The organism is Streptomyces sp. NPDC048255, assembly GCF_040652415.1.
GTDB lineage: Bacteria > Actinomycetota > Actinomycetes > Streptomycetales > Streptomycetaceae > Streptomyces.
Map to the genome: position 1 here is coordinate 136,483 of NZ_JBEZMA010000008.1, position 56,249 is coordinate 192,731.

54 protein-coding genes and 1 riboswitch (2 of these 55 only partly in view) are annotated in these 56,249 nt (G+C 71.8%); of the genes, 20 read left to right on the forward strand and 34 right to left on the reverse strand.

From position 1 onward, the window contains the following. Together AB0D94_RS10085 and AB0D94_RS10090 are read right to left on the reverse strand one after the other, a co-directional pair. Positions 1–325, reverse strand: partial view of a DUF5931 domain-containing protein gene (locus AB0D94_RS10085; protein WP_362048446.1) — the 5' portion only. The gene continues 896 nt to the left of window position 1, outside the view; 325 of the gene's 1,221 nt are visible here — the first part of the coding sequence; its start codon is at positions 323–325; the stop codon falls past the left edge of the window. A 33-nt stretch (positions 326–358) separates the two neighbouring features. Next, positions 359–1,090 (reverse strand): lysophospholipid acyltransferase family protein, encoded by a 732-nt coding sequence (locus AB0D94_RS10090; protein WP_362048629.1) that lies wholly within the window; start codon positions 1,088–1,090, stop codon positions 359–361. A gap of 166 nt (positions 1,091–1,256) precedes the next feature. Between AB0D94_RS10090 and AB0D94_RS10095 the strand changes: the two genes are divergently transcribed. Together AB0D94_RS10095 and AB0D94_RS10100 are read left to right on the forward strand one after the other, a co-directional pair. Further along, entirely contained in the window at positions 1,257–2,036 is a 780-nt protein-coding gene (locus AB0D94_RS10095) for an alpha/beta fold hydrolase (RefSeq protein WP_362048632.1), read from the forward strand. Continuing rightward, entirely contained in the window at positions 2,029–2,631 is a 603-nt protein-coding gene (locus tag AB0D94_RS10100) for a hypothetical protein (protein WP_362048449.1), read from the forward strand. Before AB0D94_RS10095 ends, AB0D94_RS10100 begins: the two co-directional genes overlap by 8 nt. 142 nt (positions 2,632–2,773) lie before the next feature. On the opposite strand, the gene AB0D94_RS10105 is transcribed toward AB0D94_RS10100, so the two are convergent. From AB0D94_RS10105 to AB0D94_RS10130, 6 genes are all read right to left on the reverse strand, one after another. Next, positions 2,774–3,535: an endonuclease/exonuclease/phosphatase family protein gene (locus tag AB0D94_RS10105; protein WP_362048452.1), complete on the reverse strand. Its 762-nt coding sequence runs from the start codon at positions 3,533–3,535 to the stop codon at positions 2,774–2,776. Between the two features lie 72 nt (positions 3,536–3,607). Then, positions 3,608–4,549 carry an ROK family glucokinase gene (locus tag AB0D94_RS10110; RefSeq protein WP_362048455.1) on the reverse strand — a complete coding sequence of 314 codons (942 nt, stop codon included), beginning with the start codon at positions 4,547–4,549 and terminating at the stop codon, positions 3,608–3,610. 61 nt (positions 4,550–4,610) lie between these two features. Further along, on the reverse strand, positions 4,611–5,078 hold the full coding sequence (locus tag AB0D94_RS10115; protein ID WP_362048458.1) for a DUF5304 domain-containing protein: 468 nt from the start codon (positions 5,076–5,078) through the stop codon (positions 4,611–4,613). Positions 5,079–5,207: 129 nt separating this feature from the next. Next, on the reverse strand, positions 5,208–6,419 hold the full coding sequence (locus tag AB0D94_RS10120) for an ArsA-related P-loop ATPase (RefSeq protein WP_362048461.1): 1,212 nt from the start codon (positions 6,417–6,419) through the stop codon (positions 5,208–5,210). Positions 6,420–6,561: 142 nt separating this feature from the next. After that, entirely contained in the window at positions 6,562–7,005 is a 444-nt protein-coding gene (locus AB0D94_RS10125) for an SRPBCC family protein (RefSeq protein WP_362048464.1), read from the reverse strand. A gap of 79 nt (positions 7,006–7,084) precedes the next feature. Continuing rightward, positions 7,085–7,870: a metallophosphoesterase gene (locus AB0D94_RS10130; RefSeq protein ID WP_362048467.1), complete on the reverse strand. Its 786-nt coding sequence runs from the start codon at positions 7,868–7,870 to the stop codon at positions 7,085–7,087. Between the two features lie 229 nt (positions 7,871–8,099). Between AB0D94_RS10130 and AB0D94_RS10135 the strand changes: the two genes are divergently transcribed. Beyond that, positions 8,100–9,896, forward strand: coding sequence for an AMP-dependent synthetase/ligase (locus AB0D94_RS10135; RefSeq protein ID WP_362048470.1), 1,797 nt, complete (start codon positions 8,100–8,102; stop codon positions 9,894–9,896). A 45-nt stretch (positions 9,897–9,941) separates the two neighbouring features. Here AB0D94_RS10135 and AB0D94_RS10140 read toward each other — a convergent pair whose 3' ends face one another. From AB0D94_RS10140 to AB0D94_RS10170, 7 genes are all read right to left on the reverse strand, one after another. Then, positions 9,942–11,558: a GMC oxidoreductase gene (locus AB0D94_RS10140; protein ID WP_362048473.1), complete on the reverse strand. Its 1,617-nt coding sequence runs from the start codon at positions 11,556–11,558 to the stop codon at positions 9,942–9,944. A 153-nt stretch (positions 11,559–11,711) separates the two neighbouring features. Then, positions 11,712–12,854, reverse strand: coding sequence for a glycosyltransferase family 4 protein (locus AB0D94_RS10145; protein ID WP_362048476.1), 1,143 nt, complete (start codon positions 12,852–12,854; stop codon positions 11,712–11,714). A 25-nt stretch (positions 12,855–12,879) separates the two neighbouring features. Then, positions 12,880–14,007, reverse strand: a complete 1,128-nt coding sequence (locus AB0D94_RS10150; protein ID WP_362048479.1) for a hypothetical protein — start codon at positions 14,005–14,007, stop codon at positions 12,880–12,882. Positions 14,008–14,143: 136 nt separating this feature from the next. After that, positions 14,144–15,187, reverse strand: coding sequence for an NlpC/P60 family protein (locus AB0D94_RS10155; RefSeq protein WP_362048482.1), 1,044 nt, complete (start codon positions 15,185–15,187; stop codon positions 14,144–14,146). 269 nt (positions 15,188–15,456) lie between these two features. After that, positions 15,457–16,482: an NlpC/P60 family protein gene (locus AB0D94_RS10160; protein WP_362048485.1), complete on the reverse strand. Its 1,026-nt coding sequence runs from the start codon at positions 16,480–16,482 to the stop codon at positions 15,457–15,459. A gap of 252 nt (positions 16,483–16,734) precedes the next feature. Further along, the gene (locus AB0D94_RS10165) at positions 16,735–18,099 is read right to left on the reverse strand and encodes an NYN domain-containing protein (protein WP_362048635.1); all 1,365 of its coding nucleotides are present in this window, start codon (positions 18,097–18,099) and stop codon (positions 16,735–16,737) included. Between the two features lie 40 nt (positions 18,100–18,139). Then, the gene (locus AB0D94_RS10170) at positions 18,140–18,379 is read right to left on the reverse strand and encodes a hypothetical protein (protein WP_008738811.1); all 240 of its coding nucleotides are present in this window, start codon (positions 18,377–18,379) and stop codon (positions 18,140–18,142) included. A 136-nt stretch (positions 18,380–18,515) separates the two neighbouring features. Between AB0D94_RS10170 and AB0D94_RS10175 the strand changes: the two genes are divergently transcribed. Together AB0D94_RS10175 and AB0D94_RS10180 are read left to right on the forward strand one after the other, a co-directional pair. Further along, on the forward strand, positions 18,516–19,238 hold the full coding sequence (locus AB0D94_RS10175) for a rhomboid family intramembrane serine protease (RefSeq protein ID WP_362048489.1): 723 nt from the start codon (positions 18,516–18,518) through the stop codon (positions 19,236–19,238). Next, positions 19,235–19,516 (forward strand): Lrp/AsnC ligand binding domain-containing protein, encoded by a 282-nt coding sequence (locus tag AB0D94_RS10180; protein WP_008738815.1) that lies wholly within the window; start codon positions 19,235–19,237, stop codon positions 19,514–19,516. The genes AB0D94_RS10175 and AB0D94_RS10180 overlap by 4 nt, the downstream gene beginning before the upstream one ends. Before the next feature lie 613 nt (positions 19,517–20,129). Here AB0D94_RS10180 and AB0D94_RS10185 read toward each other — a convergent pair. The 7 genes from AB0D94_RS10185 to AB0D94_RS10215 all read right to left on the reverse strand — a co-directional run bounded on the left by AB0D94_RS10185 (position 20,130) and on the right by AB0D94_RS10215 (position 27,962). Further along, on the reverse strand, positions 20,130–20,723 hold the full coding sequence (locus tag AB0D94_RS10185) for a ferredoxin (RefSeq protein WP_362048493.1): 594 nt from the start codon (positions 20,721–20,723) through the stop codon (positions 20,130–20,132). Between the two features lie 19 nt (positions 20,724–20,742). Further along, on the reverse strand, positions 20,743–22,125 hold the full coding sequence (locus AB0D94_RS10190) for an aminotransferase class V-fold PLP-dependent enzyme (RefSeq protein WP_362048496.1): 1,383 nt from the start codon (positions 22,123–22,125) through the stop codon (positions 20,743–20,745). A gap of 214 nt (positions 22,126–22,339) precedes the next feature. After that, a riboswitch (SAM riboswitch) is annotated at positions 22,340–22,456 on the reverse strand. A 79-nt stretch (positions 22,457–22,535) separates the two neighbouring features. Then, positions 22,536–23,600, reverse strand: a complete 1,065-nt coding sequence (trpD, locus tag AB0D94_RS10195) for an anthranilate phosphoribosyltransferase (RefSeq protein WP_362048499.1) — start codon at positions 23,598–23,600, stop codon at positions 22,536–22,538. A 178-nt stretch (positions 23,601–23,778) separates the two neighbouring features. Next, on the reverse strand, positions 23,779–25,404 hold the full coding sequence (locus tag AB0D94_RS10200) for a ubiquinol-cytochrome c reductase cytochrome b subunit (protein WP_362048502.1): 1,626 nt from the start codon (positions 25,402–25,404) through the stop codon (positions 23,779–23,781). After that, positions 25,401–26,459 carry a Rieske 2Fe-2S domain-containing protein gene (locus AB0D94_RS10205; RefSeq protein WP_362048505.1) on the reverse strand — a complete coding sequence of 353 codons (1,059 nt, stop codon included), beginning with the start codon at positions 26,457–26,459 and terminating at the stop codon, positions 25,401–25,403. Before AB0D94_RS10205 ends, AB0D94_RS10200 begins: the two co-directional genes overlap by 4 nt. Further along, complete coding sequence (locus AB0D94_RS10210; protein WP_362048508.1) at positions 26,456–27,265, reverse strand: c-type cytochrome; 810 nt, start codon at positions 27,263–27,265, stop codon at positions 26,456–26,458. The genes AB0D94_RS10205 and AB0D94_RS10210 overlap by 4 nt, the downstream gene beginning before the upstream one ends. A 76-nt stretch (positions 27,266–27,341) precedes the next feature. After that, entirely contained in the window at positions 27,342–27,962 is a 621-nt protein-coding gene (locus tag AB0D94_RS10215; protein ID WP_362048511.1) for a heme-copper oxidase subunit III, read from the reverse strand. A 197-nt stretch (positions 27,963–28,159) separates the two neighbouring features. Here AB0D94_RS10215 and AB0D94_RS10220 point away from each other — a divergent pair, with 197 nt between their 5' ends. After that, the gene (locus AB0D94_RS10220; RefSeq protein WP_362048514.1) at positions 28,160–28,561 is read left to right on the forward strand and encodes a hypothetical protein; all 402 of its coding nucleotides are present in this window, start codon (positions 28,160–28,162) and stop codon (positions 28,559–28,561) included. Positions 28,562–28,727: 166 nt separating this feature from the next. On the opposite strand, the gene AB0D94_RS10225 is transcribed toward AB0D94_RS10220, so the two are convergent. The 4 genes from AB0D94_RS10225 to coxB form a co-directional block, all read right to left on the reverse strand. Further along, entirely contained in the window at positions 28,728–29,972 is a 1,245-nt protein-coding gene (locus AB0D94_RS10225; RefSeq protein WP_362048517.1) for an Ig-like domain-containing protein, read from the reverse strand. 123 nt (positions 29,973–30,095) lie between these two features. Then, positions 30,096–30,494 carry a cytochrome c oxidase subunit 4 gene (locus tag AB0D94_RS10230; RefSeq protein WP_362048520.1) on the reverse strand — a complete coding sequence of 133 codons (399 nt, stop codon included), beginning with the start codon at positions 30,492–30,494 and terminating at the stop codon, positions 30,096–30,098. Then, positions 30,491–32,227, reverse strand: a complete 1,737-nt coding sequence (ctaD, locus tag AB0D94_RS10235) for a cytochrome c oxidase subunit I (protein WP_362048523.1) — start codon at positions 32,225–32,227, stop codon at positions 30,491–30,493. Before ctaD ends, AB0D94_RS10230 begins: the two co-directional genes overlap by 4 nt. Further along, a complete protein-coding gene (gene coxB, locus AB0D94_RS10240; protein WP_362048526.1) occupies positions 32,224–33,198 on the reverse strand; it encodes a cytochrome c oxidase subunit II in 975 nt (324 codons plus the stop codon). The genes ctaD and coxB overlap by 4 nt, the downstream gene beginning before the upstream one ends. A gap of 282 nt (positions 33,199–33,480) precedes the next feature. Here coxB and AB0D94_RS10245 point away from each other — a divergent pair, with 282 nt between their 5' ends. Next, a complete protein-coding gene (locus AB0D94_RS10245) occupies positions 33,481–34,860 on the forward strand; it encodes an aminotransferase class V-fold PLP-dependent enzyme (RefSeq protein ID WP_362048529.1) in 1,380 nt (459 codons plus the stop codon). Between the two features lie 163 nt (positions 34,861–35,023). Here the strand turns inward: AB0D94_RS10245 and AB0D94_RS10250 are convergent, their stop codons facing one another. After that, complete coding sequence (locus AB0D94_RS10250; protein WP_362048532.1) at positions 35,024–35,998, reverse strand: carbohydrate kinase family protein; 975 nt, start codon at positions 35,996–35,998, stop codon at positions 35,024–35,026. 132 nt (positions 35,999–36,130) lie between these two features. On the opposite strand from AB0D94_RS10250, the gene AB0D94_RS10255 reads away from it, so the two are divergent. Both AB0D94_RS10255 and AB0D94_RS10260 read left to right on the forward strand, forming a co-directional pair. Further along, positions 36,131–36,370 (forward strand): hypothetical protein, encoded by a 240-nt coding sequence (locus tag AB0D94_RS10255; protein WP_362048535.1) that lies wholly within the window; start codon positions 36,131–36,133, stop codon positions 36,368–36,370. A 96-nt stretch (positions 36,371–36,466) separates the two neighbouring features. Beyond that, positions 36,467–37,918, forward strand: a complete 1,452-nt coding sequence (locus AB0D94_RS10260) for a hypothetical protein (RefSeq protein WP_362048538.1) — start codon at positions 36,467–36,469, stop codon at positions 37,916–37,918. A gap of 76 nt (positions 37,919–37,994) precedes the next feature. Here the strand turns inward: AB0D94_RS10260 and AB0D94_RS10265 are convergent, their stop codons facing one another. Continuing rightward, positions 37,995–38,351: an iron-sulfur cluster assembly accessory protein gene (locus AB0D94_RS10265; protein WP_362048541.1), complete on the reverse strand. Its 357-nt coding sequence runs from the start codon at positions 38,349–38,351 to the stop codon at positions 37,995–37,997. Positions 38,352–38,647: 296 nt separating this feature from the next. Between AB0D94_RS10265 and nadA the strand changes: the two genes are divergently transcribed. Then, positions 38,648–39,835, forward strand: a complete 1,188-nt coding sequence (gene nadA / locus AB0D94_RS10270; RefSeq protein WP_362048544.1) for a quinolinate synthase NadA — start codon at positions 38,648–38,650, stop codon at positions 39,833–39,835. Between the two features lie 82 nt (positions 39,836–39,917). On the opposite strand, the gene AB0D94_RS10275 is transcribed toward nadA, so the two are convergent. Further along, a complete protein-coding gene (locus tag AB0D94_RS10275; protein ID WP_362048547.1) occupies positions 39,918–43,043 on the reverse strand; it encodes an efflux RND transporter permease subunit in 3,126 nt (1,041 codons plus the stop codon). A 191-nt stretch (positions 43,044–43,234) separates the two neighbouring features. Continuing rightward, positions 43,235–43,960 (reverse strand): response regulator transcription factor, encoded by a 726-nt coding sequence (locus AB0D94_RS10280; RefSeq protein WP_362048550.1) that lies wholly within the window; start codon positions 43,958–43,960, stop codon positions 43,235–43,237. A gap of 109 nt (positions 43,961–44,069) precedes the next feature. Here AB0D94_RS10280 and AB0D94_RS10285 point away from each other — a divergent pair, with 109 nt between their 5' ends. Further along, positions 44,070–44,828, forward strand: a complete 759-nt coding sequence (locus AB0D94_RS10285; RefSeq protein ID WP_362048553.1) for a hypothetical protein — start codon at positions 44,070–44,072, stop codon at positions 44,826–44,828. A 22-nt stretch (positions 44,829–44,850) separates the two neighbouring features. Here the strand turns inward: AB0D94_RS10285 and AB0D94_RS10290 are convergent, their stop codons facing one another. Continuing rightward, positions 44,851–45,669, reverse strand: a complete 819-nt coding sequence (locus AB0D94_RS10290; protein WP_362048556.1) for an adenosylcobinamide-GDP ribazoletransferase — start codon at positions 45,667–45,669, stop codon at positions 44,851–44,853. Between the two features lie 84 nt (positions 45,670–45,753). Between AB0D94_RS10290 and AB0D94_RS10295 the strand changes: the two genes are divergently transcribed. After that, positions 45,754–46,581 carry a hypothetical protein gene (locus AB0D94_RS10295; protein WP_362048558.1) on the forward strand — a complete coding sequence of 276 codons (828 nt, stop codon included), beginning with the start codon at positions 45,754–45,756 and terminating at the stop codon, positions 46,579–46,581. 130 nt (positions 46,582–46,711) lie between these two features. Here the strand turns inward: AB0D94_RS10295 and AB0D94_RS10300 are convergent, their stop codons facing one another. Next, positions 46,712–46,990, reverse strand: a complete 279-nt coding sequence (locus tag AB0D94_RS10300; protein ID WP_362048560.1) for a hypothetical protein — start codon at positions 46,988–46,990, stop codon at positions 46,712–46,714. Between the two features lie 13 nt (positions 46,991–47,003). Continuing rightward, positions 47,004–47,795 (reverse strand): PspA/IM30 family protein, encoded by a 792-nt coding sequence (locus AB0D94_RS10305; protein ID WP_362048562.1) that lies wholly within the window; start codon positions 47,793–47,795, stop codon positions 47,004–47,006. A 305-nt stretch (positions 47,796–48,100) separates the two neighbouring features. On the opposite strand from AB0D94_RS10305, the gene AB0D94_RS10310 reads away from it, so the two are divergent. Continuing rightward, positions 48,101–48,709 (forward strand): DUF3043 domain-containing protein, encoded by a 609-nt coding sequence (locus AB0D94_RS10310; RefSeq protein ID WP_362048565.1) that lies wholly within the window; start codon positions 48,101–48,103, stop codon positions 48,707–48,709. 101 nt (positions 48,710–48,810) lie between these two features. Further along, positions 48,811–49,521 (forward strand): methyltransferase domain-containing protein, encoded by a 711-nt coding sequence (locus tag AB0D94_RS10315; protein WP_362048568.1) that lies wholly within the window; start codon positions 48,811–48,813, stop codon positions 49,519–49,521. A gap of 200 nt (positions 49,522–49,721) precedes the next feature. Here the strand turns inward: AB0D94_RS10315 and AB0D94_RS10320 are convergent, their stop codons facing one another. Beyond that, a complete protein-coding gene (locus AB0D94_RS10320) occupies positions 49,722–49,934 on the reverse strand; it encodes a hypothetical protein (protein ID WP_362048571.1) in 213 nt (70 codons plus the stop codon). Between the two features lie 104 nt (positions 49,935–50,038). On the opposite strand from AB0D94_RS10320, the gene AB0D94_RS10325 reads away from it, so the two are divergent. From AB0D94_RS10325 to AB0D94_RS10350, 6 genes are all read left to right on the forward strand, one after another. Beyond that, positions 50,039–51,241, forward strand: coding sequence for a bifunctional adenosylcobinamide kinase/adenosylcobinamide-phosphate guanylyltransferase (locus AB0D94_RS10325; protein WP_362048574.1), 1,203 nt, complete (start codon positions 50,039–50,041; stop codon positions 51,239–51,241). A 29-nt stretch (positions 51,242–51,270) separates the two neighbouring features. Beyond that, complete coding sequence (locus tag AB0D94_RS10330) at positions 51,271–52,185, forward strand: DMT family transporter (protein ID WP_362048578.1); 915 nt, start codon at positions 51,271–51,273, stop codon at positions 52,183–52,185. A gap of 53 nt (positions 52,186–52,238) precedes the next feature. Continuing rightward, positions 52,239–53,303 (forward strand): nicotinate-nucleotide--dimethylbenzimidazole phosphoribosyltransferase, encoded by a 1,065-nt coding sequence (gene cobT / locus AB0D94_RS10335; RefSeq protein WP_362048581.1) that lies wholly within the window; start codon positions 52,239–52,241, stop codon positions 53,301–53,303. 84 nt (positions 53,304–53,387) lie between these two features. After that, on the forward strand, positions 53,388–55,283 hold the full coding sequence (locus tag AB0D94_RS10340; protein WP_362048584.1) for a phosphatidylglycerol lysyltransferase domain-containing protein: 1,896 nt from the start codon (positions 53,388–53,390) through the stop codon (positions 55,281–55,283). A 53-nt stretch (positions 55,284–55,336) separates the two neighbouring features. Next, the gene (locus AB0D94_RS10345) at positions 55,337–55,990 is read left to right on the forward strand and encodes a hypothetical protein (protein ID WP_362048587.1); all 654 of its coding nucleotides are present in this window, start codon (positions 55,337–55,339) and stop codon (positions 55,988–55,990) included. A gap of 78 nt (positions 55,991–56,068) precedes the next feature. Then, positions 56,069–56,249 carry the beginning of a histidine kinase gene (locus tag AB0D94_RS10350; protein WP_362048638.1) on the forward strand. It continues 995 nt past the right edge of the window, so 181 of the gene's 1,176 nt are visible here — the first part of the coding sequence; it begins with the start codon at positions 56,069–56,071; the stop codon falls past the right edge of the window.

A 56,249-nucleotide genomic window follows, 5' to 3' on the forward strand; every position in this document is an offset into this window, starting at 1 on the left:
TGGGGAGGGTCGGACCGCCCCCGGTGATCCGCTCGTGGGTGTCGGCGAGCGGGGTCAGCCCGATCCCGACGATGGCCACGGTGAGGTCCGCGACGAGGAAGCCCTTGGTGCAGCTGGCGGCGTTGGCCACCTTCGAGGTGGTGGCCAGGGTCCAGACGGCGAGGAAGGCGAGGTAGCCGGCCGCGACCCCGGGGTGGTCGAACTCCTTGTACGCGGAGACGAACAGCAGCACCGCGTAGACCATGGTGAGCAGCCGGTAGCCCGTCAGGGCGCGCCAGAGCGGCTGCTCCACCGACATGCGTACGACGCGCTCGCGCTTCGCCATCTCCCCCACCCCCCGCGGGCGGTTCCGCCCGCGCTACCCGGCGCTCCGGTCCGCCTTGTCGGCCTTGTCGGCCTTCTCGTTCTTGGCCGCCTTCTCGGCGTCGGCGATCTGGCGCTTCGCGGCCGTCGCGTAGATGTCGACGTACTCCTGGCCGGACAGCTTCATGATCTCGTACATGACCTCGTCGGTCACCGAGCGGAGGATGAACCGGTCGCTGTCCATGCCGTGGTAGCGGCTGAAGTCCAGCGGCTTGCCGATCCGGATGCCCGGGCGCATCAGCTTGGGGACCACCTTGCCGGGCGGCTGGATCTTCTCCGTGTCGATCATCGCCACGGGGATCACGGGCGCGCCGGTGGCCAGCGCCACCCGGGCCAGACCGCCGGGCTTGCCCCGGTACAGCCTGCCGTCGGGTGAACGCGTCCCCTCGGGGTAAATACCGAACAGCTCCCCGCGCTCGATGACCTCGATGCCGCTCTTGATCGCGGCCTCACCGGCCCCGCGCGCACCGGAGCGGTCCACCGGGAGCTGGCCGACGCCCTTGAAGAAGGCAGCCGTCAGCTTGCCCTTGACCCCTGGGGAGGTGAAGTACTCCGCCTTCGCGATGAAGGTGACCTTCCGGTCCAGCACCGCCGGCAGGAAGAAGGAGTCGGAGAAGGACAGGTGGTTGCTCGCGAGGATCGCCGGCCCCTCCGCGGGAATGTTCTCGAGGCCCTCCACCCACGGCCTGAAGGCGAGCTTCAGGGAACCGCCGATCGAGAACTTCATTGCGCCGTAGATCAACTCGAAAGCCTTCCTGTGTCTGTCGAACAGACCTTAACCCGTGGCTCCCCGTGCAGCGGCCCGACGACCCTGGTCGGTGTCATCCCCGTCGCGTACGGTGAAGTCACACAGAGCAACGCACCCACCAACCCTCATGACCAAGGAGATCCTGGTGCCCGTCCTCCCTGGAGCCGAGCCGTTCCGCCACGAGGGCGGTGAGGTCGGTGTCCTCCTCTGCCACGGCTTCACCGGTTCCCCGCAGTCGCTGCGCCCCTGGGCCGAGTACCTCGCCGAGCGCGGACTGACGGTGTCCCTGCCGCTGCTGCCCGGGCACGGGACGCGCTGGCAGGACATGCAGCTCACGGGCTGGCAGGACTGGTACGCCGAGGTGGACCGTGCGCTGCGGGAGCTGCTCGACCGGTGTGAGCAGGTCTTCGTCTTCGGGCTCTCGATGGGCGGCGCCCTGACGCTGCGGCTGGCGTCCAAGCACGGGGACGCGATCAGCGGCATCGTGCTCGTCAACCCGGCCAACAAGGTGCACGACCCGCTGGCCTTCGCCCTTCCGGTGGCCCAGCACTTCATCCGGTCCACCGCGGGCATCGCCAGCGACATCGCGAAGCCGGGCTCGGAGGAGGTCGGGTACGACCGCGTCCCGACCCGGGCCGCGCACTCGCTGCGCAAGTTCTTCCAGCTCGTGGACGCCGAGCTGCCGCAGGTCACGCAGCCGGTGCTGCTGCTGCACAGCCCGCAGGACCACGTCGTACCGCCGGCGGACTCGGCGCGGATCCTCGCCCGGGTCTCCTCCACGGACGTCACCGAGACCCTGCTGGAACAGAGCTACCACGTCGCGACGTTGGACCATGACGCGGAGCGGATCTTCGCGGACAGCTATGCGTTCGTCGGCCGACTGGCGGAGAGCGTGGGCAGGGAGGGGGCGGAGGCCGGTGGCTGAGCACGAGGAGCAGCCGGGCGGGGTGCCGCCGCTCGACGAGGAAGCGGCGTGGGCGGCGATCGTCGCCGGGTACGGGCAGGAACCGCCGGACCCGCCCGGCGCGCGGCCGTTCAAGCCGATCGAGAACCTGCTGCTGCCCGAGGAAGACGTCAAGCCCTTGCCACCGGACCCGAAGCCCGAGCCCGAGCCCGAGCCGAAGGCCGGGCAGGACCCCGAAGCGGAGCCGGAGGAGCCCGCGCCGCCCGTGGCACTGGGCAGCTCGGTGACCTTCGCCCCGGGCGTCGGCGGAGCGGGCCCCCGGGACCACTCCCTCGCGGAGCCGAAGGAAGACGACCTGACGCCGGAGGAGGAGGGCCACTTCGTCCCCCCTGAGCCCGAGCTCCCGCCCGCGGACGTGACGGCCAAGTTCGCCTGGCTGGCGGTGGTCGGCGGCCCGGTGCTGCTGCTCCTGGCGGTCCTCCTCCAGTGGGACATGACCTGGTGGCTGACGACGCTGGGCATCGGCGGCTTCCTCGGCGGCTTCGCGACGCTGGTGGGCCGCATGGCACACGACGACGACGAGGACGACGACCCGGGCCGCGGCGCAGTCGTCTGACTTTTACGTGAGGGGCTGGGTTTGCCCGCAGGGCAATTCCAGCCCCTCCGGCGTTTCTGTTCCAGCCCCTCCGGCGTTTGAGCAGCGGGGGTCCGGGGGCGGAGGCCCGGCAACGGCGCCACACCCGGACCTCACGGCACGGCTACGGCGCAGCCGGCACCCGCAGGGCGGCCAACACCGGCAGGTGATCCGTCGCCGCCCGCAGATCCGCGGCCGTGACCCCGGGCAGTCCCACGGGGACCCCGCAGCCCAGCACCTCCACGCCCCCCGTCGCGAACACCGCGTCGATGCGCCGGTCGGCCGCCCCCACGGGAAACGTCGGCCCGCCGCCCCACGGCGCCACCTCCCGGCAGTCCTGGAGTTCGGCGGCCAGCCGGCCGAAGGCCGGGCCGTCCGGGCCCTCGTTCAGATCGCCCGCGGCGACCGCGTACGGGACCTCCAGCGCGGCGAGGCGCTCCAGCAGCATCCCGGCCTGGGCCCGGCGCTCCTCGCGCTGGAGCGACAGGTGGGCGCTGACCACCCCGGTCCGGGCCGCCCCGAAGCGGACCACGGCCGTGGCGAAGCCGCGCCGGTGCAGGCCGGGGGTGCGGGGCAGCAGTACGTCCTCGGTCCGCTCCACGGTGGCCCGCAGCGAGCACAGCAGCAGCGGCCCGGCCGCCGTCGCGCCCCCGCCGAGCACCACGAGGCCGCTCTTCCGGGCGAGCCGCGCCGCGTGTTTGCGCCACCGGAAGAACCGCGGCGCCTCCTGTACGCACACCAGGTCCGGCGCGCAGGCCCGGATCACCCGGGCCAGCGCCTCCTCGTCGTCGCGCAGGGAGCGGATGTTGTAGCTGAGCACCCGGATCACGGCAGAACCGTCGGGCTCCGTCAGAGACTTCGGCAGCGAAGGCAGCAGCTGGTCCATGCCCGCAACATACGCAGCTGCCCGCCGCACCCCCAAGGGGCGCGGCGGGCAGTCACCGTGGGGCGGGGCGGCTCAGCCCTGGCGGGCCAGGTCGGCCGCGCCGACGAGTCCGGCCTTGCCGCCGAGCTGTGCGGCGAGGACCTGGGCGTGCGGCCGCCACGCGCCGCCGACCAGCCAGCGCTTGAAGGACTTGCGGATCGGGTCGAGGACGAGGTCGCCCTCGTCGGAGACCCCGCCGCCGACGATGAACGCGGACGGGTCGAAGAGCGAGGCCAGGTCGGCGAGGCCCGCGCCGGCCCAGCGGGCCAGCTCGCGGAAGGCGTCGATGGCCACCAGGTCGCCCTGCCGGGCGGCCTGGCTGATGTGCTTGCCCTCGATGCCCTCGGGGGTGCCGTCGCCGAGGGACAGCAGGACCGTCGCGTTCTCCGGGGTGGCGTTGGCGCGCTGCTTCGCGTACCGGACGAGCGCGCGCCCGGAGGCGTACTGCTCCCAGCAGCCCTGGCTGCCGCATCCGCACAGCAGGCCGTCGGGGACGACGCGGATGTGGCCGAACTCGGCGGCGACGCCGAAGCGGCCGCGCCGCAGCTTGTTGCCGATGATGATGCCGCCGCCCAGGCCGGTGCCGAGCGTGATGCAGATGACGTCCTCGTGGCCCTGGCCGGCGCCGAAGCGGTACTCGCCCCAGGCCGCGCAGTTCGCGTCGTTCTCGACGACGACCGGCAGGCCGATGCGCTGCTCGACCTTGTCCTTGAGCGGTTCGTGCCGCCAGTTGATGTTCGGCGCGAAGAGTACGGTCGCGCGCTTGTCGTCCACGTATCCGGCGGCGCCGATGCCGACGGCGTCGATGGTGTGGTTGCTGCTGACTTCGGAGACGGCGGCGCAGATCGCGTCCGTCACTCCGTCCGCGGTCGGCGGGGTGGGCACCTTGTACGTCTCAAGGATGGTGCCCTCTTCGTCGACCACGCCGGCCGCGATCTTCGTGCCGCCGATGTCGACGCCGATGGTGAGTCCCATTAGTCCCTCGGTTTCCGGTCAAACCCCGCCACGGCCAACCGTACCCGAGGGCGAGGTCCGTTCAGTCGAGATCGATCCGCTCGCCCGGGCCGTCGTCCGGGCCCTCGTCGCGGGGGTCGCGGTCGGCGGACGGCTGGTCCGGTCGGCGCTGGCCGGGCGGCGTGTCGCGGGTCCAGCGGCGCTCGTGGCCCTCGACGGCCGAACGGTAGGCGGCGAGCAGCTCGGAGCCGGCGGTCGCGAGGTGGTCGAAGACCTCGGGATTGCGCTCGATGACGGGCTTGGCGGCGGTCTTCGCCTGGTTGACGAACTGCCGTACGGCGCCCTGGGCGGCGCCGCCCAGGAGCGGGTTGTTCAGCCCGGAGACCTTGTCGGCGACGGCTTCGAACAGCTTGAACAGTTCCTCGGCGGCGGTCCCGGTCTGCTGGGCACCGCCCTGCCCGCGCAGGCGCTCCTTCTCGGCGGCGAGGTCCTCGGCGCAGGCCCTGGCCCAGGCGTCGTCGTCGGTGGGGCGGTCGGTGGCCTCGCTCATGGCGGACTCTCCTGCGGCGGGTGCGGAGCGTGCGTAACGGACTACCTTCGACGGTACCCGAACGGCGGTACGGCGACGGGGGTGACCTGCCGGTCGGACTGAGCCCGGCCTGACCCGCAGGTCACCCCTTTAGGACGTACGGGGCCACAGTCCCGGGTCGGGGGTGAAGCGGATGCGGAGCACGTCGTCGGCCAGGGCCGCCCCGGAGACCGTGCAGCGGCGCAGCGCCGAGGGCAGCGGAACGATCCTGCGGTACGGGCCCGCCGTCAGCAGCAGCTCGTCGCCGCGGCGGATCAGGTCGAGGTCGCTCTTGCGGGCGTGCGGCAGGCGGACGGCCCAGACGAGCACCCCGTCCTCGGCGAGCCGGTCCTCGACGGGCCAGGGCCGGCGCCGGCCGGGGCTGCCGGGGGTGAGGGTGGGGCCCGTGTCGGGGCCGGTCAGCTCCGCGAGGTCCCCGGGCCCCTGCGGGTCACGGCCGAGGTGCGGGAGCTCCAGGGTCGTGACGTCCTGGCCCCAGTCCTCCAGGAAGGCGAGCTGCTGGGCGGCGACCGACTTGGCCCAGGGGTCCGCGCAGTCCCGCGGTACGAGCCGGTTGGCGACCAGGTCCGCGACGCCCAGCTCGTGCAGGGCGAGCCCGAGCACCCCGGCGCGCAGGGCGGCGTGGGCGGCCGGCCCGGGCTCGGCGACCAGCCGGACCCGGGTGGTGTCGGCTCCGACGACCGCCTGGACGGCGGCGAGCTCCTCGTCCCAGCGGGCGGCGGCCTCGTAGAGCCACTGCGCGGGCATGGGCACCCCGGCCAGCTGGGCCAGTACGGGCCGCAGGGCGCGGGCCGCCTGCCGTTCGGCGGGCAGCAGCCGGGCGAGGTAGCGGCGCAGCTGGGCGGGCAGGGCCAGGGTGGCGACGGCCTGGTGGAGCGGGGGCAGGTCGACGACGACCAGGTCGGTCGCGGGCGCGGCGGCGGCCCGGCGCAGGGCGCGCAGCAGGGCGAACTGCTCGGCGCCGGGCAGTTCGGTGAGCTCCTCGGCTCCGAGCGGCCGGGCCCCGAGCATGCCGAGGAGGGCGGAGCCGCGCTCCTGGAGGGCGACGAACTCCTCGCGGAACTCCTCACCGGAGTCCACCCGGGCCACCCGGAACCCGCCGGCCACCGGTACGGCCCGCAGCCCGTGCACGACCTCGGCGGACTCCCCCACCGGCGCGCCGACGAGGGCGGCCAGCGGATCGCCGGGGTCGCCGGACAGCAGCAGCACGCGCCGCCCGTCCCGCGCGGCGGCGAGGGCGGTGGCCGCGGCCACGGTGGTCCGCCCGGCCCCGCCGGGGCCGGTGATCAGCAGGGTGTGCATGGGGTGCGCGTGCTCCGGATCGGAATCGGGCCCGGGCGGCCCGGGCTCAGGCGGCCAGGGCCCGGGCGCTCGGGTAGCTCGGGCAGCTCAGGCTCGGGCTCAGGATGCCGGGCTCAGGCGGCTCGGCCGCCAGGGCTCGGGATCAGCGGGTCGATTCCACGCGCTTCTTCAGGCCCGCCAGAGCACGGTCGATGATGACCTTCTCGGCCTTGCGCTTGATCATGCCGAGCATCGGGATCTTGACGTCCACGGTCAGCTGGTAGGTGACCTCGGTGCGCTTGCCGCCTTCCAGCGGAGCCAGCCGGTACGAACCGTCCAGCTGGCGCAGCATCTGCGACTTGTCCAGGGTCCAGCTGACCTCGTCCGCGCCCTTCCAGGTGTAGGCGAGGGTGTGGTCGTCCTTGATCGCGCCCGCGTCGAGCAGCAGCCGTACCTTCTCGGCGCGGCCCTCGGCGTCGGTGGCCAGTACCTCGGCCTCCTTCACCTCACCGGTCCACTCGGGGTAGCGGGCGAAGTCGGCGATCACGGCCATCACGTCGGCCGGCGCAGCCTCGATCGTGATGCTTGAGCTGGTGTGTTCCGCCATCGCGGTCGCTCCTCCGGGGAGTGTTCGAGGAAGTGTGCGGCCTCCGGCCGCCGCTCGAAGGCTACCGTGCGTGCGGAGCTCACCACTCCAGGGCCCAGGGCCTTCCGGTCGCCGCGAAGTGCCCGACGTTCACGCACTCCGTGCCCCCGATCCGCATCCGCTGTGCCAGCGGCTGGTGCACGTGCCCGAAGAGGGCGTAGCGGGGGCGGGTGCGGCGGATGGCGGCCAGCAGGGCCTCGCTGCCCCGTTCGAAGCGGCGCGCGACCGTGTCGTAGCAGAGCTCGGGCACCTCCGGCGGGATGTGCGAGCACAGGACGTCCACCTCGCCGAGCGCCTCGACCTTGGCGGCGTACTCCTCCACGTCCACCTCGTAGGGGGTGCGCATCGGCGAGGGCAGCCCGCCGCCCACGAAGCCGAAGACCAGGCCGCCGATCTCGGTGCGCTGGCCGTCGAGGACGGTGAGGCCGGGGCGGGCGGCGTATTCCGGCCACAGCCCCGGGATGTCGACATTGCCGTAGGTGGCGTACGTAGGGGTGGGGAAGGCGGCGAACATCTGGGCGTACTGGCGGCGTACCGCGCCCTCGATCAGCTGCTCCCGGTCCAGCCCCGCCCACAGCTCCCGGCCGAGGGCACGGGCCTCCTCGAAGCGGCGCGCGGTGCGCAGCTCGACGATCCGGTCGGCGTTCTCGACGCCGAACAGGTCGGGGAAGATCCCGCGCGAGTGGTCGGCGTAGTCGAGGAAGAGCACCAGGTCACCGAGGCAGATGAGCGCGTCGGCGCCCTCTCCGGCCCGGGCGAGGGCCTCGGTGTTGCCGTGGACGTCGCTGACGACGTGAACTCGCGTGCGCCTGTTCCTGCCACCCATGCCGACACCCTAGGGGCGCCTGGGTCCGGCGGGTAGAGCGGGTCCCCCCACCGGTCCGGACCTGCGGTTACTTCCGAGTCCCGGAGCGGGTCGACTAGGGTCGCTCCGGTGGGGCCGCGTCATGTGACGCACGGAACATCTGGCCGGTTCCCTCTATCGGAACCCACTACCGGTGGGTAACGTCCGGTCGGTCCACACGGTGGCGATGGCGCCCAGAGGAGCAGCAGTCTTGCGCGAGTTCAGCCTTCCGGCCCTGTACGAGGTCCCGTCGGACGGGAACCTGACGGATCTCATCCGCCGCAACGCCGCTCAGCATCCCGACACGGCCGTCATGGCCCGCAAGGTCGACGGCCGCTGGCAGGACGTGACCGCGACCGAGTTCCTCGCCGAGGTCCGGGCCGCGGCCAAGGGCCTGATGGCCGCCGGCGTGCAGCCCGGCGACCGGGTCGCCCTGATCTCCCGTACCCGCTACGAGTGGGTGCTGATCGACTTCGCGATCTGGAGCGCGGGCGGCGTCACCGTTCCCGTGTACGAGACCAGCTCCCCCGAGCAGATCCAGTGGATCCTCGGCGACTCGGGCTCCGTCGCCGCGGTCGTCGAGAGCCCCGGGCACGGCGCGGCCGTGGAAGCCCTGCGGGACAACCTGCCGGAGCTGCGCGAGGTCTGGGAGATCGAGCGGGGCGCCCTCGACGCGCTGAAGGCCGCGGGCGAGAAGATCACCGACGCCGAGCTCGACGAGCGCAGCAGCCTCGCGGGCGCCGACGACCCGGCGACCATCGTCTACACCTCCGGCACCACCGGCCGCCCCAAGGGCTGCGTGCTGAGCCACCGCAACTTCTTCGCGGAGTGCGGCAACGCGGTCGAGCGGCTGAAGCCGCTGTTCAAGACCGGCGAGTGCTCGGTGCTCCTCTTCCTGCCGGCCGCGCACGTCTTCGGGCGTCTGGTGGAGGTCGCGGCCGTCCTGGCGCCGATCCGGCTGGGCTGCGTACCGGACATCAAGAACCTCACCGACGAACTCCAGTCCTTCCGGCCCACGCTGATCCTCGGTGTGCCGCGGGTCTTCGAAAAGGTCTACAACTCGGCGCGCGCCAAGGCGCAGGCCGACGGCAAGGGCAAGATCTTCGACGCCGCGGCCGAGACGGCGATCGCGTACAGCCGTGCGCTGGACACCCCGCGCGGCCCGTCCTTCGGGCTGAAGCTCAAGCACAAGCTCTTCACGAAGCTGGTCTACAGCAAGCTGCACGCCGTCCTCGGCGGGCGCGGCGAGTACGCGATCTCCGGCGGCGCCCCGCTGGGCGAGCGGCTCGGGCACTTCTTCCGCGGCATCGGCTTCACGGTGCTGGAGGGCTACGGCCTGACCGAGTCCTGCGCGGCGACCACCTTCAACCCGTGGGACAAGCAGAAGATCGGTACGGTCGGCCAGCCCATGCCGGGCTCCGTGGTGCGCATCGCGGACGACGGCGAGGTGCTGCTGCACGGCGAGCAGATCTTCACGGGCTACTGGAAGAACGAGACGGCGACCGCCGAGGCGCTGACCGACGGCTGGTTCCACACCGGCGACGTCGGCACCCTCGACGAGGACGGCTACCTCACGATCACCGGGCGCAAGAAGGAACTCATCGTCACCGCGGGCGGCAAGAACGTCGCGCCAGCCGTGATCGAGGACCGGATCCGGGCGCACGCGCTGGTCGCGGAGTGCATGGTGGTGGGCGACGGGCGGCCGTTCGTGGCCGCGCTGGTCACCATCGACGAGGAGTTCCTCGGCCGCTGGGCCGCGGAGCACGGGAAGCCGGCCGGTGTCACGGCGGCCGAGCTGCGTGAGGACGCGGAGCTGATCGCCGCGGTCCAGAAGGCCGTGGACGACGGCAACGCGGCGGTTTCCAAGGCGGAATCGGTGCGGAAATTCCGCATTCTGCCCTCCCAGTTCACGGAGGAGTCGGGCCACATCACGCCGTCGCTGAAGCTGAAGCGCAACGTGGTGGCGAAGGACTTCGCGGACGAGATCGAGGCGCTCTACCGCGGCTGACCCCACCGGGCGGCCGGGCCGGCGCGCCGCGGCCGCAGGCCGCTGTCAGCGCGGGTCCTCGGCGAGGACCCGCGCCATGTTCCGCTCGGCGAGGGCGGTGATCGTCACGAACGGGTTCACGCCGAGCGAGCCGGGGACCAGCGAGCCGTCGACCACGTACAGGCCCTGGTAGCCCTTGGCGCGGCCGTACGCGTCGGTGGCCTCGCCGAGGACGCAGCCGCCCAGCGGGTGGTACGTGAAGTTGTCGGCGAAGGCCCGGTTGCCGCCGAAGAGGTCGTACCGGTAGATGGTGAAGTTCCGCCGGTTGATGCGGTCGAAGAGGTTCTTGGCCGCGGCGACCGCGGGGGTGTTCTGGTCCCGCCGCCAGTTGAGGCGGGCGCAGTCGGTGGCGGAGTCGTAGCTGAAGTGCCCGCGCTCCGGGTTCCTGGTGATGGCCAGGTACATCGAGATCCAGTGCTCCAGGCCCATGGGCAGCGGGGCGATCTCGGCGAAGACCGGGTTCGCGGCGTTGTCCCAGTCGTCGATGCCCAGGGCGGGCATGGTGGCCTGGTCGGCGCCGACGGTGTCCCACAGGTGGTTGGCGCGGGCCGTCATGACGTTGCCGTTGGGCCCCCAGCCGAGCCCGACCTTCTCGCTGAGCGCGGGCAGCGCCCCGGTCTCGCGGGCCCGCAGCAGGATCTCGGTCGTCCCCAGGCTCCCCGCCCCGAGGAAGAGCTGCTTGCAGCCGAGTTCGCGCACCTGGGTGACCCGGCCGGAGAGATCGCTGGTCCGTACGGTCAGCACGTACCCGCCGGCCGGGTCCTGGCGTACGCCGACCACGCGCTGCATGGTCTCGATGGTGACGTTGCCGGTGCCGAGGGCGGCCGCCAGGTAGGTCTTGTCGACGCTCTTCTTCCCGTGGTTGTTGCCGTAGATGACCTCGCCCGCGAGCGCCGACCTGACCGCGGTGCCGGCCGCCTCGCGCTTCATGTACGCGAAGTCGTAGACGTTGGGGACGAAGACGGTCCTCAGGCCGGTGTTCTGGGCGTGCTTGCGGGAGACCCGGGCGAAGCGGTACCAGGGCGTGGACTCGAACCAGGCCGGGTCGATGTCGTTGACCCCGAGCATGGCCCGGGCGCGGGGGAAGTAGGTGCCGTACATCTCGTCGGCGTCGACCTGGGGCAGCACCTCGGAGAAGTACGAGCGCCTGGGTGTCGGCGCCATGCCGCCGTTGACGAGCGATCCGCCCCCGACCCCCCGCCCCACGTACACGGACATGTCGCCGTAGTTCACGCGGTCGAGGACGCCGGGGTACGGGCTGATGTCGCGGTTGACCACGTCGAGCCAGAGGAACTGGGCGAGCGGGGCCTCGGTACGCGTACGGAACCACATGGAGCGGTGGTCGGGCGCCGAGGTGGAGGGGAAGACCTTGCCGTCGGGTCCGGGGCCGTCCCAGAGCCGGCCCATTTCGAGGACGACGGTACGCACGCCCGCCTGGCCCAGGCGCAGGGCGGCGACGGCGGAACCGTAGCCGGAGCCGACGACGATCGCCGGTGCGTAGTGGGCTGCGCCCGGCTCGGCGGCGGAGGCGGAGGCCAGGCCGATCCGGGTGAAGCCGAGGGCGGCGGCGGTCTGGAGGGCGGCCAGTCCGAGGACATGACGGCGCGTCAGATTTGGTGTCATGGCCGCATCATGGGCGGAATCCGACCTTCCGGCCAGACGCCGTCCTGTCAGGCATCTGAGAGACAGTCAGGAGTGGCGAATCTCAGCCTCGCCGGCGTTTGAGGCGCGGGGGTCCGGGGGCGGAGCCCCCGGCAACGGCGCCGCACCAGGCGGCTAGAGCAGCTCGCGCAGCCGCTCCGCCAGCAGGTCCCAGCGCCACTTCTCCTCGACCCAGGCCCGGCCCCGTTCGCCCATCCGACGGCGGAGTTCGGGGTCCAGCAGCAGGGCCACGATCCGCTCGGCGGCGTCCGCGGGGGCGCCGCCCCGCACCACCCAGCCCGTCTCGCCGTCCAGCACCGCGTCCGGCGCCCCGCCGGAGTCGCCCGCGACCACCGGCAGCCCCGTCGCCGAGGCCTCCAGGTAGACGATTCCGAGGCCCTCCACGTCCAGCCCGCCCCGCCGGGTCCGGCACGGCATCGCGAAGACGTCCCCCGCGCCGTAGTGGGCGGGCAGTTCCGCCCACGGGACGGCTCCCGTGAAGACCACCGAGTCCGCGACGCCCGTCGCCGTCGCGAGCGCCCGCAGGTCCGCCTCGTACGGCCCGCCGCCCACTATCAGCAGCACCGCGTCCGGCACCGCCGCCAGGATCCGCGGCATCGCCTCGATCAGCGTGTCCTGCCCCTTGCGCGGCACCAGCCGCGAGACGCAGACGACCACCGGCCGGTCGGTCAGTCCGAGCCGGGCCCGGACCTCCGCGCCGCCCGAGCCCGGGTGGAAGGTCTTCTCGTCCACCCCCGGCGGCAGTTGCGCCATCCGCGCCGCCGCCCGCTCCGTCACGGCGGAGGCGATCCGCGAGCGGGTGTACTCCCCCAGGTAGGTCAGCGTGTCGGTGCCCTCGCCGATCCGCCGCAGCAACTGGCGCGCCGCGGGCAGCTGGGCCCAGCCCGCCTCGTGCCCGTGCGTGGTCGCCACGATCCGCCGGGCGCCCGCCCGGCGCAGCGCCGGGCCCATCAGCCCGAGCGGCGCCGCCGCCCCGAACCACACGGACTCGCAGCCGTGTTCGCGCAGCAGCCCCACCGCCCGCCGCGTCACGCGCGGGGTCGGCAGCAGCATCGTCGTACGGTCGCGCACGACCTGGAAGGGCTGTTCGGCGTCGAAGGCGGCGGTGGCCTCGCGGCCCTCCGCACTGTGCTTCCAGGTGGAGGCGTACACGACGATCCGGTCGGGATCCAGCCGCAGCGCCATGTTGTGCAGGAAGGCCTGGATGCCGCCCGGTCGCGGCGGGAAGTCGTTGGTCACGATCAGCGTCTTGTGCATCGCCTGCCGACAGTACCGGACGGCCTCAGCCCAGCTCTGCCCGCAGCTCCTCCTGCCAGGCCTTCGTCAGCTCCGCCGGGTCCACGCCCAGGGCCTCCTCCAGCGCGGTCGGCCACGGCTCGCGGCCCGCCCGTTCGTACAGGTCGACCAGCGCCGCCTCGCCCCACCGCCCCGCGATCAGCCGGCAGGCCAGCCAGGCCCCCTCGTACGCCCGGGCCACCGCGTCCGGGTCGCCGCCGAAGGCGAAGGCCTCCGCCGGGGGGAGTCCGGCGGGCAGCTCGCCCCGGCGCACCGCCCGGGCCAGCGCCGGGGCGGCCTGCTCCGGGGTACTGGAGGTGCCGCGGTACGCCGCCCAGTCCGCGAAGCCCTCGGAGAGCCACAGCGGGGTCGTGGCGGTGGTCGCCGCCCGGGTGGCCACGTGCGTGACCTCGTGGGTCAGGACGACCCGCCGGCCCGGCCCGCTCAGCTCGGCGTACCCCTCCGGGTTGATGACCACCCGGTCGGCGGGGCCGGTGCCCGCGCCCACCCGGCCGGTGGTGACGGCGCCCAGGCCCCGGTAGGCCTCGGCGGGCCGGCCCAGCAGCTGCGCCATCAGCTCCAGGGAACCGGGGACCAGCACCACCACCCGGCCCGCCCACGGCCGCGGCCAGGCCCCGCTCACCGCGGGCACGGCCCGGTCTGCCTCGGCGGCCACCTCGGCGAGCGTCCCCTGGCCGGCGGAGCCCAGCACCAGCGCGTGCGCACCCCGGACCACCGTCACCGCGCCCTGGTCCCACAGCTGCGGCAGGGCTCCGGGCGCCGGGCGGTCGGAGCGGACCCGCCAGGTGCCGTCGTCCCGGGCCAGTTCGAGTGCGCGCTCCGAGTCCGCGGGAGCCGCGTCGTAGCCGGCCAGCCGGTAGCGCAGCCGGGCCTGTACGGAGGCCCGTACGCCGTCCCGGTGCACCGAGGCGACCTCGTAGGCCCAGTCCTCCAGCGGGATCCCGGCGAGCCGCTCGGGCGGCACCCGGGACCAGTCGGCCACCGCCCGCCGGACGTCCTGCTCGGCGGCGCCGGCCGGGGGCCGCCCGCCGCACCCCGCCAGCAGGAGGCACAGCAGGAGCGGCAGCACGCGCAGCGGCGGCGGCACGCGCGGTGGACGGGGACCCGGGAGCATCAGCCGATCGTACGCACGGGCCCGGCCGGGCCGGTCCGCGCCCGGGTCAGGGCCAGGGCCAGAGTCAGGGCCAGAGTCAGGGCCAGGGCCAGAGCCGGGGCCCGGATCAGAGCAGGGGCCCGGCCCGGCGCCAGGGTCAGGGCCGGGTCACCGAGGACACCGGCATCATCCCGACCGGGTCGTACCGCACCCGGGCCCCCGGGTACGGGGCGTGCACCACCTGGCCGTTGCCCACGTACATGCCGACGTGGCTGGCGTCCGAGCGGTACGTCACCAGGTCGCCCGGCCGCGCCTGCGACAGCGGGACCTGGCGTCCCGCGTGCCGCTGGGCCTGCGAGGTGCGCGGCAGGGCGACGCCCGCCTGCCGGTACGACCACACCATCAGCCCGGAACAGTCGAAGCCGGAGGGGCCGGTGGAGCCCCACACGTAGGGCTTGCCGACCGCCGCCCGGGCCGCCATCACCGCGGCCGCGGCGCGCCCCGAGGACGGCCCCGTCGAGGGAAGGTCGGGCAGCGCGTCGGCGCGGCCGCCGGAGCGCGAGGCCCGCTCGAAGTCGGCCCGCTCCTCGGACGGCATGGCGTTGAGCAGCCGCCGGGCGGCCGCGAGCTTCGCGGTGACGGAGCGCTTGTGCTTGGCCACGTCGGCGCGCAGCGCGTCGAGTTCGGCGAGCTTGCGGGAGGCCTCGCGGCGTTCCTGGCCGAGGCGGCGCTGCTCCTCGCGCAGTTCGTCGAGCTGGCGGGCCTGGCGGCCGGTGAGCCGGTCCAGGACGGCGGCCCGTTCGAGGTAGTCGTCGGGGTTCTCGGACAGCATCAGCCCGACGGTGGGGTCGAGGCCGCCGCTGCGGTACTGGGCTCCGGCGAAGGTACCGAGGACGCCCCGCATGGTGTTGATGCGGTCCTGGCCGCGGGCCACCGCGTCCTGGGCCCGGCTGACTTCGGCGCGGAGCCGGTCGGCCTTCTCACCCGCCTCGTTGAACTGTTCGGTGGCCTGTTCGGCCTCCTCGAAGAGCCGGTCGACCTGGGCGCGGGCGCCGGCCGAGGGCTCGTAGGGCAGGCCGGGGGCCGCGCCCGCGGGCGCGCCCGTCATGGCGACGGCGGCGCCGGCCGCCGCGGCGGTGAGGACGGTGACCTTCGTGTTCCGGTCGAGGCCGCTGAGCCCGGGCCGGCGATGGGACGCCACGTGAAACCGCTCCCTTCCGCTGCGCGGGACCCGGGTCCGCCCCCCGTGGACGGCCGTGTGCCGGGTTGCGCGCTGGCAGACAGTAACCGCATGGCCACGCACCGGCCAACGACCGCGGGAGGGCACGCACAGTGACGCCCCGCAGGAGACGCAGGTCACCGGCGGGGCGTGCGGTCGAGGCGCGGCCTTGTAATTCGCCCGGATGGGCGGCGGACGGCGCGCCTTCGGCCGGGGGCTCTGGCTTCGCGGGGGATCGGATCCGCGAGGGATCAGATGCGGACGCCGAACTGGAACGGCATGTTGTCCATCGACTCGTACTTGACACCGCCGCGCGGGTTGGAGGCGTGCAGCGTCATGTTGTTGCCCGCGTACAGGCCGACGTGGTGCAGATCTCCGTAGAAGAAGACCAGGTCACCGGGCTGGAGCTCGCTGCGGCTGACGCGCCTGCCCTCCTCCGCCTGGGTGTACGTCGTGCGGGTGATGGTGACGCCGGCCTGCTTGTAGGCCCACTGGGTGAGCCCGGAGCAGTCGTACGCGCTGGGGCCGGTGGCGCCCATGACGTAGGCGGAACCCAGCTTGGTCTTGGCCGCCTCCAGGGCGGCGCCGGCGCGGCCGGAGGCCTTCACGTTGCCGAGGTCGACGCGCTGGCTGTCGCTGCGGCTGGCCCGCGTCTCCTCGTCCTTGAGCGCGGCACGCTCCTGCGCGGTCAGGGTGTTGAGCAGGGCCTGGGCCTCGCCGAGCTTGTCCTGCGCGGCCTTCTTCTTCTCGCTGAGCTCCTTGCGGGTGGCGTCGAGGTCGGCGAGCTTGCCCGAGGCCTCCTGGCGCTGCTGCGCGAGGCTGCGCTGCTTGGCCTGGATCTTCTGGACCGCTTCGACCTGCTTGCCGCTCAGGTGCTCCAGGCTGGAGGCCTTGTCGAGGTAGCTGTCGGGGTCGGCGGAGAGGAAGAGGGCGAGGGACTGGTCGATGCCGCCGTTGCGGTACTGGGCGCTGGCCATCGAACCGAGCGCGTTGCGCAGCTCGTTGAGGTCGCCCTGGCCGCGCGCGACCTGGTCCTGGAGCTGCCCGATCTCCTTCTCCAGCTTCTCCTGGCGCTCCTTGGCCCCGTTGAACTTCTCGGTGGCCTGCTCCGCCTCTTCGTAGAGCGCGTCGACCTGAGCCTTGACCTCGTCCTTGCCCGGCTTGGCCGGAGCGGCGGAGGCGCCCTGGGCGGAGAGGGCGACGGCCGCGGCCGCCGTGGCGGTCAGGACGGTCACACGGGCGCGGTTCGGCTGCTTGGGTCGACGGTGGGACGCCACGAAGGCGAGCTCCTTCTTCCTGGAGCCGCCGAAGTACGCAACTCGGCAGCACCTCCGCCGACACCCCGAATGAGTGATCTACCGCACGAAGGTTTGAACAGACCCTAGTGACCCCGCTGTGATCACTTCAAATCCCCGCGGGAAAAAACTCGCTCTCCTACCAGCTTCTTTACCTACAGCGCACGCTCCGTGCCGGGCACTTGACGGTGCGTCCTCCACCCACCCTGCCAATTCCGGCATTCAGGCCAGGAGTTACGAAACGCGCGAAAGCCGCTTCAGCAACAAGGCGGACGCCACGGGCCGCGCCCCGGCCTTGGCCACCCCGTCGGCGACCTCCCGGTCCGTGGAGACCACCACCACCGGCCTGCCGGGCGGCTCGGCCCGCACCAGCTGGCGGATCAGCTCGTCCGCCGTCACCCCGGCCTTGGAGAAGAGCACCCGCACCCCGCGCGGCGGCGCGAGCAGCACCGGGGCCGCCAGCTCCGCCCCGTCGAACACACAGGTCATCTCCGCGCCCGTCTGCGCGGCCAGCATCGACAGCCCGCCCAGCAGCCGCAACCGCTGCTTCTCCAGCGGCATCGTCGGATAGCCGGTCTTCGTCACGTTGTAGCCGTCGACCACCAGATGGGCCTGAGGCAGCGCCAACAACTGGTCCAGCAGCGCCGGATCGGTCTCGGACAGGGCCCGGGCCGCGATGTCCTTCGGCGTCATCCGGCCCGGCTCCACCGCTTCCACGGTGTCGGCCGGCCGGGTCGAGACCGGCGGCAGCGCCAGCTCGCGGCGCAGCCCCTGCGCCGCGTCCAGCACGGTGTCCAGCAGCAGCCGCAGCCGCATGTCCTCGATGCTGCGCCCCTCGCGGGTGGCCCGACGCGAGGCCTCCAGCGCCGTCTCCACCTCCGCCAGACGCGATTTGAGCCGCCGGGACTCGCTCTCGGCGGTGGCCACCCGGGTCGCCGCCTCGCCGCGGATCCCGTCGACCTCGGCGTTCAGCTTGCGCAGGGCCGCCTCGCCGCGCTTGACGTCGCTGAGGGCGCTGCGCAGCTTGCGCTGAAGCGATTCGGCTTCCTTGCGGGCCGCGTCCAGTTCGGCCCGCACCTGCTCGCCGCCCGTGCGCTGCAGCTCCCGTACGTGGGCCAGCTCCTCGCGGAGCCGTTCCAGCTCGCGCCGGGTCTCCTCGCCGATCCGCTCGGCGTCGGCGCGCTGCGCCTCCTCGCCCGCGGCGGCCACCAGCTTCACCCAGCCGACCGGCCGCAGGACGTACGCGGCGGCCGCCACGTCCAGCGGATCCGCGGCGGCCGGCGGCGCACCGGACTCCAGCGCCGCGGCCAGGTCCACCTGCGCCTCGCGCAGCTTCTCCGCGACCCTGCCGCGGAACACGGGGTCGGTCTCGACTGCCGCGGCCATGGCGTTGCCCGCGAACTTGGCGCGCCGGGTCGGGGTGAAGCGGGCGTACTGGCGCAGCTGCGCCGGGAGGTCCGCGACCGTCAGTCCGCCGAAGGCGTCCGAGACGAGCGCGACGACCCGGCGCCGCACGCCTTCCGGCAGCGGGCGGTCGAGCACCTCGGCGGCGTCGCCGGCCGGTTCGGCCGGCTCAGCGCCGCTTGCTGGCTCCACAATCCGTCACCCCTACCGTGATCTACCTGTGGACGCGGCTCCCTCAGGAGTCCGCGCCCGGCCTGTCCACGAGCTCGATCTGGTCCACCGCGTTGCACCAGCGGCAGCGGACCGACTCGATGGTCTCATTGACCACCTCGCGCTCCTCGACCTTGGGCTCCCCGGCGAGGTCCAGGTGGACGTACTCCACGACCTTCGACGAACGGGTGACGTCGAAGCGCGTGAGGTTGCCGCACAGGGTGCAGCGCCACCGGGTGGTGTCGGTCGGCAGGGGAACCGTCATCAGGCCGCTCTCTCCTTCGTAGCTGATTCAATTAAAGCCGTCCGCGGCGCCGTACGCGTCGCCCAGCGGACCGCAGCTCGTAACCCTACGGCCTGCCACCGCTTCAGGTGGGCCCGGTTGAGTCATGATCAGTCGCATGATCGTAAGGTGGCAGGCCGTCCGCGAGGCCGCCCGGGGACCGGTGGTCACCCACGCGCTGATCGCCGGCTGCTGTGTGGTGTTCCTGCTCGGCCCCGCCTCGGGACTGAACCCGGCCTACGGGACGGGCGAGGCCCTGCTGTCCTCCGGGACGGGGTACTTCCGGCGCTGGGGCGTGGTCCCGGACGAGCTCTTCACGGGCACCCCGCGCGCCTGGCTGACGCCGCTGACCGCGCTGTTCGTCCACGGCAGCTGGCTGCACCTGCTCGGGAACATGCTCTTCCTCTACGTCTTCGGCGCGATGACCGAGGAGCGGATGGGCCGCCCGGCGTTCCTCGTCTTCTACATCTGTACGGGTTACCTGGCGCTGGCGGCGTACGCGGCGGCGAACGCCGGGTCCTCGCAGACGCTGGTCGGGGCCTCCGGGGCGATCTCGGCGGTCCTCGGCGCCTTCCTGTGCCTGCTCCCGCGGGCCAGGGTGACGAGCCTGTTCCCGTTCCTGTTCTTCCTGCCGCTGCGGTTCCCGGCGTGGATCGTGCTGTTGTTCTGGTTCGCCCTGCAGTGGGTGGCGGCGCACCGCGCGGACAGCGGACCGGGTGTCGCCTATCTGGCCCACCTGGTGGGCTTCTCGCTCGGCTTCGTCTACGCCTGGGGCCGGTATCGGCGTACGACTAGAGTGAGGCGACCAGCGACGGCCACCGAGGGAGACAGCCAGCCGTGATCACCGCGATCGTGCTCATCAAGACCAGCGTGGACCGCATCCCCGAGATCGCCGAGTCCATCGCCGCGCTGGACAGCGTCAGCGAGGTCTACTCCGTCACGGGTACGTACGACCTCATCGCGCTGGTCCGCGTGGCCCGCCACGAGAACCTGGCGGACATCATCCCGGGCCGCATCAGCAAGATCCCGGGCGTGGAGGCGACGGACACGCACGTGGCGTTCCGCACGTACTCGCAGCACGACTTGGAAGCGGCGTTCGCCATCGGCCTGGACGCTTAGCGCTGGGCTCTGGCGGGGGGTTCGCCTCAATCGCCGGCGGGGCTGGAAATGTGCCCCCGGGCGGGATCCCGCCCTCCGGGCACGGGCCGTACGGGTACGGGTGACCCACCCGGGCGGAATCCCACCTGCCGGGCACGGGCCGTACGGGTACGGGTGACCCACCCGGGCGGGATCCCGGCTGCCGGGCCTGTCCGCGGCGGCCCTCCGGGACGTCTCCTCGGCTCGCGCACTGAGCCCGGTCACGCACCGTCAGGCCGGTTGCGCGCTCGTCCTGCGGGGACGTCCCTGCGCGCCCCCGCTCCCCCACCCGGGCAGGGGCCGGGCCTCGCCAGCGGAGTCGGCCGTGGGGTGGGGACGCGCAGGAGTGTCCCCGCAGGACGAGCGCGCAACCCGGGCCGCACCCACGCAGCCTGACCTCAGTGCGCGAGCCGAGGAGACACTCCGGAGCGGCCCCGCCCCACCCCCGCACCCGCCGGGCCGCCTGCACGGGCAAGGCCGTACCCGCCGGGCCGCCCGCACGGGCAAGGCCGTACACGCCGGGCCGCCCGCAGGGGCAAGGCCGTACACGCCGGGCCGCCCGCAGGGGCAAGGCCGTACCCCGCAGGGCAGCGGATCAGAGGGTCGGCAGGGCTTCGCCCGGGCCGGCGGCGCGGCCTTCTGACAGGTGGAAGACGTACCCGCGGAGGTACTCCCCCAGGCCGGCGTCGATGTACGCCGCGTACTCACGCGCCCCGGCTGCGGCTTCGCGTTCTTCGGCCCGCTCGGACACAGACCACGTCCGGCCCACGGCGGCGGCCCACTCCCTCACCCCGCCACGATCGCGCCACCAGTCCCGGACCAGATCCGGGGTCCAGTGGTCGTCACCGTCGCAGGCGTACCCGACCATCGGGTCCTGCGCGACCGCGCCCAGCAGCGCCAGCGCCTGCGCCGCGTCACGGGGCTGCCGGTAGACGAACTCCGCGCCCCACTCGTCGTCGTAGAGCACGTGCCCGGGGGCGATCAGCCGGCCCATCCAGCAGTTGTCGGTCCCCGCCCCGTAGAACGGCCCCGGCACGTTGCGCCAGTCGCGCTCCGCCCAGCGGTCGGGGCGGGGGTTCCACCAGCCGCCGCGGTGCTCCGCGGCGGGCAGCCACGTGCCGCCGTCCGGGGCGGGCAGCGGCCCGCTCTCCGCGGCCCGGACGTACGGCAGCGGGTCCCAGTAGCTCATGCCCCGCATCCTGTCAGGGTCAGACGGCCGGGACGCAGCGGCCCTCTTCGGTGCGGTACTGCCACTTCGCGCCGTCCGCGACGAGCTCCCGCACCGCGCGGACGAAACGCTCCACGTGCTCGTCAGGCGTGCCGGCGCCGAAGCTGACGCGGATCGCGTTCAGCGAGCGCTCCCCCGGCGCCGCCTCCGGCGCACCGCACTCGCCCTGGGCCTGCGGCTCGCTGCCCAGCAGGGTGCGGACCAGCGGGTGGGCGCAGAACAGGCCGTCGCGTACGCCGATGCCGTACTCGGCGGACAGCGCGGCCGCGAAGTGCGAGCTGTTCCAGCCGTCCACGACGAAGGAGATGACGCCGACCCGGGGGGCCTCGTCCCCGAAGAGGGACAGGACGCGGACCGCCGGGACCTCCGCCAGGCCCTCGCGGACCTTCGCGATGAGGTGGCGCTCGCGGGCGACCAGGCTGTCGAACCCGGCCTCGGTCAGGGCCTTGCAGGCGGAGGCGATGGAGTAGACGCCGATGACGTTGGGGGAACCGGCCTCGTGGCGGGCGGCCGTGGTGTGCCACTCGACGTCCACGCCGCCGTCCTCGCGCCGGGCCACCTTGCGGGAGGCACCGCCGCCCGCGAGGTACGGCTCGGCCGCCTGGAGCCAGTCCGCGCGGCCGGCGAGGACGCCCGAGCCGAAGGGGGCGTAGAGCTTGTGTCCGGAGAAGGCGACCCAGTCCACGTCCAGGTCCTGGACCGAGACGGGGTGGTGCGGGGCGAGCTGGGCGGCGTCCAGGACGATCCGCGCGCCGTGGGCGTGCGCGGCGGCGGCGAGTTCCTTCACCGGCCACAGTTCACCGGTGACGTTGGACGCGCCGGTGACGCAGACCAGGGCCGGGCCGTAGGGGTCGCGGTCGGCCAGCGCCCGCTCCAGGGTGGCGACGGCCTCGTCCGGGGTGCGCGGGGCGTTGAGGTAGGTGACCTGCGCGTCCGTCCACGGCAGCAGCGAGGCGTGGTGCTCGGTCTCGAAGACGAAGACCTGGCAGTCGGCCGGAAGGGCGGCGGCGAGGAGGTTCAGGGAGTCGGTGGTGGACCGGGTGAAGACCACCTGGTCGGCGGGGCGGCAGTCGAGGAACTCGGCGACCGTGGCCCGGCTCTGCTCGAAGAGGTCGGTGGACAGCTGCGAGAGGTAGCCGGCGCCGCGGTGCACGCTGCCGTAGTAGGGGGCGTAGGCGGCCACGTCGTCCCAGACCCGCTGGAGCGCGGGGGCGGAGGCCGCGTAGTCGAGGGCCGCGTAGGTGACCTCGCCTCCGGTGACGAGGGGGACGGTGACGTCCCGGCCGAGCACCGGCAGCGGCTCGGCACAGGCGGGGCCCTCGGCGGTGGCGGTGGCGGTGGCGGCGTTCAGGGATGCGGACATGGCGGTATCTCCCGGCAGGCAGGGGTGAATGGCTTCGGTGTGCCCGTACGGGGACGCGGCTCTGGGCCGTCCGGGGTACGGGAAGTCCTCGGAGCGAACGGGGGTACGCAGAAGTGACCCTGTCCGAGGGTTGAAGAAGGGGCGGAGTCGCCCTATCGCATTCGCTTGCTCACGGAAAACGCTCCTCGAGAGACCAGGACCCCTGGTGTCGAGGGATCCGCGCTTGCCGTAGACCTCGCTGCCTACGACCTGGTCATCACCCGGGGCACCCCGCCACGGAAGGAGGGTTGCCGGACAGCAAGCCGGGGCCTAAACGCTGTCACTCGTGACCTGTCCAGCATCCTGCCACAAGATCCCCCGAGCGCAAGACCCCGGTCCGCATGGTGGACCGGGGCCTTGGCCGGAAATGATCAGGCGTTGCTCGCCGCCACCCACCGCTCCAGCGCCGCCCGGGCCTCGCCCGAGTCGATGGACCGGGCCGCGAGGGCGATGCCCGCCGCGATCTGCTCCTCCAGCGTGCCCGTGCCGGGGTCCAGGGCCACCAGGGCCGCGGCCGAGTTCAGCAGCACCGCGTCGCGGACCGGGCCGGTCTCGCCCGCCAGCAGGCGGCGGGCCACGTCCGCGTTGTACGAGGGGTCCCCGCCGGCGAGGGCCGCTACGTCGACCAGGTCGATGCCGACGTCGCGCGGGTCGAAGGACTGCTCCGAGACCTTGCCGTCGCGGACCCACCAGACGCGCGAGGTCGCCGTCGTGGTCAGTTCGTCCAGGCCGTCGTCACCGCGGAAGACCAGCGCGGACGAGCCCCGCTCGGCGAGCACGCCCGCCACGATCGGGGCCACCCGGGCGTCGGCCACGCCGGTCGCCTGGGCCCGTACCCGCGCCGGATTCGTCAGCGGGCCTAGGAAGTTGAAGGTGGTCCGGATGCCCAGCTCCTTGCGGGCCGCGGCCACGTGCCGCAGCGCCGGGTGGAACTTCACCGCGAAGCAGAAGGTGATGCCGGCCGCCTCGGCGACCTCGACGACCCGTGAGGTGCTGAGGTTGAGGTTGACGCCGAGCTTCTCCAGGACGTCCGAGGACCCGCTCGCGGAGGACGCGGCCCGGTTCCCGTGCTTGACCACCTTGGCGCCGGTACCGGCCACCACGATCGCCGACATCGTGGAGATGTTCACCGTCTTGGCCCCGTCGCCGCCCGTGCCGACGATATCCACCGTCCGGCCCGGCACCTCGATCAGGTTGGCGTGGTCGTACATGGCGCGCACCATGCCGGTGATCTCCGTGACCGTCTCCCCCTTGGCCCGCAGCGCGACCACGAAACCCGCGATCTGGGCGTCGGTGGCCTCCCCGCGCATGATCCGGTCCATGGCCCAGGCCGTGTCGTCGGCGCTCAGGTCCCGGCCGGTCAGCAGGGCGTCGAGGACGCCCGGCCAGCTACGGGCCGCCACGCTGTCGCCGCCTGCCGGGGTCACAACGTTCATGGTCCGCTCCTGTGCTAGTGGGCCGCCCCCATTTTCGCCGCCCACGTCGAATGGGAAGACCCTCAGCCTATCCAGCCCCGGGGGGCGGCAAAGAGCCCCGTCCAGACACTGGACGGGGCTCTCACCGTGGCGACACCAGGACTGGCCGAAACCAGTCCCTCATGCGTTCAGCAGGGGATCAGTGGTGGCCGTGGCCGCTCTGGATCTCCTTGTACTCCTCCACCGTGGGCTTCGGAATCTGGTTGTTCTCCGCGTAGAAGCCCTTGCTGAGCTTCGCGCGGAGCTTCTCCGTGCTCTTCACCTTGCGCTTGACACCGTTCTCGTCGACCGTCGGGCCGATCTCGACGGGCTTGTACTGCTCGTGCGAGGTGAGGGTGTGCAGCTGGCCCTGCGACAGCGGCTCGTGGACCTCCACGAACTCACCGTGCGGCAGGCGCTTGATGATGCCGGTCTCGCGACCGTGCAGCACCTTGTCCCGGTCCCGGCGCTGGAGGCCCAGGCAGATCCGCTTGGTGATGATGAAGGCGACGACCGGGACGACGAAGAAGCCGATCCGGACGAACCAGGTGATCGCGTTGAGCGAGAGGTGGAAGTACTGCGCGAACATGTCGTTTCCACCGCCGATCAGCAGCACGGCGTACTCCGCCAGGTAGGCGACACCGAAGGCCGTACGGGTCGGGACGTTGCGCGGGCGGTCCAGGATGTGGTGCTCGCGCTTGTCCCCGGTGATCCAGGACTCGATGAACGGCCAGGCGGCGATCGAGCACAGCACCAGCGGGAAGAGCAGCAGCGGGATGAACACGCCCAGGACGAGCGTGTGGCCCCACAGGTTGATCTCCCAGCCGGGCATGGCTCGGATCAGGCCTTCCGGCATACCCATGTACCAGTCGGGCTGCGCGCCGGTGGACACGTGGTCCGGGCGGTACGGGCCGAGGGCCCAGATCGGGTTGATCGAGGCCACGGCGGCGATCGCGGTGATGACACCGAAGACCAGGAAGAAGAAGCCTCCGGCCTTGGCGGTGTACACCGGGAGCAGCGGCGTGCCGACGACGTTGTTGTTCGTCTTGCCCGGGCCCGCGAACTGGGTGTGCTTGTGCACCCAGACCAGGGTCAGGTGCGCCACGACCAGGCCGATCATGATGCCGGGCAGCAGCAGGATGTGGAACGAGTAGAACCGTGCGACGAAGTCGCCGCCGGGGAACTCGCCGCCGTACAGGAAGAACGACAGGTACGTGCCGACGACCGGCACGGACAGGATCGCGCCCTCCATGAAGCGGACACCCGTACCCGAGAGCAGGTCGTCCGGCAGGGAGTAGCCGGTGAAGCCGGTGAACATGCCGATGAACAGCAGCGAGAAACCGAACAGCCAGTTGATCTCGCGCGGCTTGCGGAACGCGCCGGTGAAGAAGACGCGCATCATGTGCACGATCATCGCGGCGATGAAGATCAGTGCCGCCCAGTGGTGGATCTGCCGGATGAGCAGACCGCCGCGGACGTCGAAGCTGATCCGCAGGGTCGAGGCGTAGGCCTCGGACATCTGCACACCCTGCATGGGCACGTACGAGCCGTGGTACACGACCTCGTTCATGCTCGGGTGGAAGAACATCGTCAGGTAGGTACCCGTGAGGATGATGACGATGAAGCTGTACAGGCAGATCTCACCCAGCATGAAGGACCAGTGGTCCGGGAAGATCTTGCGCATGCTGTTCTTGGCCATGCTGTAGATGCCCAGGCGGCCATCCACCCAGTCAGCTACGCGCTCGCCGGCCGGCGCTTGGCGCCCAGTATCAGTGGCGGTGCTCATCCGCGCTCCCAGAAGGCAGGACCGACGGGCTCTTCGAAGTCGCCGAGCGCTTCGAGGAAGCCTTCGTCATTCACGCCGATCCGCAGCTGCGGAAGCGCGTGACCGGCCGGGCCGAAAATGACACGGGCGCCGTCGGAGAGGTCGAAGGTGGACTGGTGGCACGGGCAGAGCACGTGGTGCGTCTGCTGCTCGTACAGGCTGATCGGGCAGCCGACGTGGGTGCAGATCTTCGAGTAGGCCACGATGCCCTCGTGGGACCACTCGAGTTCCTGCTTGTCCTTGATGTCCTCCGGCTGGATGCGGACGATCATCAGGGCGGCCTTGGCGATCTGCGTCTGGAAGTCGTGCTGTCCCTCTTCCAGGCCCTCGGGCTGGACGAAGGTCAGCGAACCGACGACGACGTCCTCGGGACGCAGCGGCTCCATCGTGTTCTGGTTGATGAGCAGCTTGCCCTTGGCCCACAGGGTCTTGCGGAGCTTGTCCTCGGGCAGCGGGCCCAGGTCGCGCAGGATGACGATGCCGGAGAGCGGCACCAGGGCCAGCGCACCGAGCATCGTGTTCCGGATGAGCGGGCGGCGGGCGATGGTCGACTCGTCCGTACCGGCCCGGAAGTCGCTCATGACCTGGGCCTTGACCTCCGCCGAGGCACCCATGGGGTGGCGCTCGTCGGCGATCTCCACGTCGGACATCAGGGTGCGGGCCCAGTGGACCGCGCCCGCGCCGATGAGGAAGAGGGCCAGGCCCAGCGTCAGACCGAGGCTGAAGTTGAGCGCGCTCACCTTCCCGATGGGGAAGATGTACACGATCTTGTCGATCGGGATGGTCACGAAGGCGGCGATGAAGCCGATCGTGGACAGCATCGACAGCGTGAACATCAGGGCGACGGTGCGCTCGGAGCGCTTGGCGGCCGCCTCGTCGATGTCCTGGATGCGCGGCCGGTGGGCCGGCATGCCCGGGTCGGCGAACGGGTCGTCCGCGACCGCTACGGCACCGTGGTGCGCGTCGCCCTGCTCACTCGGCAGGTGCTTCTCTTCGGGAATGTCTTGGCTACTCATGACTTCTTGGCCTTAGCGGTGTGGGCCGCGACCCAGACGGCGACAGCGATCAGCGCACCCAGACCGAAGATCCAGCCGAACAGACCCTCGGAAACGGGGCCGAGGCCGCCGAGCTTGAGGCCACCGGGGTTCGTCGACTTATCGCCGTTCACGTTCTGGAGGTACGCGATGATGTCCTTCTTCTCCTTCTCCGGCATGGTGCTGTCCGGGAAGGAGGGCATGTTCTGCGGGCCGGTGAGCATGGCCTCGTAGATGACCTTCGGCTCCACGCCCTCGAGGTTCGGGGCGTACTTGCCGTTCGTCAGCGCGCCGCCCTCACCGGTGAAGTTGTGACACTGCGCGCAGTTGTTGCGGAACAGCTCACCACCGTTGGCGATGTCGGCACCGGCCGGGTCGAACTGCTTCTCGGTCGGCACGCTCGGGCCGGCGCCCAGGGAGGCGATGTACGCGGCCAGCTGGTCGATCTGCTCCTGAGAGTAGATCTTGGGCTTCTTCGGCACCTGCACGCCGGGCTGCTGGGCGGGCATGCGGCCCGTGCTGACCTGGAAGTCGACGGCCGCGGCCCCGACCCCGACCAGGCTCGGGCCGTCAGAGGAACCCTGACCGCCGGTTCCGTGGCAGCTTGCGCAGCCCACGGCGTACAGCTTCTTGCCCTCCTCGATGGCGAGGGACTGGGCGGTTTCATCGGCCTGCGCCTTGCCTGCGGGCGCGAAGGCGGCGTACAGCCCCCCAGTGGCCGCCAGCGCGAGGAGTAGAACGACGACCGCCGCCAGCGGATGGCGTCGTCGTGCGGAGAGCTTTTTCACGGATTACCCCGGTGTCAGGATCTTCTGCGTCGGTGTTTCTGGATGGAGTGCCGGGACCTGCCCGGTGACGTGTTCGCTACTTGATCAGGTAGATCGTCGCGAAGAGGCCGATCCAGACGACATCGACGAAGTGCCAGTAGTAGGACACGACGATGGCCGACGTGGCCTGTTCGTGGGTGAACCTCTTGGCCGCGTACGTCCGGCCGAGGACCAGCAGGAAGGCAATGAGACCGCCCGTCACGTGCAGTCCGTGGAAGCCGGTGGTCAAGTAGAAGACCGAGCCGTACGGACCGGACGAGAGGCTCATGCCCTCGTGCTTGACCAGCTCGGTGTACTCGAACACCTGGCCGCCAATGAAGATCGCACCCATGACGAACGTGATGATGAACCACGTCCGGAGCTTCTTCACGTCACCTCGCTCGGCGGCGAATACGCCGAGCTGGCAGGTGAGCGAGGAGAGCACCAGGATCGTGGTGTTCGTCGCCGAGAAGGGCAGGTTCAGGCTCTCGGCCTGCGCTGTCCAGTACTCGGCGCCCATCACGGATCGCAGGGTGAAGTACATCGCGAAGAGGGCCGCGAAGAACATCAGCTCGGAACTCAACCAGATGATGGTTCCGACGCTGACGAGGTTCGGCCTGTTGACCGTCGGGTGCGCGTGCCCGGTATCTACTGTCGTTGCTGTCGCCACGACCGACATTATGTCGGTCGCTTATCCCGCCCTCACCCTGGGGGGTGCCGTTCGGAGTGTCCGGGGCGTGTGCAAGGCCCGAACGGCCCATCAGACGGGCCTCGAAAGCATCCTGGCGATGCTGTCCGAACCGATGTTGACACGGGGTCGGACGGAGTAGCATCCGCGCATCGAGAGCGTGATTCACGGCCACGTGGAGGAACGAAATGCGGGCGACTGCGCGGGTTCTGGTCTACAGCGACGACGCGAGCACCCGGGAGCAGGTGCGGCTGGCGGCCGGTCGCAGGCCGGCCGCGGACCTGCCTCCGGTGGAGTTCCTGGAGTGCGCGACCCTTCCGGCGGTCCTGTCGGAGCTGGACGCGGGCGGCATCGACGTGTGCGTGCTGGACGGCGAGGCGGTTCCGGCCGGGGGCATGGGGGTGTGCCGGCAGATCAAGGACGAGATCTTCCGCTGCCCGCCCGTACTGCTGCTGATGGGACGCCCCCAGGACGCCTGGCTGGCCACGTGGAGCCGCGCGGACGCGGCCGTCACCCTTCCGGTGGATCCTGTGGAGTTCGCGGACGCCCTGGCGGGCCTTCTGCGGGCCCGGCTGTCCCTGGACGCCTGATCACCTCCCGTACGGCCCCAGGAGCGCCTGTGGGGCCGTACGGCCCCTCCCGCCGCACTCCTGCGCCGCCCGGGCGCGGCGCGGGGCGGAACGGGGCCGTACGCGTGAGCGCGTACGACCCCGCGGGCCGGCGACGGGCGCGCCGGGCCCCGGACTCGGACTCGGACTAGACGGTGGGACGCAGGCGGGCCTGGTCGACGGGGCTGCGGCCCTCCTGAGTGCCCTTCAGCAGGGCGCTGCCTTCGCGCCAGTCCTTCCAGTCCATGTTCCAGTCGCCGAAGCCGTTGCCGAAGATGTCCATGTCGTCGCCGATGCTGTTGATCACCTGGACGATGTCGCCCTCGGTGATGTTCTCGTAGAACCAGGCGGCGTTGCCGGTGCTCATGCCCGTGCAGCCGTGGCTGACGTTCTCGTAGCCGTGCGAGCCGATGGACCACGGCGCGGCGTGGACGTATTCACCACTCCAGGTGACGCGGGTCGCCCAGTAGACGGGCAGGTTGTAGTACTCGCTGCCGCCGATGCCGACGGTGTCTCCGCGCATCTGGACGTAGTACTGCTTGCCGAGCACCACCTTGATCCCGTTGCGGGTGGAGAAGCCGGGCTTTCCGGTGGTCACCGGAATGGTGGTGACCACTTCTCCGTTGCGCTCGAACGTGAGGTAGTGCGAGGAGGCGTCGGTGGTGACCTCGACGCGGTCGCCGATCTCCAGCTTCAGCGGCTTGGCCGCGGCCCCGTGGAGCTCGTCCGTGATCTTGATGCCTTCGAGGTTGCTCCGTACGGAGACCTCGGTGTTGGCGGGCCAGTACTCCTTGGGGCGGTAGTGGAGCGTCTTGTCGTCCACCCAGTGCCAGGCGCCCACGACACCGGGCGGGGTGTCGACGACCAGGCCCCGCTCCACGATCGCGCGGGCGGCCTTGTCCTTGACGGGCTCGTTGAGGTCGGCGGTGAGGGGCTGTCCGACGCCGTACTTGCCCTCCTCCGGGCCGAACTCGACCTCGAGGACCCCTTTGGAGGGGGTCGTGTCGAAGGTGAGCGTGCGCCGCCCCGGAGCGCCGCGCTCGTCCTCGGTGCTCACGGTGACCGTGTAGCGGACGCCGGCGGCCATCGGGGCGGTGCTGTGCCAGCGGTCGCCCTTGGCGGTCAGTTCGCCCGCCAGGCGGCGTCCGTGGGCGTCCACGACGCTCACGTCGGTGATCCGGCCCTTGCCGCTCTTGGCGGTGACTTCGAGGGGCCGGCTGGGGTCCACGGGGCGGCTGCCGGCGGTCTGGTTGAAGGCGACCTGATCGCCCGCGTCGTACGGGCGGGCGGACAGCGGGTTGTCGCCGGACCCGCATGCGGTGGCGCCGGCCCCGAGGGACGCGACCAGCAGGGAGCAGCTGAGTACCGTCCAAAGACGCGGTGAGTGCTTCATGGGGCCAACGCTATGAAGGTATGACAAATACGGCGCGCGGGATGACTGCAAACGAGGGGCCCGGACTCCTCCGAAGAGGTGTCCGGGCCCCAAGTGGTGCGCGACGCGGCCGCGCGGGCGGTGCTACTGGTTCTGGTTCTCACCGCGGTAGTACTCGTACACCCAGCCCCACAGGCCGATCAGGATGACCGGGGCGGAGAAGTACATGAGCCACCAGCCGAAGATGACTCCCATGAAGGCGAGGGCGCCACCGATGGCCAGCGAGAGCGGCTGCCAGCTGTGCGGGGAGAAGAACCCCAGCTCGCCCGCCTCGTCGGCGACGTCGGCCTCCAGGTTGTCCTGGGCCATCTCGTCCACGCGCTTGGCCGTGAAGGCCAGGTAGTAGCCGATCATGACGGTCAGGCCGAAGGTGAGGAACAGCGCGGTGGTGCCTACGGGCTCCTTCGACCACACGCCGTACACGACGGCCATGATCAGGACGAAGAAGGAGAGCCAGAGGAACATCTTGCCCTGGATCTTCACTTGCCGGCCTCCTTGTCACCGGTGAGGGCCTTGGTCCCGCCGGCGGTGTGGTCCTCGAGGTGGTCGAGGGCCGCGATCTCCGGGTGGTGCAGGTCGAACGCCGGGGATTCGGAGCGGATCCGCGGCAGGGTGAGGAAGTTGTGCCGCGGCGGCGGGCAGGAAGTCGCCCACTCCAGCGAACGGCCGTAGCCCCACGGGTCGTCGACCTCGATCTTCTTGCCGTACTTCGCCGTCTTCCAGACGTTGTACATGAACGGCAGCATCGACAGGCCCAGCAGGAACGAGCTGATCGTCGAGATCGTGTTCAGCGCGGTGAAGCCGTCGGCGGCGAGGTAGTCCGCGTAACGGCGCGGCATGCCCTCGGCACCCAGCCAGTGCTGCACCAGGAACGTTCCGTGGAAGCCGATGAACAGCGTCCAGAAGGTGATCTTGCCGAGGCGCTCGTCCAGCATCTTGCCCGTGAACTTCGGCCACCAGAAGTGGAATCCGGAGAACATCGCGAACACCACGGTGCCGAAGATGACGTAGTGGAAGTGCGCGACGACGAAGTACGAGTCGGAGACGTGGAAGTCCATCGGGGGCGAGGCCAGGATGACGCCGGTCAGACCACCGAAGGTGAAGGTGATCAGGAAGCCGACGGCCCAGAGCATCGGTGTCTCGAAGGACAGTGAGCCCTTCCACATGGTGCCGATCCAGTTGAAGAACTTCACACCGGTCGGTACCGCGATCAGGAAGGTCATGAAGGAGAAGAACGGCAGCAGCACACCACCGGTGACGTACATGTGGTGGGCCCACACGGTCACCGAGAGGCCGGCGATCGCGATCGTCGCGCCGATCAGACCGATGTAACCGAACATCGGCTTGCGGGAGAAGACCGGGATCACTTCGGAAATGATTCCGAAGAACGGCAGGGCGATGATGTACACCTCTGGGTGTCCGAAGAACCAGAAGAGGTGCTGCCACAGCAAGGCGCCGCCGTTGGCCGAGTCGAACACGTGCGCACCGAACTTGCGGTCGGCCTCCAGCGCGAAGAGCGCGGCGGCCAGCACCGGGAAGGCGAGCAGGACCAGGACACCGGTCAGCAGCACGTTCCAGGTGAAGATCGGCATGCGGAACATCGTCATGCCGGGCGCGCGCATGCAGATGATCGTGGTGATGAAGTTGACCGAGCCGAGGATCGTGCCGAAGCCGGAGAAGGCCAGACCCATGATCCACATGTCGGCGCCGATGCCCGGCGAGCGGACCGCGTCCGACAGCGGGGAGTAGGCGAACCAGCCGAAGTCGGCGGCACCGTTCGGCGTGGCGAAGCCCGCCACCGCGATGGTCGAGCCGAAGAGGTACAGCCAGTACGCGAACATGTTCAGCCGCGGGAACGCCACGTCGGGCGCACCGATCTGCAGCGGCATGATCCAGTTCGCGAATCCGGCGAACAGCGGCGTCGCGAACATCAGCAGCATGATCGTGCCGTGCATCGTGAACGCCTGGTTGAACTGTTCGTTCGACATGATCTGCGTACCCGGACGGGCCAGCTCGGCGCGCATGAAGAGCGCCATGATCCCGCCGATGATGAAGAACACGAACGAAGTGACCAGGTACATCGTGCCGATGGTCTTGTGGTCGGTGGTGGTGAGCCACTTGATGACCACGTTGCCCGGCTGCTTGCGCCGTACCGGCAGCTCGTTCTCGTACGAGTCAGCTGCGGCGGCACCCTGAGGTTCGTTGAGGATGCTCACAGTTTGTTCGTCTCCGCATTCCGGGCCGGGTCGGTCTGCTTGATGCCCGCCGGCAGGAAGCCGGTCTGCCCCTTCTCGGCCAGCTGCTTCAGGTGCGCCCGGTACTCCTCGGGCGAGACGACCTTGACGTTGAAGAGCATCCGGGAGTGGTCGACGCCGCAGAGCTCGGCGCACTTGCCCATGAAGGTGCCCTTCTGGGAAGGGGTGACCTCGAAGACATTGGTGTGGCCCGGGATGACGTCCTGCTTGAACAGGAACGGGACCACCCAGAAGGAGTGGATGACGTCGTTCGACGACAGGATGAAGCGGACCTTCTCACCCACGGGGAGGACCAGCGTCGGCCCCGGGTTGTTGGTGTCCGGGTTCCGGTCTCCGGGGACGCCCTTCTCGTAGACGCCCTCGGCGCCGGCGGGGAAGGCCTTGGAGAAGCGGTCCGGGATGCTGGCGAGCTCCTTGGGGACCTCACCCGCCTTCGGGGTCGCCGCGTCGCCGTCGACGTTCTCGATGTAGTTGAAGCCCCAGCTCCACTGGTAGCCGATCACGTTGATCGTGTGAGCCGGCTTGGCGGAGAGGGAGAGCAGCTTCGACTCGTCACGCGCGGTGAAGTAGAAGAGCACCGAGACGATGATGAGCGGAACCACGGTGTACAGCGCCTCGATGGGCATGTTGTACCGGGTCTGCGGCGGAACCTGCACCTTCGTCCGGCTACGCCGGTGGAAGATGACGCTCCACATGATCAGGCCCCACACCAGGATGCCCGTGATGAGCGCGGCTGCCCAGGATCCCTGCCACAGGGAGAGGATGCGCGGCGCCTCCTCGGTTACCGGAGTCGGCATTCCGAGGCGGGGGAAGTCTTTCCATGTATACGAGCAACCAGTGGCGGTCGCCAGGACCACGCCCGCAGTCAGCGCCTGCAGCAGCTTCCGCCGCATCGGGCGCCGCGGCGAGCGGTCGGAGCCGTAGGGACTCACGTAGCGCCTTCCCGAGAGTCTCGGCCCGCGCGGCCGGCCGCGGCCGTGTTCGGGTCGGTCGCCGGCCCTGACGCAGGCAGGGGTTTGGATGTTTATGCGGACCAAACCCTACTGGACGCTATTTGGGGTCGCGCGGGGAGGGTGCCCAACGCGCCGCTACTGCCCCCGAAGGGATGGATCCGCCGTCCGGGGGACGGGGCGAACGGCCCTGACCGGCCCGGTCCGGAAGACTTCTGACGGCCCCTGACCTCGGACGGCGGAGGCTGCGGCTAGCGTGACGGGATGCCGTACTTCGACACCGCGTCCGCCGCCCCCCTGCACCCCGTGGCCCGGCAGGCGTTGCAGGCCTCCCTGGACGAGGGCTGGGCCGACCCGGCCCGGCTGTACCGGGAGGGGAGGCGTGCCCGGCTGCTGCTGGACGCGGCGCGGGAGGCGGCGGCGGAGTCGGTGGGCTGTCGCGCCGACGAGCTCGTGTTCACTCCTTCGGGGACGCACGCGGTTCACACGGGCCTCGCCGGGGCCCTCGCCGGACGCCGGCGTGTCGGCGGCCATCTGGTCGTATCGGCGGTCGAACACAGTTCTGTACTGCACGCGGCGGACGCGCACGAGCGAACCGGCGGCACCGTGACCCAGGTTCCGGTGGACCGCTACGGCGCGGTGGACCCCGCCGGGTACGCCGACGCCCTCGGTGCGCGGACCGCCCTGGCCTGCCTCCAGTCGGCCAACCACGAGGTGGGCACCGTCCAGCCGGTGGCGGAGGTCGCCGAGGCCTGCGCGGCGGCCGGGGTGCCGCTGCTGGTGGACGCGGCGCAGTCGCTGGGCTGGGGCCCGGTGGAGGGCGCCTGGTCCGTCCTGGCCGCGAGCGCCCACAAGTGGGGCGGCCCGCCGGGGGTCGGCCTGCTCGCGGTCCGCAAGGGGGTCCGGTTCTCCTCCCAAGGCCCGGCGGACGAACGGGAGTCGGGGCGCTCCCCCGGCTTCGCGAACCTCCCCGCGATCGTGGCGGCGGCGGCCTCGCTGCGGGCCGTACGGGCCGAGGCCGACGCGGAGGCCGCCCGGCTGCGGGTCCTGGTGGACCGGATCCGGCGGCGGGTGGTCCGGCTGGTCCCGGACGTGGAGGTGGTCGGCGCGCCGGTCCGCCGTCTGCCCCACCTGGTCACGTTCTCCTGCCTGTACGTCGACGGGGAGAGCCTGCTGCACGAGCTGGACCGGGCCGGCTTCTCGGTCTCCTCCGGCTCCTCCTGTACGAGCTCCACGCTGACCCCCAGTCACGTGCTGCGGGCGATGGGGGTGCTGTCGGAGGGGAACGTACGGGTGTCCCTGCCGCCGGGGACCACGGCGGAGGAGGTCAACGCCTTCCTGGAGGTGCTGCCGGGTGCGGTGGCGGGCGTACGGGAGAAGCTCGGCGTGAGCGAGGCCCCGGCGGCGCCGCCGGAGGCCGACTCCCTGGAGGTCGACGCGCTCGGCCTGCTGTGCCCCCAGCCGGTGATCGAGCTGGCCCGCGCCATCGGCCGGGTCCCGGTGGGCGGCACCGTGACGGTCGTCTCCGACGACGAGGTGGCCCGGCTGGACATCCCGGCGTGGTGCGCGATGCGGGGGCACGCGTACGTGGGCGAAGCGGGGCGCGAGGTCGGCTTCGCCTACACCGTGCGACGTCTGCTCTGACCGAGGCTCCGCGATCCAGCCTCGCCGGCGTTCGAGGCGCGGGGTCTGGGGCGGAGTCCCAGGAAACCCGGCTCCGCCGGGCCCCGGGCTCTGCCCGGACCCGCGCCTCAAAACGCCGGCGAGGCTGGAATTGCCCGGCGGGCAATCCGGTCCCGCCGGGCCGCTACGCCAGGTGGGACTTGACCTCCGCCGCCGCCTCTTCCCCGTACGCCTTGGTGAAGCGCTCCATGAAGTGGGCCCGGGCCAGGGTGTACTCCTGGGTGCCCAGGGTCTCGATGACCAGCGTCGCGAGCATGCAGCCGAGCTGCGCCGCGCGCTCCAGGCCGACGCCCCAGCCGAGACCGGTCAGGAACCCGGCGCGGAACGCGTCGCCGACGCCGGTCGGGTCGACCTTCGCGTTCTCCTCGGGGCAGCCGACGACGATCGGGGCCTCGCCGACCCGCTCGATCTTCACGCCGTTCGAGCCGAGGGTGGTGACGCGGGTGCCGACCTTGGCGAGGATCTCCTCGTCCGTCCAGCCCGACTTCGACTCGATGAGGCCCTTCTCGTACTCGTTCGAGAAGAGGTAGGTCGCCCCGTCCATCAGGGTGCGGATGTTCTCGCCGTCCATCCGGGCGATCTGCTGGGAGAAGTCCGCGGCGAAGGGGATCCCGCGGGTGCGGCACTCCTCCGTGTGGCGGAGCATCGCCTCGGGGTCGTCCGCGCCGATCAGGACGAGGTCCAGGCCGCCCACCCGGTCGGCGACGGACTTCAGCTCGATCAGCCGGGCCTCGCTCATCGCGCCCGTGTAGAAGGAGCCGATCTGGTTGTGGTCGGCGTCCGTGGTGCACACGAAGCGTGCGGTGTGCAGCACCTCGGAGATGCGGACCGACTCGGTGTCGACGCCGTGGCGGTCCAGCCAGGCGCGGTACTCGTCGAAGTCGGAGCCGGCCGCGCCGACCAGGATCGGGCGGCTGCCGAGCTGCCCCATGCCGAAGCAGATGTTCGGGCCGACACCGCCCCGCCGGACGTCGAGGTTGTCGACGAGGAAGGAGAGGGAGACCGTGTGCAGCTGGTCCGCGACCAGCTGGTCGGCGAAACGGCCGGGGAAGGTCATCAGGTGGTCAGTGGCGATGGAGCCGGTGACTGCGATACGCACGGCGTGGATGCTCCTGCGAAGGACGGCAAGGGGACAGTCAAAACTACCCGGTCAGCAGCGTTGATCCGACCGTACGAAACTACCCCGTAGTAGGTCTTTCTTCACGTACGCCCGGATGCCTACGGTTCGGACATGACCTTCACCGATGGCTTCGGTCCCACCGAGTACACCGCCGACGCGCGTGCCACGGAAGTCTCCCGCAGGCCAGGTCTGGCGCAGCTGCTGGGCGACTGCGCCCGGATGGCCCCGCACTGGGCGGTCCCGGCGGGTCCCCGTCCGGCCCGGGTGGCCCCCTCCCAGATCCACGGGATCCGTGTCCCGCCCGCCTCGGCCCGGCTGATCGCGGCCACCGCCGCGTACGGGGACCAGTAGGGGAAGCGAGGGGGCCGGGCCCCCCGGGGAACCGGTTTCGCGTCTGCTCCGTCCCACCCGCATCAGGTACGACGGAACGGGCGAAGGAGCGATGCGGTGACCAGCGAAGAACCCGACACATCACGCGGCACACGGCGGCGGCCGGCCTGGGCCATCGGCTCGATCGCGGCCGCCGTCCTGTTCGCGGGCGGCGGGACGGCGTACTGGGCCTCCACGGCCCACGGCGACGCCACCGGGGGCGGCCGTACGGGCGACAGCGCGGCCTCCGCGCCCCGTAGCGCGGGCGATCCCTCGGGGCCGGGCATCGCGCCCGGGGAGCCCGACCCGTCCGGCGGCGGGGTGGTCTACCGGGCCGAGGGCAAGCTGCCGGAGGCGCCGGCCACCGCGCCCACGTTCACCGCGACGGGGGAGGTCACCTCGGCGGAGGTGGCCCGGCTCGCCGCGGCGCTCGGGATCCCCGGCGCGCCGCGGCTGAGCGGTGACGTCTGGCTGGCCGGGGAGGCCGCCGACGGCTCCGGGCCCCGGCTCACGGTGACCCGCAAGGCCCCGGCGACCTGGAACTTCTCCCGCTTCCAGGCGGGCGGCGGCGTGGGCGACGACTGCGTGCGCGGCAAGGACACCTGCGGTCCGGCCACCCTCCCCGGAGGCGCCGGGGACGCGGGCAAGGCCGCGGGCGCGAGCGGCGGGAAACCGGTGTCGGAGGAGGCCGCCAAGGCCGCGGCGGCGCCGGTGCTGGCCGCCGCCGGGCTGGAGGGCCCGCGGCTGGACGCCCGCCTGACCCAGGGCGCGGTGCGGGTGGTGTCGGCGGACCCGGTGGTCGGCGGGCTGCCCACGCAGGGCTGGTCCACCAAGGTGAGCGTGGACGCGGGCGCCCAGGTGGTGGCGGGCAGCGGTGAGCTGAAGGCGCCCGAGCGGTCGGGCGAGCAGCGGGTGGTGGGCGCCGTGGAGGCGCTGGCCCGGCTGAACTCCGCGTCGGGCGGCTCGGACGGCACCGGTCCGGGGCCGAGCGGCTGCGCGACCTCGGTCCCGCTGGACCCGCAGACCCCGCCGGGGGCCACGGACACGCTGCCGTGCAACCCGGAGCCGCGTCCGATGAAGCCCCCGCGCACGGAGACGGTGCGGGGCGCCGTGCTCGGGCTGGTACCCGGGACGGTGAGCGGGGCGCGGGGCCTGGTCCCGGCCTGGCTCTTCGAGGTGGCGGGCAAGGACGGCGGCCCCGGCCGTACGGTGGCCCAGCCGGCCGCGGCCGAGGAGTCGCCGGCGCCGGTGCCGCCGCAGGACGGGCGCACCGTGCCCGGGTTCTCGTACAAGGAGGCGGACCGGAAGCTGACCGTGAACTTCTGGGGCAGCGTGTGCTCCACGTACGCACTGGAGGCGCGGGAGCAGGCCGAGTCGGTCCTGGTGAAGATCATCGACACCCCGAACCAGCCGGGCCAGGCCTGCATCATGCTCGCGCAGGAGATGTCGCTGACGGCGACGCTCAAGGAGCCGCTGGGCGACCGGAAGGTGCTGGACGCGACGACGGGCAAGCCGCTGGCGCGGCAGTAGCCCCGGGCATGCAGGAGGGCCCGCCTGCCGGTCGGATGCGACCGGGGGCGGGCCCTCTGCGTGGGACTCGGCAGGACTAGCTGAACGAGTCGCCGCAGGCGCAGGAACCCGTGGCGTTCGGGTTGTCGATCGTGAACCCCTGCTTCTCGATGGTGTCGACGAAGTCGATGGAGGCACCGTGGAGGTACGGGGAGCTCATCCGGTCGGTGACAACCTTCACACCGTCGAAGTCCTTCACGACGTCGCCGTCGAGGGAACGCTCGTCGAAGAAGAGCTGGTAGCGCAGGCCGGAGCAGCCACCGGGCTGGACGGCGACGCGCAGCGCGAGGTCTTCACGGCCCTCCTGCTCCAGCAGGGCCCTGACCTTGCCGGCGGCGGCGTCGGACAGGAGGATGCCGTCGCTCACAGTGGTCTTGTCGTCCTGTACGGACATCTGCATTCACTCCCGAAGTGGGCGGCTCCCCGCCGGAGACAGGGAAACGTCGGACTCTTGCCGTCGGTGGCAACGAGCGGGGCCGCGGATTCATTCCGGGACCCGACGCTTGTTTCAGACATTCATGCTCGCACACCGCACGCGGGGGCGGCCCGGACCGGGCGGCAGCTAATGCGTCACATTGACACTATCGGCATCGTCAAACTGACGTGAAGCAGCTATGATAGATAGCGTCAAATAGACGAGAAGTCGAAGCGCCGTTGCTTTCAGAAGTCCCTTGTCGCAGAACAGAAAGGGTGCGTGTCGTGACCACCGCCCAGCCTTTGGACGTCCAGCCGACGCCCCTTGCCCTGCTGCTGCTCGGCCGCGAGGCCGACCCGAAGAGCGAGCGCGGGGTGGAATGCCCCGGCGACCTGCCCTCGCCGTCGGACCCGGACCTGGTGGCGCGCGCCCGCGCGGCCAAGGAGAAGCTCGGGGACAAGGTCTTCATCCTCGGCCACCACTACCAGCGTGACGAGGTCATCGAGTTCGCCGACGTCACCGGTGACTCCTTCAAGCTCGCCAAGGACGCGGCCGCCAAGCCGGAGGCCGAGTACATCGTCTTCTGCGGCGTCCACTTCATGGCCGAGTCCGCGGACATCCTGACCTCGGACGACCAGAAGGTGGTCCTGCCGGACCTGGCCGCCGGCTGCTCGATGGCCGACATGGCCACCGCCGAGCAGGTCGCGGAGTGCTGGGACGTGCTGACCGAGGCCGGCATAGCCGAGCGCACGGTCCCCGTCTCGTACATGAACTCCTCCGCCGACATCAAGGCCTTCACCGGCAAGCACGGCGGCACGATCTGCACGTCCTCCAACGCGAAGAGGGCCCTGGAGTGGGCCTTCGAGCAGGGGGAGAAGGTGCTCTTCCTCCCGGACCAGCACCTGGGCCGCAACACCGCCGTCCGCGACATGGACATGTCCCTGGACGACTGCGTGCTGTACAACCCGCACAAGCCGAACGGCGGCCTGACCGCCGAGCAGCTGCGGGACGCCAAGATGATCCTGTGGCGGGGCCACTGCTCGGTCCACGGCCGGTTCTCGGTCGACTCGGTCAACGACGTGCGCGCCCGCATCCCCGGGGTGAACGTCCTGGTCCACCCCGAGTGCAAGCACGAGGTCGTGGCGGCCGCGGACTACGTCGGCTCGACGGAGTACATCATCAAGGCGCTGGAGGCGGCCCCGGCCGGCTCCAAGTGGGCGATCGGCACCGAGCTGAACCTGGTCCGCCGGCTGGCGAACCGTTTCGCCGCCGAGGACAAGGAGGTCGTCTTCCTCGACAAGACGGTCTGCTTCTGCTCGACCATGAACCGCATCGACCTCCCCCACCTGGTGTGGACCCTGGAGTCCCTGGCCGAGGGCAACCTCGTCAACCAGATCCAGGTCGACAAGGAGACGGAGAGCTTCGCCAAGCTCGCGCTGGAGCGCATGCTGGCGCTGCCGTAGCACCGGCCGCCGCCGGACCTGCCCGAAGGGCCGCCCCTCGATGCGAGGGGCGGCCCTTCGGCTCGTGCGCGGCGGGTCGGCGTCAGACCTTGGCCGGGGTCTCCTCGTCGGCCGGGTGCGCCGGGACCACCGTGAGGCGGGCCGTCTTCTTCGCGCGGCGGCGGTCCTTGCGGAGTTCGACCATCGTGTAGAGGGTCGGCACCAGGAGCAGGGTCAGCAGCGTAGAGCTGACCAGGCCGCCGATCACGACCACCGCGAGCGGCTGCGAGATGAACCCGCCCTCGCCGGTGACGCCCAGCGCCATCGGGAGCAGGGCGAAGATCGTCGCCAGGGCCGTCATCAGGATCGGGCGGAGCCGGTGCCGGCCGCCCTCGATGACCGCCTCGACGACGCCCAGCCCCTGGGCCCGGTACTGGTTGACCAGGTCGATCAGCACGATCGCGTTGGTCACCACGATGCCGATGAGCATCAGCATGCCGATCATCGCCGGGACGCCCATCGGGGTGCCGGTCACGATGAGCAGGCCGAGCGCGCCGGTCGCCGCGAACGGGATCGAGACCAGCAGGATCAGCGGCTGCACCAGCGAGCGGAAGGTCGCGACCAGCAGCATGAACACGATCGCGATGGCCGCGAGCATGGCCAGGCCCAGCGAGCCGAAGGCCTCGTCCTGGTCCTCCGAGACACCGCCGATGGAGGCCGTGGCCCCCTCGGGCAGGTCCATGGCCTTGAGCTTCGCCTGGAGCGCGGTGCTGACCGCGCCGGTGTTGTCGCCGAGCGGCTTCGCGGTGACGGTGGCGGCGCGGGCGCCGTCGATCCGGGTCATCGCGACCGGGCCGGGGACCTCCTTGACCTCGGCGATGTCGCCGAGCTTCAGCGGGCCGACCGGGAGGGCCTGGAGTTCGGCCAGGGTGGTGGCCGGCTGCGCGGACTTGATGACGATGTCGCGCTCGGTGTCCTCCAGTACGGCCTTGCCCGCCGGAGTGCCCCGTACCGCCTGGGCGACGAGCGCGCCGAGCGCGGTCTGGTCCAGGCCCGCCTCGGCGGTCCTGGGGGTGGCCGTGACCGAGATCCGGGGCACGGACTGGGAGAGGTCGCTCTGGACGTCGGTGACGTCCTTCAGCTCGGCGACCTCGGCGCGGACCTGCTCGGCGGCCTTGGCGAGGACCTCGCCGTCACCGGCCTTGACGACCACGCTGAGGTTCTGGCTGCCGAAGCCGTCGCCCGCCACGATCTTGGTGTCGCCGATGCCGTCGAGCCCGGCGAGCGCGCCCTCGATGTCCTTCTTCACGGCGTCCGCGTCGCCCGCGTCCTCCAGCGAGACCTGGTACGAGGCCTGGTTGGAGCCCGTACCGCCGCCGAAGGCCGCGAGGAAGCCGGAGGAGCCGACGGTGACCTGGTAGCTCTTGACGCCGTCGATACCGGACAGCGCCTTCTCCACCTTCCGGCTCGCCTCGTCGGAGGCGGCCAGCGAGGTGCCGGGGGCCAGCTCCTGCTTGACCGTCAGGACGTCCTGCTCCCCCTGGTCGAAGAAGTTGGTCTTCAGCAGCGGGGTCATCCCGAAGGTGCCGACGAGGACGACCACCGCGATGGCCACACTGGTGAGGCGGCGCCGGGTGGCGAAGCCCAGGACCCGGACGTAGAAGGTCTGGAGGCGGCTGCGCGCCTCCTTCTCCTCCGCGTCGCGGCGGGCCTTCGCGGCGCTCTCGGCGTCCCCCGCCGTCACGCCCTTCGGGGCCCGCAGGAACCAGTACGACAGCACCGGCACGACCGTCAGCGAGACGAGCAGCGAGGCCAGCAGGGCCGCGGTGACGGTGAGCGAGAAGGAGCCGAACAGTTCGCCGATCATGCCGCCGACGAGACCGATCGGCAGGAAGACGGCGACGGTGGTGAGCGTGGAGGAGGTGACCGCGCCGGCGACCTCCTTGACCGCCGTGATGATGGCGGACTCGCGCTCCTCCCCGTAGCCGAGGTGGCGCTTGATGTTCTCCAGGACCACGATCGAGTCGTCGACGACGCGGCCGATGGCGATGGTGAGCGCGCCCAGCGTCAGCATGTTGAGGGACAGGTCGCGGGTCCACAGCACGATCAGCGCGAGCACGACGGACAGCGGGATGGAGACCGCGGTGACCAGCGTCGAGCGCAGCGAGCCGAGGAAGACCAGGATCACGATCACCGCGAAGAGCAGGCCGAGCAGGCCCTCGGTGGTGAGGCTGGAGATGGACTTGGCGACGGCCGGGCCCTGGTCGCTGACCACGGTCAGCTCGGCGCCGGCGCCCAGCGTGGAACGCAGCTCCGGCAGCTTGTCCTTGACCTCGTCCGAGATGGCGACGGCGCTGCCGTCCTTGTCCATCGTCAGGACGAGCGCGAGGCTGGGCTTGCCGTTGGTCCGGGTGATGGAGACGGGCTTGGCGGCCTCCTGCTTGACGGTGGCCACGTCGCCGAGGCGGACCGCGCCCTTGCCGGGGCCGGGGCTCAGCCGCAGCTCCTCCACCTGGGCGAGGGAGGTGTAACCGGCGCCGACGCGCACGCTCCGGTTCTTGCCCTCCTCGTCGAAGGCTCCGGCGGGTACGGTCGCGCCGCCCGCCTGGAGACCCCGGGCGAGGGCGGCCCCGTCGAGGCCCGCCGCCGCGAGCTTCGCGTTGTCGGGGGTGACGGTGACCTGGAGCTCCTGGACCCCGTCGACGGTGACCTGGCCGACGCCGTCGATGTCCGACAGGACGGGGACGACGGAGCGCTCCAGCTGGTCGGCGAGGGCCTGCTGGTCCTTGTCGGAGGTGACGGCGAGGATGACGGTCGGGATGTCGTCGGTGGAACCGGCCACCACCTGCGGGTCCACCTCGGCGGGCAGCCGGACGCGGGCCCGGTTGACGGCCTGCTGGACGTCGGCGACGAGCTGCTTGGTGCCGCTGTCGCCGTAGTCGAAGGTGGCCATGATGAGGGCGTTGCCCTCGCTGGCGGTGGAGGTGATGCCGGTGAGGCCGTCGACGCCCTTGAGGGTGGCCTCGATCGGCTCCACGACCTGCTTCTCCACCACGTCGGGGGAGGCGCCCTGGTACGGCGCGAGCACGGACACCATGGGCAGTTCGATGGACGGCAGCAACTGCTGCTTGAGCTGCGGGATGGCTATGGCACCGAAGAGGAGCGCGACGATCGACACGAGGCCGATCAGCGCTCTCTGGGCAAGGCTGAAGCGGGACAGCCAGGACATGGGCGGGGATCTCTCTGCAGTGACGTATACGAGGTCGTGCCGTCGGCACGCACCAGGGAACTCCCACCCTGTCCCACGGCGCGGGGGTGCCGCGTCGCTCGCAGGTCCCGTCCTTATGTGCGGCATACCGCGTCCGCAGTACGCCGTATCTACTCCGCATCCCTCCGCGCCCGCCGCCCGGCGGTGGCCGGCTACTCCGCGCGGGGCCGGACCAGTCCCGACTCGTAGGCGATGACCACCAATTGGGCCCGGTCGCGGGCGCCCAGCTTGGCCATGGCCCGGTTCACGTGCGTCTTGACGGTGAGCGGGCTGACCTCCAGGCGTCCGGCGATCCCGTCGTTGGACAGTCCGGCCGCCACGTGGACGAGGACCTCGCGCTCCCGGACGGTCAGCGCGGCGAGCCGCTGCGCGTGCGTACCGGCGGAGGCGCCGGAGGGGTCCGGGCCGGCTCCGCCGCCCTGGGCGAGGAAGGTGGCGATGAGCCCCTTGGTGGCGGCCGGGGAGAGCAGCGCCTCGCCGGCGTGCGCGACCCGGATGGCGTTGAGCAGCTCCTCCGGCTCGGCGCCCTTGCCGAGGAAGCCGGAGGCGCCGGCCCGCAGGGCGGCGGCGACGTACTCGTCGACCTCGAAGGTCGTCAGCATCACCACGCGTACGGCGGCCAGTTCCGGGTCCGCGCTGATCATGCGGGTAGCGGCGAGCCCGTCGGTACCGGGCATCCGGATGTCCATGAGCACGACGTCGGCGCGCGTGCGCCGCGCGAGCTCGAAGGCCTCGGCCCCGTCGCAGGCCTCCCCCACGACCTCCATGTCGGGCTCGGAGTCGACGAGCACCTTGAAGGCGCTGCGCAGCAGGGCCTGGTCGTCGGCGAGCAGCACTCTGATCGGTCGTACGGGGCTGGCATCGGCAGGCTCGGTCATGCGCCCAGAGTAGGCGGGTGCGCGCAGGGAAAACGGCCGCCCAACTGCTCCCTGACCGCCTAGCGTGGTCACGGAACCCTGACGACCGTCCCGATGGGAGCGCTCGCCTGTGAGTAACCTCTTGGACATCGGTGTGAACCTCATAGCCACGGCGATCGCCTTCGCCTTCGGGTGGTTCGCCAACCGGCTGCGCGACCTCTGGAGGTTCCGCAAGACACGTGCCTTCTGGCGGGACTTCGTCACCGACGACCTCAAGGTCGTCACATCGGTCTTCATCCAGGACGAGCACTACATCTGGGAACGGTCCGGGCTGGTCGGCGTCGGCGACGTACAGGCTCTGGGCGAGCTCGAGAAGCAGCTCCAGAAGGTGGGGGTGAGGCACCTGCCCATCACCCCGAGCCATCAGCTGACCGGTGCCGAGCACCGGGGGAACCTGGTGCTCGTAGGCGGTCCGCATTCCAACGAGGTGACCGCGGAGGTCATGCGCCGACTGCCGCTGACCCTCCGGTTCGGCCCGGCCGAGACACACGACGCGAACATCTACGACGCCGACACGAACAACGTGATGGAGTGGGTCAGCGACGCCGGCGACCGGCTCGTCGTCGATCAGGGCATCGTGATCCGTGCCGCCAACCCGTTCAACGCCGAGCGGAGCGTGGTCATCCTGGCGGGCAGCTTCGGCTTCGGCACGAGCGCGGCGGCGCAGTTGCTGAACAGGCCCGAGCTGCTCACCCACAGAGTCGTCACCGCGGGCCGGCCGTTCGAGGCCGTCTTCTCCGTGGAGATCGTCCGCGGTACGCCCCAGAACATAGAGATCAAGGACCTGAAGCAGCTCGATCCGCACATCCTGCGCACGGAGCGCGGCTGAACCGTGTTCGCGGTGAGACGGCCTAGCCCAGGGCGAGGACGACCAGGGCGGTGGTCGCCGACACCTCGGCCAGGGCCCCGAAGACGTCTCCGGTGACCCCGTCGAAGCGGCGCACGCAGCGGCGCAGCAGCAGTTCCGCGGCGAGCAGTCCCGCCAGGACCGCGGCGGCGTGCAGGCCCGCGGCGGGCAGGCCCAGCGGGAGGGCGGCGGTGGCGGCCAGCGCCACGGCCAGCACGGTCACCGCGGCGGCCACCCGAAGCGGCACCACGCCCGCGACCGCCGCGCCGAGCCCTTCGGGGCGGGCCGGCGGGACGCCCGCGCGGGAGGCCAGGGTCATGGCGAGGCGGGCGGTCACGGCGGCGGTGACGGCGGCGAGGCCGCCGCGCACCCAGCTGTCCGCGTACGCGTCGGCCAGCGCGGCCACCTGCACGATGAGGGCGAGCACCAGGGTGACGACGCCGAAGGGGCCGATGTCGGACTGCTTCATGATGCGCAGCGCCGCCTCGGCGGGTTTGGCGCTGCCCAGCCCGTCGGCGGTGTCGGCGAGTCCGTCCAGGTGCAGTCCGCGGGTCAGCGCGGCGGGGACGGCCACGGTGACGGCCGCGGCGAGCAGCGGACTGCCGCCGCCCACCAGCAGGAGCGTTCCGGGTACGGCCGCGAGCAGGCCCACGACCAGCCCGACGAGTGCGGCGCAGGCCATTCCGGTCCGGGCGGCGGGGCGGTCCCAGCGGGTGACGCGGGCGGGCAGCACGGTCAGGGTGCCGAACGCGAAGCGGACCCCGTCGCGCAGGGAGGCGCGTTCCGGGGGCGGCGGCGGGGGACCTTCGAACGAATCTGTCATCGGCGCGAACGCTACCCGCTTACAGTGGGCGGTAAGTTGCCCAATACGGTCAAAAGGGCAGCCGCCGCGGAGAGGGTCGGTGCGATGGGTCACTGGTGGTACCGCAACATCCTCGAACCCGGAAAGCTGCCCCTGCTGCTCGCCCTGCTCTCCTTCGTGCTCTCGTTCCTGATCACCCGGGTGATCACCCGCCTGATCCGCGCCGGGAAGGGCCCGTTCAAGAACGTCACCCCGGGCGGGCTGCACGTCCACCACGTGGTGCCGGGCGTGATCCTGGTGGTCATCGGCGGGTTCGGCTCGGTGGGCAGCAGCCGGAACAGTTTCGGCGCGCTGCTCTCGGCCGTGATCTTCGGGCTGGGCGCGGGCCTGGTGCTGGACGAGTTCGCGCTGATCCTGCACCTCGACGACGTCTACTGGAGCGAGCAGGGCCGCAAGAGCGTGGAGATCGTGGTGCTGACGGCCGCGGTGGTCGCGCTGGTGCTGGGCGGCTTCCTGCCCTTCGGGGTCAACGAGCTGACCGCCGACGAACGCCAGAGCCGCGGGCTGGTCGTGATGAACACCGCCACCAACTTCTTCCTCGCCCTGATCGCCCTGTGGAAGGGCAAACCGCGCACGGCGGTGTTCGGGACGGTCATCCCCTTCGTGGCCCTGATCGGCGCGGTCCGCCTGGCCCGGCCCGGGTCCCCGTTCGCGAAGAGGTTCTACGCGAAACGCCCGCGCGCCCGGGCCAGGGCCGGGCTGCGCGCCTTCCACCACGACCGGCGCTGGGCGGCGCCGCGCCGCAAGTTCGAGAACTTCATCGGCGGCACCCCCGACCCGGTCCGGGCCGTACAGGGGGACGGGGGCACGAACAGGGGCGGCGGGGACGCGCAGCCGCCCGCGCCGCCGCCGCACCGACCCGGCGGCCACTGACCCGACGGCCACTGCCGCGAGGGCTGACGCGAAGGCCGGAACGCCGACGGGCCCGCTCCGGGAAGGGAGCGGGCCCGTCGTGCTGTCGGTGCACCGGGATGTCCGGCGGAGCGGCGGAGCGGCGGGGCGCTCAGCCCGGGATCAGCCCGTCGTCGTTGAGCATGCCCTTGACCTCGTCGAGCGTCGCGCCCGGTTCGGGCAGGATCAGCTCGGACGGCTCCAGCGCCTCGTCGGGAAGGGGCTCGCCGAGCCGCCGTACGGCATCGAGCAGCGCGCCCAGCGTGCGCCGGAAGCCCTCCTCGTCGCCGCTCTCCATCTCCGCGAGCAGCTCGTCGTCCAGCTTGTTGAGCTCGGCGAGGTGCTCGTCGCCGAGGCTCACCTGCCCTTCCCCCATGATGCGGACAATCATGACGGACCCCGTCCTACTGCTTGTCGAACCGGTGCTGGCCCTGGGACTGCTGGTTGGTGCCCTGGGCACCGCCCTCGATGGCCTGCTGCTGCGCGGACGTGCCGCCCGCCAGCTCGGCCTTCATCCGCTGGAGCTCCAGCTCCACGTCCGTACCGCCCGACAGGCGGTCCAGTTCGGTCTGGATGTCGTCGCGCGCCAGCCCTGACTGGTCGTCCAGGGCGCCGGAGGCCAGCAGCTCGTCGATCGCGCCCGCGCGGGCCTGGAGCTGGGCGGTCTTGTCCTCGGCCCGCTGGATGGCGAGGCCGACGTCGCTCATCTCCTCGGAGATGCCGGAGAAGGACTCCGCGATTCGCGTCTGCGCCTGGGCCGCGGTGTACGTGGCCTTGATGGTCTCCTTCTTGGTGCGGAAGGCGTCCACCTTGGCCTGGAGGCGCTGCGAGGCGAGCGTCAGCTTCTCCTCCTCGCCCTGGAGGGTCTGGTGCTGCACCTCCAGGTCGCTGACCTGCTGCTGGAGCGAGGCGCGGCGGGACAGGGCCTCACGGGCCAGGTCCTCGCGGCCGAGGGCGAGCGCCTTGCGGCCCTGGTCCTCCAGCTTGGCCGACTGTCCCTGGAGCTGGTTGAGCTGCAGCTCCAGGCGCTTGCGGGAGGTCGCCACGTCGGCGACCCCACGGCGCACCTTCTGCAGCAGCTCCAGCTGCTTCTGGTACGAGTAGTCGAGGGTCTCGCGCGGGTCCTCGGCCCGGTCAAGGGCCTTGTTCGCCTTCGCGCGGAAGATCATCCCCATACGCTTCATGACACCGCTCATGGGCTTCGCGCGCCCCCTTCTAGACGGACTTCGCTCCAGGACACCAACAGTCGCGATCCCCGATCACCCGGTGATCGCCATAGAACCCACAGTACGGGCCCTGTCTCCATTACCGCACTGTTCGACCGCGGATGCGCTCCTCCTCCAGGACGACTGCGCCCGCGGCGTATCAGGCGTAAGGAGTAGGTGCGCCCCCGACAGGCGCCCGACGGGAGCCTTTCGGAAGAACCCTGCACCCGGAAGACGCCCGCCGTTGCCGGATCGTTCCCCGCCGGGGTGGGGCCCGTGCCTTCCACCACGTAGGCTTGGGTTTTGTGTTTGGTAGCCGCTCCTCCAAGGAAGAGAAGGCCGCCGCCACCGACAAGGTGAGCGCCGACCTCTCGCAGCCCCGTGACCCGCAGGCCCCGAAGGGCCGCCCTACGCCGAAGCGTGCTGTGGCCCAGTCGCAGCGCAAGGCCGTGGTGGCCTCGACCGGCAACCGCAAGGAGGACGCAAAGCGAGCCCGTGAACGCCGCCGGGTAGAGATGGCCAAGCAGCGCGAGGCGCTGGCCAGCGGCGACGAGCGTTATCTGCCCGCCCGCGACAAGGGCCCGGTCCGCCGGTACGTCCGCGACTTCGTGGACTCCCGCTTCTCCGTCGCCGAGATGTTCCTGCCGCTGGCGGTGATCATCCTGGTGCTCAGCATGGTGCAGATGCCGCAGGTCCAGAACATCGCACTGCTGCTGTGGCTCGGCGTGATCGCGCTGATCATCGTCGACTCCGTCGGCCTGGTGTTCCGCCTCCGCAAGGCCCTCGCCACCCGCTTCCCCGACGAGCCGCGCCGCGGCGCCGTCGCCTACGGCCTGATGCGCACCCTCCAGATGCGCCGGCTGCGCCTGCCGAAGCCGCAGGTCAAGCGTGGGGAACGGCCCTGAGCCGAGTAAAGCCCGGAGCGTCGGGAGACGGCTTCGCTGAGGGGGCCCGGCTCTGGCTCGAGGGCCTGGGGGGACTGCGCAACGCCGTCCGCCAGGAGCTGGTGGGCCGGCAGGTCGACGAGCAGATCGCGCACCGCTTCCCGGTCGGGCAGCGGTTGCGCGTCCTCGACGTCGGCATGGGGCAGGGCACCCAGGCGCTGCGTCTCGCCCGCGCCGGGCACAAGGTGACGGGTCTGGAACAGGACCCCGGCATGCTGGCCGTCGCCCGTGAGGCGCTGGCCGCGGAACCCGCCGGGATCCAGGACCGGGTCCGCCTCATGGAGGGCGACGGCCGCGAGACCGGCGCGCACTTCCTGCCGGGCAGCTTCGACGTGGTGCTGTGCCACGGGGTGCTGATGTACGTGCCCGAGCCGGACGCCATGCTCGCCGGGCTGGCCCGGATGCTCGCCCCCGGCGGACTGCTGTCCCTGCTCGTGCGCAACGGCGACGCGCTCGCCATGCGGCCCGGGCTGGACGCCGACTGGAAGGGCGCGCTGGCCGCGTTCGACAGCGTCGACTACACGAACCGGCTGGGGCTCGAAGTCCGCGCCGACCGGCTGGCGGGGCTGACCGCCACGCTGTCCGGTATCGGTGCGCCGCTCCAGGCCTGGTACGGCGTACGCGTCTTCACCGACGGGACCGAGGCCGGTGAGACGCTCCCGCAGGACGAGGAGCTGGAACGGCTGCTGGCCGCCGAGGACCGGGCCGGCCGGACCGACCCCTACCGCGGGGTCGCCGCGCTGCTGCACTTGTGCGGCGTCCGGGGCCAGTAGCCCTCCGGGCCGGTTCCGCCGTACCTCGGCCCTGCCGTACCTCGGCCCTGCCGTACCTCGGCTCCGCCGCTCCGCCCCAGACCCCGCGCCTCAAACGCCGGCGGGGCTGGGGTGTGCCGAGAGGCCCGGGCCCGAGCGGGGGCCCGGATCTCCGGCCGACCCGCAGGGGCCCGGGCCCGACCGCCAGGCCCCCGCAGGGGTCAGGCGTCCAGGGCCGACCTCAGGCTCATCGTGTAGAGCTCGGTGCCGTTGTCGTCCGACAGCTTCACCTGTTCCACGCCGCCCTCCAGCAGCTCCTTCCAGACCTCACCGACCCAGGACTCCGCGTCCCCCTGCGTGGTGAACTCCTCCGGTTCCACCGCCGGGCTCGTCTCGCTGCCGTCGGCCGTCTCGAACCGCCACGTCCACGCCATGTCCGCCTCCGTTGCTCGTCCGCTGCTCGCACGCATCTCGCCTTGAGTGTGCCCGCAGAGTAACCGGGCGCGCACCAGTCCCGCCGACGCGGGAGGATCATCCTGTGGAACTCACTCTGCTCGGCACCGGCACCCCCGAGGGCCTGCCCCGCCCCGGCTGCCCCTGTGCGGCCTGCGCGGTGTCCGTCGGCACCCGGTCCCGGGGCGCCACGTCCGTACTCGTCGACGGGGCGCTGCTGCTCGACCTGACCCCCGGGGCGGTGCTGGCCGGCGCCCGGGCGGGGCATTCGCTGGCCGGCGTACGGCAGGTCCTTCTCACCCACCCGCACGACGGGCCGGCGGTCGAGCTGCCACCCGGGCTGCCCGCCGCGGGGCGGGTGCCGGACGGGCGGGAGCTGTCGGTGATCTCCGGCCACCGGGTGCGGGCGGTGCCGATGGACGCGCCGGGCACCGGGTACGAGGTCACCGGCCCGGACGGCGGCCGGCTGCTGTACCTGCCGCCCCGCGGGGCCCCGGCCGGTACGAACGGTTCCGTGCAGCGCCCGTACGACGTGGTCCTCGCGGACGTGCTGGGCCGGCCCGAGGCCCTGGCGCGGCTGCGGGCGAGCGGCGCGGTCGGCCCGGCCACGGACGTGATCGCCGTGCACCTGGACCACGACTGCCCGCCGGGCCCGGAGCTTGACCGCCGCTGCGCGGCCGCGGGGGCCCGGGTGGTGCCCGACGGCACCACCGTGGCCGTGGGCGAGTACCGCGCGGTGCCCGACCTTCCGCGCCGGACCCTGGTGCTGGGGGGCGCCCGCTCCGGCAAGTCCGTCGAGGCGGAGCGGCGGCTGGAGGGCTTCCCCGACGTGGTCTACGTGGCCACCGGCGGCAGCCGGGACGGGGACGCGGAGTGGGCCCAGCGGGTCGGGCTGCACCGGGAGCGGCGGCCCGCGAGCTGGCGGACGGTGGAGACCTGCGACCTGGTCCCGCTGCTCGCCGCCGCAGGTCCGCCGCTGCTGATCGACTGTCTGGCGCTGTGGCTGACGGACGCGATGGACCGGGCCGGGGCCTGGGACGACGACGTGTGGGCCAAGGGCGGGCAGCACCAGCTGCGCGACCGGATCGCCGAGCTGGTGGCGGCGCTGCGCGCGACCCGTCGCCGGGTGGTGCTGGTCAGCAACGAGGTGGGGTCGGGGATCGTCCCGGCGACGGCCTCGGGCCGCCGGTTCCGCGACGAGCTGGGCCGCCTCAACAGCGTGGTGGGCAACGAGTGCGAGCACGTACTCCTCGTCGTCTCGGGCCAGGCCGTCGTCCTCAAGGAATAGGCGGCTCAGGGAACAGGCCGGGTGATCGTGTGGAAACCTCCAGCCCCGCCGGCGAGCGGACCGGCCTCCTCGCCTTCGCCGGGTGCGCCCTGCTGGGCGGCGGCAACGCGGTGGGGGTCAGGTTCAGCAATCGCGAACTGGACCCGCTGTGGGGCGCGTCGGTGCGGTTCGGCGCGGCCGCGGTGCTGCTCCTGCTGGTGACGGCCGTCATGCGCCTCGCGCTGCCGCGCGGGCGGGCACTGGCCGGCGCGGTGCTGTACGGGGTGCTCAACTTCGGGGTGACCTTCGCGCTGGCCTACTACGCGCTGGTGCACATCCACGCGGGTCTGGGGCAGACGCTGCTCGCCCTGGTCCCGCTGGTGGCGCTGCTGCTGGCGGTCGCGCAGCATCAGGAACGCTTCCGCAGGTCCGCGCTGGCGGGCACGCTCGTCGCGGTCGCCGGGGTCGCGCTGGCCTCCCGGACGCCGTTGCAGGGCGATGTTCCGGTGCTGTCCCTGCTGGCGATGCTGGGCGCCGTGGTGTCCTTCGCCGAGGCGACCGTACTCGTGCACCGCCTGCCGCCGGTCCACCCGGTGACGATGAACGCGGTGGGCATGACGGCCGCGACGGTCGTGCTGGTCGCCGGTTCCTTCGCCGCGGGCGACAGCTGGCGGCTGCCCGACCGGACGGCGACCTGGTGGGCGCTGGCCTACATGGTCGTGGCGGGTTCGGTACTGACCTTCGTCTTCTATCTGGTGGCGGTGCGTCACTGGGGCGCGTCCCGCGCGGCGTACGTCTTCGTCGTCATCCCGCTGGTCACGATCACGCTCTCGGCCTGGCTCGACGACGAGGAGCTCACGGCGGGTCTGCTGCTGGGCGCGCCCCTCATCATGCTGGGCGTCCATCTCGGCGCCCTTCGGCCGGGCCGCCGACGGTCGGGCGGGGGCCGTGCGGGGGCTGGTTGAGCGGCTCGGAGAGGGGGCTTGGGCAGGGCCTCACCGGCTGTACGCTCTGGCAGATGAGCACGCTGAATCTCGACGACTTCTCCGATCTGATCGAGCGCCCCGACGGGGGCGTCCGGCGTGACGCCGAGGACCGCCGTGAACGCCTCGCCGTGCCGCCCGGCGCGCTGGGCCGGCTCGACGACCTCGCCGAGTGGCTCGCCGCCGCGCAGGGGCAGGTGCCGGTCAAGCCGATCGAGCATCCCCGTGTGGTGCTGTTCGCCGCCGACCACGGGATCGCCTCCAACGGCGTCTCCGCCCGGGCCGCCTCCAGCGGCCACGAGCTGGTGCGCGCGGTGCTGGAGGGGACCAGCCCCGTCGCGGTGCTGGCCGGCCGGTTCGGTGCGGGCGTACGGATCGTCGACGCCGGGCTGGACTGCGACCCGGAGCTGCTGCCCGAGGACGTGGTCCGCCACCGGATCCGGCGCGGCAGCGGGCGGATCGACGTCGAGGACGCGCTGACGGCCGAGGAGGCCGAGGCCGCGCTGCGGCTCGGGATGCGCATCGCCGACGAGGAGGCCGACTCCGGAACGGACCTGGTCGTCCTCGGTGACCTCAGCGTCGGCGGGACCACCGTCGCCGCCACCCTCGTCGCCGCCATGTGCGGAACCGATGCCTCCGTGGTGACCGGCCGGGGCGGGCAGCCCATCGACGACCTGGCCTGGATGCGCAAGTGCGCGGCGATCCGCGACGCGCTGCGCCGGGCCCGCCCGGTCCTCGGCGACCAGGTGGCGCTGCTCGCGGCGGTCGGCGGTGCGGACGTGGCCGCGATCACCGGCTTCCTGCTCCAGTGCGCGGTGCGCCGTACGCCGGTCATCCTGGACGGCGTGGTCTCGGCGGCCTGTGGCCTGGTGGCCCAGCGGGCCGCCTTCCGGGCCCCCGACTGGTGGCTGGCCGGGCAGGCGAGCGGCGAACCCGGCCAGGCGAAGGCACTTGACCGGATGGCGCTCAACCCTCTGCTCGATCATGGCGTCACAGTGGGTGAAGGTACTGGGGCCTTGCTGGCGCTGCCCCTGGTCCAGGCGGCCGCCGCACTCGCGGCGGAACTCCCGGAGCGGACGGCGCCGGAGCCGACGGAATGAGCCACCGGGACCCGCGGCCCTGACCAGGCCGTGGCCCCCGGACCGCCCACGCAGGTACGGCGCCGCCCCATATGATCGCTTTTTATGGGAGAGGTCCGTTTGACCAGCGCAGAGACCGCCCGGGGCACCGCACCGGTACCCGGTCAGGCATCCGGCAGGAAAGAGACCGGCGGCGACCCCGCCGGCAAGGGGGCGGGGGGCGGCCGGGAGACCGGCAGGGGGAGCACCCGCTCGCGACGGGGGGCCGCGTTCGCGGTCTGGTACCTGCGTGCCGTCACCTTCGTCAACTTCCTCAGCGCGGTGTGGCTTTCGCTCGGGCAGGACCTGCGCCGGCACAACACCGCCGACTTCTACACCCCGTACCTGCTGACGGCGGGCTTCGCCTCCGGACTGTTCTCGCTGCTGCTCGCCGTCACCATGGGCCGGCGCAAACGCGCCGCCTGGATCCTGAACCTGGCGGTGAGCGGCGCCCTGCTGCTGGCCTTCGCCGTGGCGGCCTTCGCGCCCTGCACCGGCGGCCGGTGGAACATGTGCTACCCGGAGTTCCGGGACCACGTCCAGAACTGGGTCTCCCTCGGCCTGACCGCCGCCTTCGTGGGCGCCCTGCTGGTGGGCCGACGGGAGTTCTACGCCCGGGGCGACCGCTCCAACCCCGCCCTGGCCACCGTCGTGGCCGCCGTCGGCCTGCTGGTCACCTCGCTGGTCGCGGCTCTGCTCGTCGGCGCCACCAACACCGACCCCGACGCCTCCGACGCCACCTTCCTGGCCCGCTGGCGGTACGGCGTGATGCGGCTGGTCACACTGGCCCCGGACGACCGGATCCACAACGCCATCACCCCGCCGGGCTGGGTGGACGTCTTCATCAACTTCATGTCGATGGTGCTGCTCCTCGCCGTGCTCTTCGCCGCCTTCCGCTCGCGCCGCGCCGTCGACCCCATCACCGAGGAGGACGAGGCCCGGCTGCGGGCGCTGCTCGCCAAGCAGGGCGACCGCGACTCGCTCGGCTACTTCGCGCTGCGCCGCGAGAAGTCCGTCGTCTGGTCCCCCACCGGCAAGGCCGCCGTCACCTACCGCGTCGTCGGCGGGGTCTCGCTGGCCTCCGGCGACCCGATCGGCGACCCCGAGGCCTGGCCCGGCGCCATCGAGCCGTGGCTGGCCGAGGCCCGCGAGCACGGCTGGGTGCCCGCCGTGATGGGCGCGAGCGAGGAGGCCGGGCAGATCTACGCCCGGCACGGCCTGGACGCGCTGGAGCTCGGCGACGAGGCGATCGTCGAGACCGACGAGTTCACCCTGGAGGGCCGCGCGATGCGGACCGTCCGCCAGGCGTACAACCGCGTCAAGCGGGCCGGGTACACGGTCCGGATCCGCCGCCACGCCGACATCCCGGCCGAGGAGATGGACGAGCTGCTGCGCCGCGCCGACGACTGGCGCGACGGGGCGACCGAACGCGGCTTCTCGATGGCGCTGGGCCGCCTGGGTGATCCCGCCGACGGCCAGTGCGTGATGCTGGAATGCACCGACGGCAAGGGCGATCTGCGCGCCGTGCTGTCCTTCGTACCGTGGGGACCCAAGGGGCTGTCACTGGACCTGATGCGCCGCGACCGGGACTCCGAGAACGGCCTGATGGAGTTCATGGTGATCGAACTCCTGGAGCGCTCGAAGGAGATCGGGGTCACCCAGGTCTCGCTGAACTTCGCGATGTTCCGGTCGGTCTTCGAGCGCGGCTCCCGGCTCGGCGCGGGTCCGGTGCTGCGGATGTGGCGCTCGCTGCTCAGCTTCTTCTCCCGCTGGTGGCAGATCGAGTCCCTCTACCGGGCCAACGCGAAATACCGGCCGATCTGGGAACCGCGGTTCATGCTCTTCGAGAAGAGTTCGGACCTGCTGCGGATCGGTGTCGCGGCGGGACGGGCGGAGGGCTTCCTGGAGGCCCCCGGCCTTCCGAAGTGGCTGCACCGCAGACACCTGGAGACCCGCCGTTGACAGCGCGGAGCACATCCTCGTTCCGGCGGTTCGCCCGCCGTGAGTGGGGGCCGATGTTCTGGACCGTCCGGGACGCCCTCGCCCGCGAGAAGTGGCGCGCCGTCCCGATGACCCTCGGCGCGGTCTGCCTGACCTCGGTCTTCCAGATCGTGCAGAACACCTCCTGGGGCTTCCAGCCGGTCCAGGACCTCGGCTCGGTCAGGGCGGTGGACCCGTTGTGGCTGGCCCTCCTGCGGACCCCGCTGTCGCTGTTCGTGCCCGCACTGGACCTCCCGGTGTGGGGGGCGCTCGCACAGATCCTGATCGTCTTCGGGATCTCGGAGATCTGCATCGGCTGGTGGCGCACGCTGCTGATCGGCTACGTCGCCACCCTCGCGGGGACCACGTACGCGCGGATCGGGCTGGCGCTGGGACCCGGCCATCCGCTCGGCCTGCCCGACTCCGACCGCGTCGTCAACGACACCGGCCCCTCGGCGGCGGTGGTGGGGCTGGCCATCTACGTCTGCTGGCGGTACCGGGCGTACCTGACCGGCGCCCTGGTGGTCCTGGCCATGATCGGCGAGGTGCTGGTCAAGGACAACCTTGCGGGCAAGGAGCACCTGGCGGCGATCGCCGCGGTGATGGCGGTGTGCCTGGTCCGGGCCCGGTGGGGTCCGGCGCCCGCCCGCGTCCCGCTCCGGCGGCCGCCGCCGGTGGACACCGTCTGAGGAGCGGCTCGCCGGTCAGGCCGTACCGTATCCGGGGTGACGACAGACCTCGGGCCGTTCGCGGCCACCCGGCAGTGGATGCGGGCCCACCCGCTGGCCACCGATGCCGTGCTCGCGGCCGGGGCGTTCGTCTCCATGGTCGTCGGATCCTTCGCCGATCCGCACGGGCCGCACGGGCCGACCTTCGGGACCCGGAACCCCGATCCGCTCTCGCTGCTGCTGATGCTGCTCGGCGCGGCGGCCCTGGTGTTCCGGCGCC

Bases quoted from the DNA above. Each gene is read 5' to 3' on its own strand.
- AB0D94_RS10345 (WP_362048587.1), top strand. From the start codon at position 55,337: ATGTTCTGGACCGTCCGGGACGCCCTCGCCCGCGAGAAGTGGCGCGCC.
- AB0D94_RS10125 (WP_362048464.1), bottom strand. From the start codon at position 7,005: ATGGCGGAACACACCAGCTCAAGCATCACGATCGAGGCTGCGCCGGCC.
- AB0D94_RS10105 (WP_362048452.1), bottom strand. From the start codon at position 3,535: ATGGACCAGCTGCTGCCTTCGCTGCCGAAGTCTCTGACGGAGCCCGAC.
- AB0D94_RS10120 (WP_362048461.1), bottom strand. From the start codon at position 6,419: ATGCACACCCTGCTGATCACCGGCCCCGGCGGGGCCGGGCGGACCACC.
- AB0D94_RS10090 (WP_362048629.1), bottom strand. From the start codon at position 1,090: ATGAAGTTCTCGATCGGCGGTTCCCTGAAGCTCGCCTTCAGGCCGTGG.
- AB0D94_RS10150 (WP_362048479.1), bottom strand. From the start codon at position 14,007: ATGCTCCCGGGTCCCCGTCCACCGCGCGTGCCGCCGCCGCTGCGCGTG.
- AB0D94_RS10220 (WP_362048514.1), top strand. From the start codon at position 28,160: ATGCGGGCGACTGCGCGGGTTCTGGTCTACAGCGACGACGCGAGCACC.
- AB0D94_RS10175 (WP_362048489.1), top strand. From the start codon at position 18,516: ATGATCGTAAGGTGGCAGGCCGTCCGCGAGGCCGCCCGGGGACCGGTG.
- AB0D94_RS10295 (WP_362048558.1), top strand. From the start codon at position 45,754: ATGGGTCACTGGTGGTACCGCAACATCCTCGAACCCGGAAAGCTGCCC.
- cobT (WP_362048581.1), top strand. From the start codon at position 52,239: ATGAGCACGCTGAATCTCGACGACTTCTCCGATCTGATCGAGCGCCCC.
- AB0D94_RS10200 (WP_362048502.1), bottom strand. From the start codon at position 25,404: ATGAGCACCGCCACTGATACTGGGCGCCAAGCGCCGGCCGGCGAGCGC.
- AB0D94_RS10300 (WP_362048560.1), bottom strand. From the start codon at position 46,990: ATGATTGTCCGCATCATGGGGGAAGGGCAGGTGAGCCTCGGCGACGAG.
- AB0D94_RS10110 (WP_362048455.1), bottom strand. From the start codon at position 4,549: ATGGGACTCACCATCGGCGTCGACATCGGCGGCACGAAGATCGCGGCC.
- AB0D94_RS10205 (WP_362048505.1), bottom strand. From the start codon at position 26,459: ATGAGTAGCCAAGACATTCCCGAAGAGAAGCACCTGCCGAGTGAGCAG.
- AB0D94_RS10190 (WP_362048496.1), bottom strand. From the start codon at position 22,125: ATGTCCGCATCCCTGAACGCCGCCACCGCCACCGCCACCGCCGAGGGC.
- AB0D94_RS10265 (WP_362048541.1), bottom strand. From the start codon at position 38,351: ATGTCCGTACAGGACGACAAGACCACTGTGAGCGACGGCATCCTCCTG.
- AB0D94_RS10185 (WP_362048493.1), bottom strand. From the start codon at position 20,723: ATGAGCTACTGGGACCCGCTGCCGTACGTCCGGGCCGCGGAGAGCGGG.
- AB0D94_RS10115 (WP_362048458.1), bottom strand. From the start codon at position 5,078: ATGAGCGAGGCCACCGACCGCCCCACCGACGACGACGCCTGGGCCAGG.
- AB0D94_RS10280 (WP_362048550.1), bottom strand. From the start codon at position 43,960: ATGACCGAGCCTGCCGATGCCAGCCCCGTACGACCGATCAGAGTGCTG.
- AB0D94_RS10320 (WP_362048571.1), bottom strand. From the start codon at position 49,934: ATGGCGTGGACGTGGCGGTTCGAGACGGCCGACGGCAGCGAGACGAGC.
- AB0D94_RS10305 (WP_362048562.1), bottom strand. From the start codon at position 47,795: ATGAGCGGTGTCATGAAGCGTATGGGGATGATCTTCCGCGCGAAGGCG.
- trpD (WP_362048499.1), bottom strand. From the start codon at position 23,600: ATGAACGTTGTGACCCCGGCAGGCGGCGACAGCGTGGCGGCCCGTAGC.
- AB0D94_RS10170 (WP_008738811.1), bottom strand. From the start codon at position 18,379: ATGACGGTTCCCCTGCCGACCGACACCACCCGGTGGCGCTGCACCCTG.
- AB0D94_RS10145 (WP_362048476.1), bottom strand. From the start codon at position 12,854: ATGCACAAGACGCTGATCGTGACCAACGACTTCCCGCCGCGACCGGGC.
- AB0D94_RS10340 (WP_362048584.1), top strand. From the start codon at position 53,388: ATGGGAGAGGTCCGTTTGACCAGCGCAGAGACCGCCCGGGGCACCGCA.
- AB0D94_RS10225 (WP_362048517.1), bottom strand. From the start codon at position 29,972: ATGAAGCACTCACCGCGTCTTTGGACGGTACTCAGCTGCTCCCTGCTG.
- AB0D94_RS10255 (WP_362048535.1), top strand. From the start codon at position 36,131: ATGACCTTCACCGATGGCTTCGGTCCCACCGAGTACACCGCCGACGCG.
- AB0D94_RS10130 (WP_362048467.1), bottom strand. From the start codon at position 7,870: ATGGGTGGCAGGAACAGGCGCACGCGAGTTCACGTCGTCAGCGACGTC.
- AB0D94_RS10290 (WP_362048556.1), bottom strand. From the start codon at position 45,669: ATGACAGATTCGTTCGAAGGTCCCCCGCCGCCGCCCCCGGAACGCGCC.
- AB0D94_RS10215 (WP_362048511.1), bottom strand. From the start codon at position 27,962: ATGTCGGTCGTGGCGACAGCAACGACAGTAGATACCGGGCACGCGCAC.
- AB0D94_RS10245 (WP_362048529.1), top strand. From the start codon at position 33,481: ATGCCGTACTTCGACACCGCGTCCGCCGCCCCCCTGCACCCCGTGGCC.
- AB0D94_RS10275 (WP_362048547.1), bottom strand. From the start codon at position 43,043: ATGTCCTGGCTGTCCCGCTTCAGCCTTGCCCAGAGAGCGCTGATCGGC.
- AB0D94_RS10140 (WP_362048473.1), bottom strand. From the start codon at position 11,558: ATGACACCAAATCTGACGCGCCGTCATGTCCTCGGACTGGCCGCCCTC.